The sequence below is a fragment of the Kitasatospora sp. NPDC001683 genome, assembly GCF_053596495.1.
This window is the reverse complement of the sequence record NZ_JBSFGK010000063.1, coordinates 1-46000: the sequence shown is the minus strand read 5'-3', so window position 1 is coordinate 46000 and position 46000 is coordinate 1. Positions and strand designations below refer to the sequence as shown.

The window sequence follows — 46000 nt, the reverse complement described above, 5'->3', positions numbered from 1 at the left end:
GCGGCCACCTGGTGCAGGGCCATGTCGATGCCACCGGGCGGCTGTTGAGCCGCGAGCCCGGCGAGCGCGACGCGGACGGCAACCTGCGCTGGGAGCGGAAACCCGGAGGAACCCTCCATGCCCCAACCGTCCGAGCCGCCGGCCCCGGTCCTCGACCCGGCCGCCCGCGCGCTCGCCGACCAGGCGGCGGCCGGGCCCGACCCGCGCCGGCTTCCCCTGTCGGAGCTCCGCGCCCGGCTGGACCTGGCCCAGTCCGGCCCGGTCGACCGCCCCGACGCCCAGATCGAGGACCTGTCCGTGGCCGGGCCGGACGGCCCGGTCCGTGTCCGGCTGGTACGGCCGACCGTTCACGTCCCGTCGCCGCTGCCGGTGATCCTCTACCTGCACGGCGGCGGGTGGATCGCCGGCAGCGTGGTCAGCCACGACCGGCTGGTCCGGGAGCTGGCGGTGGGGGTGGGCGCGGCCGTGGTCTTCGTGGACTACGACCTCGCCCCCGAAGCCCCCTATCCCACCGCCCTGCGGCAGGCCCGCGCGGCGGCCCACTGGGTGGTCGACCACGGCCCCGGGCAGGGGCTGGACCCCGCCCGGATGGCCGTGGCCGGGGACAGCGCCGGCGGCAACCTGGCCGCCGCGCTGACCCTGCTGGCCAAGGAGCACGGCGAGTTCGCCTTCCGCCACCAGGTGCTCATCCACCCACCCCTCTCGGCGGACTGTGACACCGACTCCTACCGCCGCTTCGCCCGGGGCTACTTCCAGAGCGCCGATCACCTGCGCTGGCTGTGGCAGCAGTACGTACCCGATCCGGCGCGGCGGAGCGAGCCGACGGCCGCGCCACTGAACACCGAACTCCACCAACTCACCGGACTGCCACCGGCGTTGGTGATCACCGCCGAGGCCGACGCAGTTCGCGACGAGGCGGAGGCGTACGCCGCGAAGCTGCGCACGGCCGGCGTGCCGGTCACCTGCGTGCGCTACCAGGGCACGGTCCACGCCTTCGTCGTCCTCGACGCCCTGCGGGGGACCAGTGCCGCCCGCGCCGCGCTCGCCCAGATCGTCGCGACCCTGCGCGAGGCACTCCACCCACCACAGGAGATCCCGTGAACACTCCCCCGTCCGGGCCCACGATCACCGTGGGCAACATCGCCCTGTCCTTCCACCGCGCCACCGCGGCCGTCACCCGCCGGGTGCTGGAGGCCCACGGTCACCGGGTCGAGAGCATCGAGGCCCCGCACGAGCAGCTGTTCCGGCTCCAGGCCGAGGGCCGGGTCGACGTCCTGGTCTCCGCCTGGCTGCCCTCCAGCCACCACACCTACCTCGCGGCCTACCGCGACCAGGCGCACCTGCTCGCCCCGCACTACCAGCCGTACTGCGTGTGGGCGGTGCCGCCGTACGTCCCGGCCGAGGCGGTGCGCGAGGTCGCCGATCTCGCCCGGCCCGACGTCGCCGCCCGCGTGACGCGCGCCATCGACGGCATCAACCCGGGCGCCGGCATCAGCCGCTTCTCCGCCCGGATGGTCACCGCCTACGGCCTCGACCGCGCCGGATACACCTTCACCCCCGGCACCGAGGCCGGCTTCATCGCGCGGGTCGAACAGGGGATCGCCGACCGCGAGTGGTTCGTGATCCCGCTGTGGCGCCCCCAGTACCTCAACCGCCGCCACCACCTCCGCCCACTGGCCGAGCCCAAGGGCCTGCTCGGTACCGTCGACGCCGCCGCCCCGGTCATCCGCCGGGCGAGCCTCGGCCACATCCACCCCGAGGCACTGGCCCGCCTCGACGCCCTCCACCTGGGCAACGACGGTGTCGAGGAACTCGACGCCTGGATCAACACCGACGGCCTCACCCCGTTGCAGGCCGCCGACCGCTACCTCGCGGCCCACCCGTAGCCGCCCATCCACCGGAGACCTGCAGATGCACCCGCACACCGACACCATGCCCGCCGTCGCCTACCGCACCAGCCTGCCGATCGACGACCCCGCCAGCCTGGAGGACCTCGAACTGCCGCTCCCCCAGCCCGGCCCCCACGACCTGCTGGTCCGGGTGGAAGCCGTCGCCGTCAACCCTGTGGACCACAAGGTCCGGCAGAACGCCGACCCGGGCGGCGAGCCCCGGGTGCTCGGCTGGGACGCCGCGGGCACCGTGGTCGCCGTCGGCGAGCAGGTGACCCTGTTCCGCCCCGGCGACGACGTCTACTACGCCGGCGCACTCGACCGCCCCGGCACCAACTCCCGCTTTCACGCGGTCGACGAGCGGCTGACCGGCCCCAAGCCCGCCACCCTCTCCTTCACCGAGGCAGCCGCCCTGCCGCTCACCACGCTCACCGCCTGGGAGGGCCTGTTCGAACGACTGGGCCTGCGCCACGGCGACCTCGCACGGACCGGCACCCTGCTGGTCACCGCGGCGGCGGGCGGCGTCGGCGCAATCGTCACCCAACTCGCCCGCACCCTCACCGGCCTGACCGTGATCGGCACCGCCTCCCGGCCCGAGACCGTCGAGTTCGCCCGCCGGATGGGCGCCCACCACGTGATCGACCACCACCGGCCGCTGACCGACCAGTTGGCGTCCGTCGCACCCGGCGGCATCGACCACGTGTTCAGCACCGCCGGCACCGACCGCAACCTCGCCGCCTACGCCGAAGCACTCAACCCCTTCGGGCAGATCGTCGCCATCGACGACTTCGACACCCTGGCGATCGGCGCCCTGAAGGCCAAGAGCGTCTCGTTCCACTGGGAGTTCATGTACACCCGATCGATGTTCCGGACCCCCGACCAGGCCACCCAGCACCGCATCCTCGCCGAGCTCTCCCGGCTGGTCGACGCCGGGCTGATCACCACCACCGCCACCCGGGACCTCGGCCCGATCAACGCCGCCAACCTCCGCAAGGCCCACCGCCACCTGGAGTCCGGCCGCGCCATCGGCAAGACCACCCTGACCGGCTGGGCGATCGACGCGTAGCGCAGGCCCTAGGACGGCGTCGCGTCCTGCGCCGGGGCATCGACACCCCCACGGCGCAGCGTCTCGAGGGACGAGCCGCGTCGACGCCGTACGAGTTCCCGCAGCGTGCTGACGTTGCGGTAACCGACCCGGCCGGCGATCGCCTCGGCGCTGAGCGTGGTGGTGCGCAGCAGGAAGGTCGCCTCGTCCAGGCGGATGTCCTGGATGAACTCCAGGGGCGATCTGCCGAGCACGGTCTGCGCGGTGCGCTGCAGGGTACGCTGGCTCACGCCCAGCGTGCGGGCGGCCTCGGCCAGCGGGGGCGGATCGGCCAGGTGCGTCCTGGCCCACCGTTCGAAGGCCGCCATCAGCGGGTCCGCCTGGGCCAGTTGGGTGGGGAGAGCGAAGGCGGCCTGCGAGGGCCGGTCGCCGATCAGCAGGTACCGGGCGACCAGGTCGGCCAGGGCGGGGCTGTGCCGCTGCACCACCCACAGCGCGAGGTCGATGTGGGCGAAGGCCGCGCCCGCGGTGGTGACCGGCCCGTCCTGGACCAGCGTCCGCGAGTCCTCCAGCACCACGGCGGGGTAGCGGGCGCGGAAAGCCGGGCCCAGCCACCAACTGGTCGTGACGCGCCGCCGTTCGAGGGCGCCCGACTCGGCCAGGAAGAACGCTCCGCTGCACGCGGCGGCCAGCGGGGTGCCGGCGGTGGCGCAGGCCGCGGCGAGCTCGAGCAGCCACGCGTTGGCGGGCTCGCGGACCGCCGCGACCACTCGGTCGGGAGCCTGGAAGCCCACCGCCGGCATCAGCAACAGGTCCGTCCCGTGCGGGAGTTCCCCGACCGGAACGGTCGTCAGGCTCAGCCCGTTCCCGGTACGGACCTGCGGCCCCGCGCCGATCACCGTCACTGAGAACGGTGGCGCGCCACCGTCCCGCGTGCTCAGCGAGTTCGCCGTACCGAGCACGTCCATGATCGCCGAAAGCCCCGAGTCGAAGACGCCGTCGACAACCGCCATCCCTATCCGCATGACGCGAACGGTACTGGAAACGTCGTTTCCGCCGCTCGTGGCGGATCGATCACGACCCTAACGTCTTTCCCGGGCCGGAAGTCCGCTACCGGCCCCAGGCCGCGGAGCCACCCACGGCACCGCGGATTCACAACCCACCAAGGAGATCCCCTCATGACGCTGAAGCTCGGAGTCCTCGCGCTGCTGACCGCCAAGCCCGGCAAGGAGGCAGAGCTGGCCGCCTTCCTGGACGCCGGCCGCGCCGTCGTCCAGGACGAACCCGGCACCCGGGTCTGGTACGCGTTCCAGGTCGACGGCGCGACCTTCGGCATCTTCGACGCCTTCGCCGACGAGGACGCGCGCCGGGCCCATCTCACCGGCCGCATCCCCGCCGCTCTCGCCGAGGTCGGCCTGGAACTGCTCGCCGGCGCCCCCGACATCCGCCTGGTCGACGTCCTCGCGGTCAAGCCCGGATCCTGAGGGCGGGCTGCCGGCGCACGGCCACTGCGCGAGGCGCATCGGTAGCCTGACGGACAACCAGACGGGTGCCCCGATCCGACGATCGGGGCACCCTGCTCAGCGCCGCCCGCAAGCGTCGACCCCCGCCCGGAGACAACGGGCTTGCCGCGGGGCGGCGCTCGCGGGCGGCCGCATCGGCTGGATCCGCAACCGATGGAACCGACGGAGAAGAGGAATCCCGTGCAACCAGACTTTCAGCGAGCCGGGCGGCGGCGCCGGCCGGCCGCCTCGGCAGCGGTCGGCGTCACCGTCCTGGCGCTGGCGGCCGCCGCCGCCAGCTGCGGCGCGGCGCCGGCCGGCCAGCGCCCTCACCATCCGGCGCCCCGGCAGCCCGCGGTCGCGGCGAGCGGCCCTGCCGGCGGAGGTGCCGCCTGGGCCGGGCAGTTCACCGGCTACGGCTCCGCGTCGTGGCAGCACGCCTGGGGCGTCGCCGCGCAGGGAGCCTGGGGCGGCGGCGACCTGGCCGAGGTCTCCGACCCCACCGCCCCCGGTGACGGGTCCGCCCTCCAGGTCACCTACGGAGCAGGCTCCTCGGACCACAAGTGCGCCGACTGCCCTGCCAGCGGGGGCGGCCAGTTCTACATGGACCTGAACGCCCTCGGCCTGTCCGCACTCGCCCAGGGCCCCACCCTGGACCTCAAGTACTCCGTCCGGTTCCCCGCCGGCCGCGACTGGGGCAGGGCCGGCAAGCTGCCCGGACTCTACGGAGGCGGGATCGGTCAGGAGTCCGGCGGCAACCACGGCGACGGCTGGTCCACCCGCTACATGTGGCGCGGGGCCAACGGCGTACCCGACAACGGCGAGGTCTACCTCTACACGCCCACCAACTCGGGCCCGACCGGCTACGGCGTGGACGAGGGCCTCGGCGACTGGCGGTTCCTCGCCGACGACCGCTGGCACACCGTCGAGCAGCTGGTGAACCGCGGCACCGGCGACATCACCGTCTGGTACGACGGCCGCCAGGTGCACGCCACCAAGGGCACCGCCTCCGGCATCGGCTCGATCCCCTTCGGCGGAGTGCTGTTCTCCACCTTCTACGGCGGCCACGACACCAGCTGGGGCCCGGCGAGCACCCAGCGCGCCTACTTCGCCGACTTCAGCCTCTCCCCTGCCGTCCAGCACTGATCGGGGTCAGGGCTCCGGGGTGAACGGGCCGGCCTCGACGAAGCGTCGCAGCTGGTGGGCGAAAGTCTGCACCTCGGCGGGTGTCCAGGCGGCGAGCGAATCCCGGACCCGCGCGGCGAGCCGGTCCCGGGTGACTCCCACCAGGCGCTGCCCCTCCTCGGTGAGGGCGAGGAGGGTGGCACGGCGGTCGGCGGGGTCCGGTTCGCGTCGAAGCAGGCCTGCCCGTTCGAGGCGGTCGGCGCGCCGGGTGACGTTGGAACGGTCGAGCCCGACCTCGCGGCCGAGGTCGGCGGCGCTGCACGGGCCGGTTCGGGCCAGGCCGCTGAGGACGGGGTAGGTGAGGTCGTCGAGGGCCTCGCCGAGGCCCTCGGTGAGCTGCCCGTAGAGGTGGGCCCTGGTGCTGCGGCGCACCAGCAGGCCCAGCGCCTCGGCGATCTCGTGTCCGGCGTCATTCGTCACACCCCGAAGAATAGCGTGCGCTACGCACGTATCAGCTGCTAGGGTCACCATCAGCTTCGATGCGTGCGCAGCGCACGCATCCGCCTCCCTTCATCCTTTCTGCCATCCCGGAGGAACCCGTGTCCCAGACCGACATCGCCACCGCGCTCACCGACCTGCTCTTCACCCCGGGCCTCGACCTGGACGAGGCCGTGGACCGCCACTTCGCCCCCGACTACCGCCAGCGCACCGACGGCCGCTGGGACGACCGGCAGGACTTCCTCGCCCACATCGCCCACCTGCGCACCGTCGTGGCCACCGGTTCGGTCCGGGTGCACGACGAGCTCGTGGACGGGCACCGCTACGCCGACCGGCACACGGTGGAGGTCACCAAGACCGACGGGTCGGCCGTCCGGATGGAGGTCTACCTCTTCGGCGAGTTCGCCCCCGACGGGCGGTTCCGGCGGATCGAGGAGACCACCCTCCTGCTCGACGGCACCGAGGGCGACCGGAACCTCGGCAGCGCCCGATGAGCCCGGCCGACCGCGAACGAGCGCCAGGCGAACAGGACTTGGCCGCCCGGGCCGGCGGCCGCGGGCGCGGGCACGGCCACCCAGGCCCGTGGCCGGCTCGCCCCGCCGCGCTCCCGCGGCGGCCGCACCTGAGGTACCGTCAGGCCTCGATCGTGGTCGGCTCCACCGTGACAGCGAGACCCGGAACGACCTCGGCACCCGGCAGCGCGGCCAGCGCCCACCCCGGCAGGATCAGCTTCCCGCGGCGCCGCCCACTGCCGACCAGCACGTGCGGCGCGGCGGCCACCGCCTCGTCGACCAGCAGCGGCCACCCACCCGGGAGCCCCACCGGCGTGATGCCCCCGTACTCCATCCCGGTCGCCTCGACCGCGGCGTCCATCGGCGCGAACGACGCCTTGCGCGCCCCGAGGTGCTTGCGGACCGCCTGGTTCACGTCCAACCGGGTCGTGGCCAGGACGACGCAAGCGGCCATCGTGACCTCCCCGCCCCGCTTGGCGGCGACCACCACGCAGTTCGCCGAGTACTCCAGCGGCGCGTCGTACGTCTCGCAGAACACCGCGGTGTCCGCCTTCGCCGGATCCGTGTCCACGTACAGCACCGCCCCGGCCGCCTCCGGCGCGCCCCATCCCCCCAGTGCCCCGGCCACCGGCCCGGCGAGCTCGTCCCTGACCTCGAGGGCCGGGCGGACGGTGGAGAAGTTCCCGAAGGGAGGCGTCACACGGTCGCTCATGCGAGCACCCTAGCGAAGCCCCACCGCCCGCATCCACCGAACCCGCCCACCGCGACGCGGAGTTCGGCGGCCAGGCGCCCGGCCTGGCACCGCGCCCGCCCCGGAGGCAGGCTGGAAGGAGCAGCCTTGTGCGGTGGACGGCGGGAGTCGGCGATGGACACGACGCGACGGGTGGTCGGCGAGACCGGCGCCTGGGTGGTGGCGCACCCGGGTCCGGTGGGCGGCGCGGGCCCGGGGCCGTTGGAGTGGGAGCGGCGGCCGGTCCCCGAGCCGGGGCCCGGGGAGGTCCTGGTGGAGGTGGAGGCGTGCGGGGTGTGCCGCACCGACCTGCACCTGGCCGAGGGGGACCTCTCCCCCAGGGTGGCGAGGTGCACGCCGGGGCACGAGGTGGTCGGACGGGTCCGGGCGGTCGGCGCCGCGGTCGAGGACTTCGCCCCCGGGGACCGGGCCGGCGTGGCCTGGCTGGCCCGGACCTGCGGCAGCTGCGCGTACTGCCGCACCGGGCGGGAGAACCTCTGCCCGGAGTCGCGCTACACCGGCTGGGACCGGCAGGGCGGCTACGCCGGCCACCTGACCGCCGACGCCCGCTTCGCCTACCGCCTGCCCGAGGGCCCGCCCGCCGAGGAGCTCGCCCCGCTGCTGTGCGCCGGGATCATCGGCTACCGCGCCCTGCAACGGGCCGACCTGCCATCCGGCGGACTGCTGGGCATCTACGGCTTCGGCGCCTCCGCCCACCTCACCGCCCAGATCGCCCTGGCCCGGGGCGCCCGGGTGGCCGTGTTCACCCGGGGTGCGGCGGCCCGACTGCTGGCCCTGGAACTGGGCGCCACCTTCGCCGGCGACTCCTACGACCCCGCACCGCAACCGCTGGACGCCGCCATCCTCTTCGCCCCGGCCGGCGAGCTGGTACCGGTCGCCCTGACCGCGCTGGACCGCGGCGGTACGCTCGCCGTCGCAGGCATCCACCTCAGCGACATCCCCCTGCTCGACTACCAGCGCCACCTCTTCCAGGAACGCACGCTGCGCAGCGTCACCGCCAACACCCGGTCCGACGGCCGCGCCTTCCTCGCCGAAGCCGCCCGGATCCGTCCGGTGGTGCACGTCAACCGCTACCCGCTGGCGCAGGCGGACACCGCACTCGCGGACCTCGCCGCCGACCGGGTCACCGGGGTCGCGGTGCTGCTGCCGCAGTAGCCGACCCGGGCCTCCGGGTCGGCAGGAGCCGCCTACCCGGGAGCCTGGAGCTGCTCCCGCCCGAGCGGTCGCTCCGCGAGCAGTTCACCGCTGTCCGGGTCGTACAGCTCGATGGTGCAGCGGTGGCCGATTCGTCCGAAGACTCCGATCAGCTCGGTGATTCCGGCGATCGCGATCTCCCCCGTGAAGATCACCGGATCCAGCGGGAGCACCGACAGCCGCGCGTAGCTGTGCTCGGCCTCGAACTCCGTCCAGGACTGCTTGCGCACCCGCCAGCCCCACCCGAAGAGGATCTCCGCCACCTGCTGGGCGTCGGCCGCCGTCGGCACCGAGCCGGCGATGTCCACGGTGAGGGCCCGGTCGTCGAACCTCGGGCCGGCGCTCCAGCCGGACGAGAACTTCATGGCGGCAGCGTAGGACCGCAGGCCCCGACGGCACACCCGGTTATCGGGGCCGACCGGCCGCGTCCGGTCCGCCGATCGGCGTTGCGGCCCGGGCTCGCGGAGGGACACGCTGGTGACAGGGGGCCGCCACCACTCGACCGCCCGATGCGGAGCCCGCGATGCCGACCAGGATCCTGCTGGAAGGGCGCCCCGGCAGCGGCAAGACCACCGCGATCCGCCGGCTGGCGGCGCTGCTGCGGGCCCGGGAGACCGTCGGCTTCACCACGGAGGAGATCCGTACGGACGGTGCCCGGATCGGCTTCGCCCTGGAGACGCTGTCGGGGGAGCGGGCGGTGCTCGCCCACGTCGACCTTCCCGGGCCGCCCCGGGTCGGGCGGTACGGCGTCGACCTGGGTGTGATGGAGCGCCTGGCGCTGCCGTCCCTGGTGTGGTCGGCGGGGGCGCTCGTGCTCGTCGACGAGCTCGGGCGGATGGAGCTGGCCCACCGTCCGTTCGAGGAGGCCGTCCGGGCGCTGTTCAGCGCCGACGTCGACGTGGTGGCCACCGTGCAGGCGCAGCACGGCCCGTTCACCGACGCCCTCAAGCACCGCACCGACATCGAGATGGTCCAGCTCACCCGGGCGAACCGCGACGCCCTCCCGGCGCAGCTGGCGGCCCGCCTGACGCGCTGACGGGACAGTCCGAGAGGAGGCGCACGCGATGGCACGCCACCGCGACGACCGGCACACCGCGCTGCTGCGGGCCTCGGCCCGCTGGTCCGGGCGCGCCGACCGCTGCGCCGACTGGACCCGCCGGGGCGTGGAACGGTGCCGCCGCTGGGCGCGCGAAGGTGCCCGGCGGCCCGGTGAGCTGGCGCCCCCGTCCTGGTTCGCCATCGCCCTCCCGTTCGGCATCGCCTGGTACCGGGCCCTCGGCGGCCCGGCCCAGGCCTGGTGCCGGGCCGCCGGCTGGTCGTGCCGACTCCTCGCCCGCGCCCTGGGCGGCCCGGCCCGGACCGGCGGCTGAGCCGGGCGGCGGTGCGGCCGGGCGCTCGACGACGGGCCCGATGGGCAGCCGTCGGCCAACGGGCGCACCATGGCTGACCTGCGACGACTCCGCCGGACAACGACCTTCTGCGCGCTCTGTGCAGATTGTGCAACAGAGCCCGGAAGGGGCTGTCTGCCACCCGGATCCCGTCCCTAAGATCATCCCCGCAATCGCACCTCACACGGGACGAGAGAACATGAGCAACGAGTTCGGCGGCCTGCTCGGCATCGCGCAGCAGCTGTTCAGCGACACGCCGCAGCAGGGCCACGGCGAACACCACGACAACTTCCTGATGGACCTGGGGCAGAAGCTGATGGACGGCCACCAGCCCGTGCAGGAGGGCGTCGTCTACGACATCGACGAGAAGTTCTTCTCCCCGACCCACGACTTCTGGATCAAGCGCGACGGTGAGCGCGTGTTCCAGGTCGACGAGAAGATGTTCAGCTTCAGCGGCGTGATCGCTCTCCAGGACCCCGAGGGCAACGAGCTGTACCGGATCTCCGAGAAGATCATGACGCTCCGGGACATCCGCTACCTCAAGCGCGGCGAGCAGACCATCGCCACCGTGAAGAAGGCGCTCTTCTCGCCGCTGGTCTACAAGTTCACCGTGACGTTCGAGAACGGCGCGGAGATCCACGTCACCGGCAACATCACCGACCACCAGTACGCCATCACCTACGGCGAGCAGGAGATCGCGCACATCTCCCGCGAGTGGTCGCTGCTGAGCGAGCACTACTCGGTCAAGATCATCCCCGGTCAGGACGACGCGCTGCTCCTCACCATCGCCGCCTGTGCCGAGGCCATGGTCCTCGACGACTGATCCACCGCGCGCCGCCGCACGAGGCCGCCGCCCTCGTCCACCGCCGCCACCGGCAGCCGTGGACGAGGGCGGCGTCGGTTCGTGCGCCGGAAGCCTCCGGCGCTTTCCCGGCCGGCTCGGATCCGGCGGCCCGCGCCTCCCGCCCAGGACCTTCGGTGGGAACTCACCGAACTCGGCGGCAGCCCTACCGACGGCGACCCGAACGGCACCGCATCCTGTCCACACACCGCCCACCCGAGACGGAGGCACCCTTGCGCATCACCGACGCCCGTACCGGGCAACGCACCGAGATCCGCCCGCACCGGGTCGGGCTCCTGCGCGCGACCATCGACGTCGGCGAGCCGGGCCGCCCGTTCGCCCTCGGGGACTTGCGAGCCCTGGTGACCGGTGACGTACTGGCCCGAACCTGCGAGGCCCAGGGCCTGCAGGTGATCACCGAACTCGTCGTCCCGGACGCCCCCGGCGAGAAGACCCGGGTCCTGCTCGAGGCCGCCGGCCGGCTCGGCGTCCACCCGCCCGCCCGCCTGAGCACACGTCACGACGCGGACGCCTCCGACCCGGCCACGGCCGACCTCGCCATCACCAGCCGCTCACCCGTGCACGCCGGCCCCGCGTCCGCGCCGCTCCTGGTCACCGGCCCGGTGACGACGCCCCGGCACGCCCGTCCGGACTCCGGGGACGCACCGTCGGCCTCGATCACCGTGGACGGGCCCGACCCCCTCGCGCTGCGCCTCACCTTCCTCGAACACGCCGTCACCGCCCCGATCCGGTTGACCGACGACGATCTGGCGGACGCGGCCGAGACGCTGGCCCGCTGGCGCGCGCTGGTGGCCGACACCGCCCGCGAGCCGTCCGGTCCTCCGGACGCCGGCATGGTCCAGGCGGGCTTCGACGGCCTCGCCGAGGATCTGGACGCCCGGGTCGCGGTGCGCGCCCTGCATGCTCTGGAGGCCCGGGCCGCCCTGCCGGACGGCACCCGCTTCGAGACCTACGTGCGCCTGGACCAGGTCCTCGCCCTCGAACTCGGCCGCGACATCGGCCGAACGCCCGGATGAACCGGCCGGGCGCGGTCCCGATCGCCGCCCGGAGTCTTACCGAAGCGTGACACCACGCCCGCCTCGGCCGGTTCTCCGCGCGTCGGCCGGTAGCGTCGGCGGTCATGAGGATTCTGGTCACCGGCGGTGCCGGGTTCATCGGTTCGGCGGTCGTACGGGCCCTGGCAGCGGCGGGCCACGAGGTCCGCGTCCTGGACGCGCTGCTGCCCGCCGTCCACCCCCGCGGGGTACCGCCCGTGCTGCCGGACGGCGTGGAGCTGCGGCACGGCGACGTGCGGGACGCGGGGATGGTCGAGCGGGCACTGGCCGGTGTGGACGCGGTCTGCCACCAGGCGGCGATGGTCGGCCTGGGCCTGGACCTCGACGACGCGCCCGCCTACGCCGGCTGCAACGACCTGGGCACGGCGGTGCTGCTCGCCGCGATGGCGCGCTCGGGAGTGCGGGACCTGGTGCTCGCCGGGTCGATGGTGGTCTACGGGGAGGGCCGGTACCGGTGCACGGTGCACGGGGACGTCTCGCCCGGTCCGCGGCGCCCGGACGCGCTGGACGCCGGCCGCTTCGAGCCGCCGTGCCCACGGTGCGGCGCCGACCTGAGCCCCGGGCTGGTGGCCGAGGACGCGCCGGCCGACCCGCGCAACGTCTACGCGGCCACCAAGCTGGCCCAGGAGCACCTGGCCGGCGCCTGGGCCCGCGCCTGTGGGGGCCGCGTCCTGACGCTGCGCTACCACAACGTCTACGGACCGGGCATGCCGCGCGACACCCCGTACGCCGGGGTCGCCTCGCTGTTCCGCTCGGCACTGGCCCGGGGCGAGGCGCCGAGGGTGTTCGAGGACGGCGGCCAGCGCCGGGACTTCGTCCACGTCCGGGACGTCGCGGACGCCAACCTCGCCGCGCTCGCCTCGGTCGGCGGCCGGCTCCCGGGCAGCGTCCGGGCGTACAACGTGGGCAGCGGCGAGGTCCGGACGGTCGGCGAGACGGCCGAGGCGCTGGCCGCCGCCCACGACGGGCCGGCGCCGGTGGTGACGGGCCAGTACCGGCTCGGCGACGTCCGGCACATCACCGCCGACTCCACCCGGCTGCGCGAGGAACTCGGCTGGCGGACCCGAGTGTCCTTCGCGGACGGCATGCGGGAGTTCGCGGCCGCCCCGCGAGGCGCCTGACCTCAGCTCCGGGCGGCGGGAAGGGCGATCTCGAAGCAGCAGCCCCCGGCGACGTTGTACACCCGGGCGCGACCGGCGTGGGCCTCGACGATGCCGCGGACGATGGCGAGTCCGAGCCCGGCGCCACCGCTCTCGACCCGCTCCCGGGAACTCCCCGGCACGGCCGGGCGAGGGGTGCGGGCGGTGCTGCCGCGCCACCCCGTCTCGAACACCCGGGGCAGGTCCGGCTCCGGGATGCCGCCGCAGCCGTCGGTGACCGAGAGCACCACCTGGTCCGCGTCCCGGCGGGCGGAGACGGCCACCACGCCGTCCTCGGGGGTCGAACGGATCGCGTTGACCAGGAGGTTGCCGAGCACCCGGGTGATCTCACCGGTGTCCACCTCGACGGGTTCCGCGGCGACCTGCCGCCCCTCCAGCCGGACCCCGCTCTGCCGGGCCAGCGGGTGGGCCGCGGCGAGCGCGTCGTCGACGAGGTCGTAGACGGACGCCCGCGACAACGACAGGGACAGCGCTCCGGCCTGGATCCGGGAGAGCTCGAACAGGTCGTCCACCATCCCGGTGAGCCGCTCGACCTCCGTGCGCATCCGCTGCAGGTAGTCCTGCGGGCGCTCGGCCACACCGTCCTCCAGCGCCTCCGCCATGGCGCGCAGGCCGGCGAGCGGGGTGCGCAGGTCGTGCGAGATCCAGGCGATCAGCTCGCGGCGGGAGCTGTCCAGGGCCTGCGCCCGGGCCCGGGACTCGGCCAGCCGGGCGCTGGTGGCGGCGAGCTCCGCGCTGAGCTGGGCCAGTTCCAGGCCGAGCGGAGGCTCCGGCGCGGCGAACCCGGTGTCGCTGCCCACCGTCCTGGCAGCGGCGGTCAGCGCCCTGCTGCCGGCCACGACCTGGCGGCCCAGCAGCGCGGCGGTCGCCAGCGACACCACCGCGGCCATCCCCAGTACCGTGATCACCACCCCGAGGTCGTGCCGGGACAGGAACATCGCCTGGGCGACGGCGAAGGTTCCGGAGGTGACCGCCAGCACGGTGACGGCGGCGACGCAGAACAGCGACAGCGCGAGCGAGCGCCGGCGCAGCAGCCGGACGGCCGCCCAGCCGAGCAGGCCGGCCCCGCCGGCGCCGAGCGCGGCGAACAGGGCGATCAGCGACAGGTCCTTCATGCCGGTCCGTCCGTCCCCTCCATCGCCGGGGCGGTCACGTCCGCCGGGGCGGGCACGTCCACCGCGGCGGGCACGTCCACCGGGTCGTAGCGGTAGCCGACGCCCCAGACCGTGCTGATCAGCACCGGCGCGGCGGGGTCGTCCTCGACCTTCTCGCGCAGCCGGCGGATGTGGACGGTGACGGTGGACAGGTCACCGAAGTCCCAGCCCCAGACCCGCTCCATCAGCTCCTGCCGGGAGAACACCGTCCGCGGGTGCCGAAGCAGGAACGACAGGAGGTCGAACTCCCGTACCGTCAGGAGCAGTTCACGCCCACCCCGGTGAACCCGACGAGCCTGCGGGTCGAGCGCGAGGTCACCGGAGACCACCCGTCCGCCCTCCGGGCGGACGGGTGCGCCGGCCCGGGAGCGGCGCAGCACCGACTGGACCCGCAGGACGAGTTCCCGGGGGCTGAACGGCTTGGTGACGTAGTCGTCCGCACCCAGTTCCAGCCCGAGGATGCGGTCCGTCTCGTCGCCCCTCGCGGTGAGCAGGACGACCGGCAGGTCTGCGCCGTCCGCGGTGGCGCGCAGCCTGCGCAGGATCTCCAGGCCGTCGATGCCCGGCAGCATGAGGTCCAGGACCAGCAGGTCCGGGCGGTGGGCGCGGGCCAGCGCGAGCCCCTGCGGGCCGTCGGCGGCACGGTCGACGTGGTGGCCGGCCCGGGTGAGGTAGCCGGTGACGACCTCGGCCACGGTGGGGTCGTCGTCGACCACCAGGATGCGGCCGGGGCGCGGTGGTCCGGCGGTGGTGGGGCTCTCGTTCACCCCGCCGAGGATAGGGCCCGCCGGCCGGTGGTCGGCGGCGCACCGGGGCCGGCGTTCGCGTTCCGTAAGATCCCGGGTCTTCGCGCGATCCCCCGAACGGGCTCCGCCGCACCGACGTAGCACTTCCGTAAGGGCGCGGTTCGGGCCGGGCGGGACCGGCCGCGGTTAGCGTGACCGGCGTGACTTCCTCCCTCCCTCCCGCACCGGTCGCCGACGTCATCCTGCCCTGCCTGGACGAATCCGCCGCGCTGCCGTGGGTCCTCGAGCGCATCCCGGCCGGTTGGCGGGCCGTCGTCGTGGACAACGGCTCCCGGGACGGCTCCGCCGAGCTCGCCCGTTCCCTCGGCGCGACCGTGGTCGAGGAGCCCCGGCGCGGCTTCGGCGCCGCCTGCCACGCCGGGCTGCGCGCCGCCACCGCGGACCTGGTCTGCTTCCTGGACTGCGACGGCTCGCTCGACCCCGCCCAGCTCCCCCGGGTCGCCGGCCCAGTCCTGGACGGCACCGCCGACCTGGTACTCGGCCACCGCCGGCCGAGTACCGCCGGGGCCTGGCCGCCGCACGCGCGGCTCGCCAACGCCTTCCTGGCCCGACGGCTGCGGGCCCGCACCGGCGCCCCGCTGCACGACCTCGGTCCGATGCGGGCCGCCCGCCGCGAACGGCTGCTGGCGCTGGGCCTCGGTGACCGGCGCTCCGGCTACCCCCTGGAGATGGTGCTCTCGGCCTCGGCCGCCGGACTGCGGATCGCCGAGACCCCGGTCGACTACCTGCCCCGCGCGGGCCGCTCCAAGGTCACCGGCACTCTGCGCGGCACCCGCCAGGCCGTCCGCGACATGCGGGCGGTGCTGGCCGCGCCGCCGCCCACACTGCTGCTGATCGCCAAGGCGCCCGTCCCCGGCCGGGTGAAGACCCGCCTCACCCCGCCCTGCACCCCGTCCCAGGCGGCGGCCCTGGCCGAGGCCGCGCTCGCCGACACCCTGCACACCCTGTCCGCGATGCCCGCCGGCCGCCGCCTGCTGGTCCTGGACGGCGAACCCGGCGGCTGGCTGCCGCCGGGCTGGGAGGTCGTCCCGCAGTGCGGCGGCGGCCTGGACCGGCGGCTGGCCGCCGCCTTCGCGCACGCCGCCCGGCTGGCCCCGCGGGCCCCGGCGCTGCTGGTCGGCATGGACACCCCGCAGCTCGACGCGGCCGCGCTGGCCGAGCCGCTGTCCGCCGCGCGACGGCCGGGCGCGGACGCCTGGTACGGCCCGGCGGCCGACGGCGGCTTCTGGGCGCTGGGGCTGGCCCGGCCGACCGCGCGGCTGGCCGCCCTCGTCCTGCACGGCGTGCCGATGTCCACCCCGGTCACGGGTGCCGCGCTCCTGCGCCGCCTGGCGCAGGCCGGCCTGACCGTCCGCCACCTGCCCGCGCTGACGGACGTGGACACCGTCGAGGACGCCCGGCAGGTGGCCGACGAGGTTCCGGCGAGCCGCTTCGCCACCCGGCTGCGAGCCCTCGACATCGCGCCGGAGGTGGCGAGTTGACGGTCGCCGCGCCCTGGGTGGACGACCCCTTCGCCGACGCCGTCCGCACCGGCCGGGGCCCGCTGTGGCTGCGCCGCGAGGACGGCCGACGGCTGCACCTGGACATCGAGCGCTGGTGCGCCCCGGCGGCCGGCGCCGACCACAGCCTGCTGCACCGCTGCACCCAGCTGGCCACGCCCGTCCTCGACCTCGGCTGCGGCCCGGGCCGGCTGGTGGCCGCGCTGCTCGCCCTCGGGGTGCCCGTCCTCGGGGTGGACGTGACCAGGGCGGCGGTCGCCCGCACCGTGGGCCTCGGCGGCCCGGCGCTCTGCCGCTCCGTCTTCGACCGCCTGCCCGCCGAGGGCCGCTGGGGCGCCGCGCTCCTCGCGGACGGCAACCTCGGCATCGGCGGCGACCCGGACGCGCTGCTCCGCCGGAGCGCCCAACTCATCGCCCCGGAGGGACTGTTGCTGGTGGAGGTGGATCCGGAGGAGGTGGACGAGCGCGCCGTCGTCCGGGTGGAGGGGGCGGACGGCCGGCTCGGCCCGGCCTTCCCCTGGGCCCGGCTCGGCACCACCGCCACCCTCCGGCGGGCCCGGGCCGCGGGCCTCCTGGAGGCGGAGCGCTGGACCTCGTACGGACGCCGCTTCCTCGCGCTGCGCAAGGGGTGAGCCGGCCGGAGGCCCCACTGCCGGCCAGCGGATCACACCACGGGAACTCCCAGGAAGACAGCGGCGGTCCTGCGTTTGTCGTACACACAGGTGTGGCTGCCGGAAGTGGTGTCCAGGTCGCAGATCTGTGCCCGCACATCGATGAACTGGTAGGCGCTCAGCGAAACGGGGTTGTCGATGACCGCTTTGACCGTTCCGTTCGCATCGGGTTCCAGGGACCCGCTGGTGATCACGTCGCACGGGTTCGTCTCGTGGTGGACGGTGTTGCAGACCGCGTTGAGCAGGCAGTCGTCGAGGCGCCAGTACTTCTTCGCCGGGTCGGTGCCCCCGAAGCACGTGTCGGCGAGCGGGAAGGTTCGTGGAACCGCCTGCACGATGACACCGATCTTGTCACCATAGGCGAGTTTTGAACTCTCGACGGTGACGGACACCGCCCCGACGGATCCGGAGTTCTTCAACGAGGCGGAAATCTGCGGATAGGCCGCGGCCGTCTGGCTCTTGGTCTCCAGCCGGGCGGCCGCGAAGGTGGCAAGAGAAGTGAGGATCACCGCGCAGATGAGAAGGACCGACGTGATGCCCGGTCTGGGACCTGTCCGTGGCACGGGGGAAGGAGGCAGCTCCGCCCACACCGGTGGATCGACGACGGCCGGAACAGCCGTCGTCCGATACCTCAGAAAGCGGTGAATCCAGGTCAACGACCTTTTCCAACCACACCAGTAGAAGCCCAGGACCACCATCGCCGAGAACAGTCCGCCGGCGATGAGACTGACCCACAGACAGGCCTCGGGCGGGGTCCTCCTCGGAATGTCGATCACGCAGATCACGAGAGGGACCAGGCCGATGCAGGCCGCGAAGATGGCCGGCACGAAGTACGGCGGCATCCTCCGGCTGTTGGAGAAGAAAGTCGCCGTCATCGCGATGGCCAGGGCCAGCAGCAGGATGCCGGCCACCACTGCAGCCTCGAGCGGGTTGTTGCGGAGTACCGTCGTGAGCTCCGAGCTCTGAAGTCCGAGAAAGTTCACGGCAGCCACGAAGGCGGTCAGGAACAGCCCCAGGCCGTTCTTGATGTGGTCCAGCGTCGAGGATTCCGAATCCGAGGGGCCCTCTGCGCTCGAGCTCATGAAGGGGAACTCCTGTCTGCTCCACGGACAACGGCCAATCCTCGCAGCGACACACGGCTAGTCGTTCGATGACACGCGGTCGGGCCCGGCGCCGTTCCCGGCGGCCGGCCGGTCCTTCCCGGTCTGCCAGTGCGGGTGCTCGCGCTCGGCCCAGCTGCGCTCGACCAGCCCGGTCCGCATCCCGAGCCGTGACTCCCGGTCCCGCCAGGCCATCCGGACGTGCCCGAGGATCACCACGCCGATCGCGGCGGCCAGCCAGTCGTGCACGAAGGTCGCGCCGGTGCGCCAGGCCGGCGGGGCGAGGTGGGTGAGCCACATCAGCAGCCCGCTGCCGACGATCACCAGCATCGAGCCGAGCGTCCACTGCGCGTACAGCTTCTGCCCGGCGTTGAACTTGCCGGCCGGCCGGTGCGCGGCCCGGGTGCGGACGGCCCGCAGCCACTGCCAGTCCGTCGGGGTGAAGCGGCTGAGCCGGGTGGCGTCCGCCCGCACCGCCCGGGAGGCGAGGCCGAGCAGCAGCGGCACCGGCAGGGCCAGGCCGCACCACACGTGCAGGGTGACCACCAGAGGCCGGTTGCCGACCAGTTCGGCGAGCGGCGCGAGGTAGAGGCAGCCGGCCGTGGTCAGGCAGACGCCCATCAGCGCGGCGGTGGTGCGGTGCACCCAGCGCTCGGCCCGGGTGAAGCGCAGGACCAGTTCAGCTCGTCGGCGCATCGTCCCGCCCGTTCGACCGGCCGACCCAGGCGTCGACGTCATAACCGTTGCCCTCCCAGTACCCGGGCTCCACCGCGTCGGTGACGGTGATGCCCGAGAGCCACTTCGCCGACTTGTAGAAGTACATCGGCGCGACGTACAGCCGCACCGGCCCGCCGTGGTCGTGGGTGATCGGCTTGTCCTGCAGGCGCAGCGCGACGAGCACGTCGTCCCGCCGGGCCTGTTCCAGGGTGAGGCTCTCGGTGTACGCGCCGTCGAAGCAGCTGAAGCGCACGGCCTTGGCGCCCGGCCGCACCCCGGCGGCATCCAGCAGATGGGACAGCGGCACTCCTTCGAACGGGGTGTCCGGCACCCGCCAGCCGGTGACGCACTGGACGTCCTTGACCAGCCGTCGCTGCGGCATGGCCTGCAGGTCGGCCAGCCGGTGGGTGGCGGGGCGCTCGACCAGGCCGTCCACGGTGAGGGTGTAGCTCGCCGCGTCCCGCTCGGGGACGGAGGTCACCACCGAGTAGTACCGGAAGCCGTTGTTGCCGGGCAGCAGCCCGCTCAGGCCGCTCGGGTCCCGCTGCGCCAACGCCGACTCGGCGCGTTGCAGGAACGGTCCGGCGGCCACGCCGACCGCCCCGAGCCCGAGCAGCCCCAGCACCACCCGCCGCCCGACCGGGGTGCCCCTGTCCTCTTCGTCTGTTCTGTCCACGCGACGATTCGACCAGTTCGACCAGGGCCGGGGCCAGTGGCGGCGGCCTCCCGTCAGACTTTCGTCATCTCCGGCCGCGCCCTGCTCGCCGACCGGCTCGCCGCCCGGACCAGCACGGCCCGCGCGGCCCAGCGCAGCAGTGGTACCACGAGCACGCAGACCAGGGCGGCACCGTACGCGGCGCGCTGGGCGTCCTCACCGCCCTCCAGGTAGAGCACCTGCCCGGCCGCGGGCACGGCCAGCCACTCCCACCGTCCGTCCAGTGCGACCAGGGCCACCAGCAGGAGTCCGTACCAGGGGTAGCTCGGTGCGACGAGCAGCAGGGCCGTCCCGGTCACCAGGAACGCGCCCCGCCAGGGCCGGTCCGGGTCACCGCGCCGCAGCACCCACAGCACCACCGCCGCCAGCGCCAGGGCGGCCGCCCACGGGGCCCAGCGGTCGGGCAGCACCACCCGCAGCAGGCCGAACCGTTCGAGGTGCCCCTGCTCGTACCCCTCCTCCCGCAGGTAGCCGGGCAGGTAGCCCAGCACGCCCAGGCCCGAGGCCAGGACGTACGGGAGGTAGACCGCCGCGAACGTGCCGAGGGCCGACCCGAACAGCACCAGGTCCCGCCTGGTCGGCCGCCGCGCCAGCAGCCCGGACACCGCGCCGGGCAGGGCGAGCGCCGGCAGCAGCTTGGTCGCCACCGCCGCGCCGAGCAGGGCGCCGCCGGCGCCGGGCCGGCGGCGGGCGGCGCAGCCCAGCCCGGCCACCATGAGGAGCGCGCCGAGGGCGTCGACGTGCGCGTCGTTGACGGCCCACACCGTCACGCCCGGGCACCAGCCCCACAGCGCCGCCCGCCGGCTCCGCCCACCGACGAGGAGCAGCGTGCCGGTGGTGGCGACCGCCAGCAGGGCGCCGCCGACCTGCATGCCGCGCACTCCACCGCCGAAGGGGTGCGCGACGAGGAACCACGCCTCCGCGACCGGCGGATAGATGGTGTGCACGGCGGGCCGGTTGATCCGGATGCAGTCCCCGGCCGCGGTCCGGTGCTCGTCCCAGGCTTTGCAGCCGTCGCCGTCCGGGAAGAGGCCCGGATCGCGCAGCCGGAACAGGGCCGGGTCGTCCGGGGCGTACGCGTAGGGGGAGATGCCGGCCGCCTGGACCCGCCCGTCCCACACGTAGCGGTAGGCGTCGTCGCTGGTGCGGGGCGGCGCGAGCAGCCCGGTCGCGGCGACCAGCAGGCTCCCGGCCAGGACGACCGGCACCACCTGGCGGTCGCCCACCCTCCGCAGCAGGAGCAGCGCGAGCGCGAACAGGGCGGTGTCGAGGGCGTACCAGTCGTAGAGCGGCGGGCGGTCGCCGAGCGTCCCGCCGCCGGTCACGGTGAGGGCGAGGGCCGTCACCAGTGCGGTGAGGGCGACGGCGCAGGGCAGGGTCCGGGTGAGCACGGGCCGGTCAGTCGCCCGGGACACCGGGCAGACCGGTGGTGAGGCCGTCCAGCGCGTGCGGGCAGGGGCACTCCCGGACGGCGGGCAGGGCCTCCAGGGCCTTGAACAGCACCGTGCGCAGTCGGTCGACGTTGCCCGCGAAGACCTCCAGCACCTCGGTGTGGGTGACTCCGTCCCCGCTCCCCACCCCGGCGTCGTGGTCGGTGACCAGCGCCAACGAGGCGTAGCAGAGCCCGAGTTCACGTGCCAGCACGGCCTCCGGGTGCCCGGTCATGCCGACCGCCGACCAACCGTTGGCGGTGAACCAGCGGGACTCGGCCCGGGTGGAGAAGCGCGGGCCCTCGATCACCACCAGCGTCCCGCCGTCCACCGGCTCCCACGCCGCCCCGCGCGCCGCCTCCAGGACGGTCCGCCGCCCGGCCGGGCAGTACGGGTCGGCCATCGGCACGTGCACCACCCCGGGCACCGAGCCGTCCGGCAGCGGCTGCCCGTCGTAGTAGGTCTGCACCCGGCCCGAGGTGCGGTCCACGAACTGGTCCGGCACCAGCAGCGTGCCCGGTCCGTACTCCGCCCGCAGCCCGCCCACCGCGCACGGGCCCAGCACCTGCCGAACGCCCAGGGAGTGCAGCGCCCACAGGTTGGCGCGGTAGTTGATCCGGTGCGGCGGCAGGCCGTGACCACGCCCGTGCCGGGGCAGGAAGGCGACCCGCCGGCCGGCCACCTCGCCGAGGAACAGCGCGTCGCTGGGCGGCCCGTACGGCGTGTCGACCCGCACCTCGGTCACCTCGTCCAGCAGCGCGTACAGCCCCGAGCCGCCGATCACACCCAGCTCCGCCCGCGGCCTCTCCTGACCTGCCGTCATCTGTCCTACCTCTCGTGGGAAGCTCGTCGGAAGAGCGTCCCCGCCACTGTAGGAGCCGACCGGGGCGGACTCCGCGGACCACGGCCTTACGGTTTCCGAACGCCGTCGGACCGCGTGGAGCGCCCGGTTCGTCGAGCACGGCGGAGCTTGAGCGCGAGGCCGACGGCGGCCGCGCCGAAGAGGACTCCGGTGATGGCGAGCCACCGGCCGAGGTAGACCTCCTCCGACAGCCCGGTGGCGCCCGGGTAGGGCACGGAGAGGTCGAGGATCAGGGGGAACCAGACCAGCAGCAGGAGGCCGGACAGGAGCGCGGGCACCCGGAGGTAGTTGATCCAGCCCACGGTCGGCGCCGGCCCGGGGCGATGGCGCAGTACGGACCGGGCGGAGAGGTCGGCCAGCGAGTAGAGCGGGAGCAGGACGAGGTCGTGGGCGACGGCCGCGCCGACGAACCAGACGGCCACCGCGAGGGGCCGCACCGCCACGAGTCGCTCGACCGCGTAGCCGGTCAGAGCGAACGAGGCGAGGAGCACGAGCAGGTGCAGCGGCCCTGCGCCGTACCAGCGGAGGAAGGGTGCGCGGCGGTCCATCGTCAGGCCCTCACGTCCGGAAGGTCAGTCGACGGACCCACTTGGTGTTGTTCACGCCGGGATTGGCGGGGACGATGACGCGGGCCGGGTAGCCGTGGTCGAGCGAGAGGTCGGCCCCGTTGACGTGCAGGGCGAGCAGCGAGCGCGGTTCGCGGATCTGGTTGCCGCGCAGCACCACGGAGGCGTAGGGACCGGGCGGTTGGACCGACTCCACGAGCACGCTCGCCGCGTCCGGCAGACCGGCCAGCGCGGCCAGATCGGCGAGCCGCAGTCCGCTCCAGAGCTGGTCCTCGGTGGACCAGCCCTCCACGCAGGCGATCGGCAGCCGGGCCGAATGCCGCCCCATCGCCAGCAGTTGCTCCCGGGTGAACGCCTGTACCGGCCCGGCGCCGTGCAGCTCCAATCGCCAGTCGGGGCCGACCATCGCCGCCGAGACGCCCACGGAGGCGGCCGTCTTGTTGATCTGGAAGCCGTTCGGCCCCTCCTGCGGGTCGCGGTTGTGCGGTGCCAGCAGCGCGGTGGCCCGGAGCCGGCCGCCGAGGCTCTGCCCCGCGGTGACCGCGAACAGGACCAGGGACCCGGCGCCCACCAGCGCCAGCGCACCGCGCCGGGCGATCGTCGGTGGGGCCGGGGCCACCGCCACGAGGCCTTCGGCGTCCGGCGGTTCGGGCCCGGTGTCGGCGAGGCCGGTGCGCAGCTCCCGCAGCAGGGAGCGCGAGTTCAGGGCGCGGAGCATCCGGCCGAGTCTGAGGGCGACGTGGACGGCGAACGCGGCGATGAACACCCACGCCCCGTAGAAGTGCAGGGTGTAGAAGGATCCCGGGAAGACGTAGTGGAGCTGGATGTTGAGGATCCCGGTCGCGAACTCGAACACCGCCCCGCCGACCAGCATCAGCAGCGACAGTCGCTCCAGGGCGTGGGCGGCGCTGCGCGCGGGCGGCCATTCGAACAGCTTCGGGATCACCGACCACAGCTTGGCCAGCACCACCGGGACCAGGACGACGCCGAGCGTGACGTGGACGCCCTGGGTGACCCGGTAGAGCCAGGCCGGTCCGGCCGGCCAGTCGAAGAGGTAGAAGCCCAGCGGGCCCTTGCCCGGTGTCTGGTCGTTGAGCGGGCCGAGGCCGGGGTTGTAGGCGGCGTAGGACAGTGCCCCGGTCACGAAGAGGACCGGGATCCCGACGAGCAGGACCAGCCCGAACACCGAGGTCAGCCACGGCCCGCGGATCGGGCTGCGCCAGAACCCGGGCCGGAACGGTCCGGGCGGCGCGGGCACTCGCTCGAGCCGTTGCACGACCGCGGACATCCGGGCGCCGACCGCGGCACGGATCCGCCCGGGGATCCCGCCGAGGCGCCGCAGCGCCTCGGCGGCCCGCCCCGACCGGGACCGGTTCCGAGCCGTCACCACCGACCACCTCCAGCTGCCCAGGAACCCACGGAGTGCGGCCCACCGGTCCGCTGCCGAACGGGAGAGCCCGGGGTCGCCGGACAGCCAACCACCCCGGACGGAACGACCCCGGCGAAGCCTCACCGGACCGGCGGCAGGATCACCCGCATGGGTGTGCCGGGGGGAAACCGTCGTCAGGCGCCGTAGCGTCGCTGCCCGGCGGCATGCGCGCGGACGGCGGCCCGGAGCCGGTGCTCCGGGCCGCCGCGCTGTGGTCGGATCAGTACTGGGTGGTGATGGTCACGCCGCTGAAGTCGGTCTGGGCGTAGAGGCTGATGTAGCGGTAGCCCCCCGTGGTGTTGGTGACGGTCAGGCTCTGGTCGGTGGTGCCGTAGGTGGTCGAGCCGTCGGTGTAGTCGTTCGGCGTGGCCCAGCTGTCGGGGTTGTAGAGCAGGTACGCGGTGCCGGTGCCGCCGGAGCTGTCGATCTTCAGGGTGGTGGTGCCGGCCGGCAGGTAGATGTAGTAGTAGTCCAGGTTGCCGGCGGTCGCGGACTGGTTGGTGCGGGAGCAGTTCTTGTCCAGCACCCGGGTGTCGGCCGCGGTGCAGGCGGTGACGGCGCTGGCCGTGACGGACTGGGTGATGGTGTTGGTCTTCCCGTTGCCGTCGGTCACCGTGAGGCTGACGTCGTAGTTGCCGGCCGCGGCGTAGGTGTGCGCGGGGTTCTGGGCGGTGGAGGTGGCACCGTCACCGAAGTTCCAGGCCCAGGAGACGATGCTGCCGCCGCCGGACTCGGTCGACCGGTCGGTGAACCGGACGTCCAGGCCGGACGGGACGGCGCTGAAGGCGGCGGTCGGTGCGCCGCTCACCGCGCAGGCGCCTGCGGCGCAGGCGTCCAGCCAGGTGTTGAACTCGGCGTCGTACGCGGTGCCGATCGAGTTGTAGACCGCGTAGCCGCCGGTGTAGTCGCCGGTCCGGAAGTGGCCCAGCATGGTCTGGATGACGTCCGGGTGCTTCTCGACCATGAAGCGGACCGCCAGGTAGCCCCACGGGTAGGTGCGGGTGGTGTCGCTGTTGTCGTAGGTGTTCTGGAACAGCGTGCTGAGCGCGTAGGTGTGCTTGGGCGCCTCGGCCATCGCACCGGTGTCGGTGACGTTCCGGTAGGTGTAGGACACGTACTCGGCGACGCCCTCGATCCACCAGACGTCCGGCACGGAGATCTGCTGGGTGAAGTCGCCCTTCATGTCGAGCCGGCCGTCGAGGGCGTGGGTGTACTCGTGGTTGAGGTTCCAGATGCCTGCCGTGAAGCCGTCGTTGCCGTTCTGGTAGGTCAGCGAGATCGGCTGGTTGGCGGGGGCGGTCGGGTCGCCGATCAGCGTGATGCCGCCGTTGTTGGTGCTGACGCCGTAGATGCCGCCCGCGTAGGTCTGGTAGTCCAGGGGGGAGGCGAAGACCACCATCTGCAGCGAGTTCTCGTACTGGCCGGCGATCGGACCGTTGTCCTTGACCAGGTTGTGGAAGAACGGGTCCTGGTTCTGCAGGCTGGCGCAGACGGCGGCGAGATCGGCGGCGGTCAGGCTCTGCGCCAGGATGCTGTGGGTGGCGTCGCAGGTGTGGCTGACCGGCAGGGCGGCGGCCTTGAGCCGCGCCGGCAGGTCGCAGACGCCGTAGTACGAGCAGTTCGCCTTGTCGTAGAACGCGGCCATGCCGGCCACGCCGACCCACAGCGGCGCCGTCGGGCCGGTGATCGACGAGACGTCCATCAGGCCCTTGATCAGCGGCCGGACGGTGTTCACCAGCGCCGGGTGCTCGATGAACCGGGCCGTCTCCAGACCGGCGTTGGAGTCCAGGAAGGAGTTGTTGCCGCCGAGCATGCTCCGGTGGTTCAGCGCGAAGCTGTCGAGGGTGTTGATCAGGCTCGGGTCGGCGGTGACGGCCGCGACGTAGTCGGCGTTCTGGTGGCCGCGGAAGATCGGGGTGTACACGCTGTTGACGAAGTTCACCATGTACCAGGACGAGTCCCACGAGCTGTTGTACGCGTTCAGCACCCGCTGGTAGGTGTTGAGGTAGTGGGCCTGGAGGTTGGCGCTGTCGCTGAGGATCATCGCCTGGCCCGCGACCTGGCCGTTGCCCTCGTTGACGTCCAGGAAGTGCGGGCTGGCCACCAGGGTGTCCAGCGCGGCCTGCACGGCGCTGGTCAGGGTCGCGTCGTAGGTGCCGACGTCGCCCGGGTGGTAGTACTGCACGTAGAAGCCGGCCTGGAGGAAGTAGACCAGCTGGAAGACGCCGGTCGAGTTGTCGCCGGTGTACGAGGCGGCGGCGCTGCGCAGGCCGTCGGCCACCGCGATCATCTGGCTCTGCTTGAACACGCCGTTGGCGTCGCCGCCGGTGATGCGGAACAGCGAGCTGATGCAGTCGATGGTCGAACCCTGGACGTAGCCGACCAGGTCCGCGCCGGTGCGGCCGCTGAAGTCGGCCGGGGTGCAGGAGGTTTCGGCGGTGGCCTGGCCTGCCGCTGCTCGGGCCGGGGCCTTGGCGAGCTTGGGCTTCGGGGCCTGCGGCACGGCCGACTGCGGGGAGCGCGGCGGGAGTTGGGCAGGTGCGAGCCGGCCGGCCTGGGTCTGCGCGTTGGTGTCGAGACCGAAGGCGGTGCCGGTGGGGGCTATGCCGCCGAGGTGCGCGGGGCGGGGGGCCTGGCTCGCCTGCTGACCCGTCTGCACCGTGGGGGCGGCGAAGCTCGGGGCGGCTGCGAGGCCGGTGATGGCGGTACTTGCGGCGGCGAGCACGGCCAGTGCTCGGGGTAGCCGAAGTCGGTGACGCATCGTCACTCCTTGTGGGGGGTGGGGGGTTCGCCTCACGTACGTGCTGTGGAGGCGTCGCCTGGCACGGTGTCATGAACGCCCCATCCCAATCAATAGGGTGTGACATATCACTTTGAAATTGCAGTCGGCCCTTCGGATGCGGAGCGACAGCGGCCGCGGCACCCCGGGCCGGGCAACCGCCGGTGTCAGTACCGCGCGTCATACTCGTGCCGCGGCGCCGCCCGGGCACCGCGGCACGAGGAGAATGACATGGCTGAGGTGCTGGTCTTCCACCACGGACACGGATTGACCGCCGGCGTCCGCGAGTTCGCCGAGCGGCTTCGACGGGCCGGGCACCGCGTCCACGTTCCGGACCTGTTCGAGGAGCGCGTGTTCAGCCGGCTCGACGAGGGCATCGACTACGCCGAGAGCATCGGGTTCGGCACGGTCGTCGAGCGCGGGACGGCCGCCGCCGAGGAGCTGCCCGCGGAGCTCGTCTACCTCGGGTTCTCGCTCGGCGTGCTGCCGGCGCAGAAGCTGGCCCAGACCCGCCCCGGCGCCAAGGGCGCGCTGCTGCTGGAGGCGTGCCTTCCGGTTTCGGAGTTCGGCGGTGCCTGGCCCCAGGGCGTCCCCGTCCAGGTCCACGGCATGGACGGGGATCCGTTCTTCGCCGGGGAAGGCGATGTGGACGCGGCCCGCGCGCTCGTCGGGACGGCACCGGCTGCCGAGCTGTTCCTCTATCCCGGAGACAGGCACCTGTTCACCGACAGCAGTCTGCCCTCGCACGACAAGCACGCGGCGGCGCAGGCAACCCGTCGGGTGCTCGACTTCCTCGCCCGCATCAGGTAGCCCAGCAGGCCTCAAGGGTGGCCGACCAGCGGGTTGGGGACGGGGACGTAGCAGGGTTCGGTGCCGTCCGCGTCGATCCAGCGGGACAGCAGGTTGGCCTTGCCCGGGACCGTTGCCGCGGCGAGCAAGTTCTCGGCCGCCGGGAGGCCGAGCTCCTTGTCGCAGCGTTGGACCGCCTGCCGCGCCAGCGGCCACAGGGCCTCCGCGGCGGCGGGGAAGCGCTGGGTGAGGGCGTCGGCGATCCCGGTCAGGTTGTTGACGACGAGACAGTAGGTCAGGCGCTGCCAGGCGGCCTCCTGGGGCGTCGCGGGGATCGCCCTGGCGCCTTCGGCGTCGCGGAAGAGGGCCTGCACGGGCAGACCGTCCGGGCCGACGGCGATCAGCGTGTTCTGGAGGTGGCACTCCACGGCGATGCCGTGCCGGGCGTAGGCCTCCAGCACGGGCGGGACCACGCGGTCCAGGTAGGCCGACCACCACAGCAGCGGGTCGGTGAGGCGGTCGAGCGGATCGCCGTCGAAGCCCTCGGTGAGGGCCGCGGCCAGCAGTGCGGTGGCACCCGGGAGCAGGTGCTCGTCCAGGCCGTCGCGGACCAGGACGGGGAAGGTCTCCTCCAGGCCGCGAACCGTGCGGTACCCGCGTTCGCTCAGCCACGCCGCGGGGTCGCCCATGGCCCGGAAGGCCGCGGTGACCAGCGGGTCGGTGCGGCGCACGTGGCGCAGCTCGTGCCGGCGGATCCGCCGGACGTCGTTGGTGATCTGCACCTCCAGGCTGAACTTCAGGAACAAGTCCCCGGACGCCCCGGGGCGTTCGGCGCCGCCGGGGACGTGGACCGTGCGCACCGAGGCGGTGGCCCGGGCGTCCCAGGGCGTGTGGCCCAGGTGGACGAGGCGGCCCTCGGTGAAGGCGGCGCGCACCGCCGGCAGGTGGCGGGTGAGGTCGAACTGCCAGGGATGGACGGGGAGCAGCCGGTACCCGTCGGGTGCCCGGCCCAGGGTGTCCAGGGCGCGGGTGTCGCCGTCGTCGACCGCCGCGTCCTCGCGCACGCCCAGCAGGACGAGCGGGAAGCGGGCGTGCGTCTCCGGTGCGTAGCGCAGCCAGGAACCGGGCGGGCCACCGCCGCTGCGGGCCTTGGGGGCCGGGTGGTAGGGGTGGCCCATGACCAGGGCCTGCTCGGAGCGCAGCCACACGCTGTCCGGCGGGACGGCCCGGGAGCGGGCGGCGAGGAGGGCCTCGACGACCTCACGGCCGGCGGTCATCTCGGCGGCCAGGGCGGCGTTGGAGTGTCCGGTGACGGCACGCATCTCCTGGGCGGCGAGGTCGATCAGGCCACTGTGACGCACGGGTTGCCAGGTCGTGCCGGTCCAGAGCTCGGGTGCGCCGGAGCGGTGGCCGGTGCGCACGCGCAGCAGCCGGCCGGTGGCGCGCAGGCGGTGGACCGCGCGACCGGCCGCGGGTTCCGAGGCCGGTTCCGAGGCCGGCAGGGCGGCTTCCCTGAGCAGACAGTTGAGCAAGGGCGCCATGGCCAGGGCATCGGCTTCGCGGGCGAAAGTATTCATCGAGGAGCAGTATGTGTGGCGGTCGTCCGCCCGCGGTAGAACAACGGGGTGTGCGACACATCCGCCGAACGCGAGCTTGCCGAGGAACTGGAAAGCGTTCGACCGGAATTGACGTCCGCCTACCTCGCCGCCCTGCCCGGGGCCCGGGCTACGGTGCTGGCCCGGCTGTGGCGCGGGCTGGTCCATGAACCGCTGCCGTGGATCGCGGCCCGTACTCGCGGAAGTGCCGGGATCTCGATCCGACTCGCCGACGGGCGACGGCTGCACGGTCCGCCGTCGGATCCGTGGGCAACGGGGACTGCGGTCGCCGTCGTGGAGCTGGACGGCGTCCCGTACGACCATCCGGCCCGGCTGATGGCCGCGCTGCCCGTACCCGGCGGCGCCCCGTTCGCCGCCGAACTCGACCACAGCGTCGCCTCCTTGGCGCTCTCCCGGACGGCTCCTCCCGCGGCCGGGCCGCCGTCGGAGCCCTGGGAGTGGGAGCAGCGGTCACCGGACGGCCACCCGTACCACCCCACCTGCCGCTCCCGGCCCGGCTTCTCGGCCGCCGAGCAGCTGGCCTACGCCCCCGAACACCGGCCGGTGGTCGGTCTGCGGCTCGCGCCCGTGACGGGGGCGATCGTGCGGGGACCGTGGCCCTCCCAGTGGCGGGACGGGGACACCGTGCTGCTCCCGGTGCACCCCTGGCAGGCCGAGCACGTCCTCGCCGGCCGGCCGGTGCTGTCCGGCCCGCCGGCCCATCCGTTGCTGTCCCTGCGGACGCTCGCCCTCGACCGCCGGATCCATGTGAAGACCGCGTTGAGCGCCCGGCTCACCTCCCAGGTGCGGGACATCTCGGCCTATTCGGTGGACCACGCGCTGGCCACCTCCGAACTGGCAACCCGGGTCGCGGACCGGCTGGACGGCCGACTGCACGTCACCCGGACACTGGCCGCCGCCGGGGCGGGCACGCCGGAACTGGCGGCGGTCCTGCGCGAATCACCGTACGTCCACGCCGGGACGGACGAACAGGTGATCCCCGTGGCCGAGCTGTCCGGGCACCTCGCCTCCCTCAGCCCGCGCGAACGACGGGCGCGCATCACCGACTTCGCGCGGTTGGCCCTCGGCGTCTGCCTGGACCTGCTCGACCTGGGGGTGGCCCTGGAAGCGCACGGGCAGAACCTCCTCGCGGTGGTCGACCTGGAGCTGCGGACCCGGAGACTCGTCTACCGGGACCTCGCCGACATCCGGGTCAGCCCCGCCCGGCTGGTCCGCCACGGCTTCCCCGCACCCCCGATCACCGGCCGGCTCCTCGAGGACGACCCCACCGTCCTGCGCCGCAAGGTCCTCAGCTGTCTGATCACGGGCGCACTGGGCCCCCTCGCCGGGAACGCCGCGGAACTGGGCGACCTGCTCGACGCCGCCACCCGCGACCTCCCCCCGGCCCCCGACCTGCTGGCACTGCGGACGGAGCAACTGCCGGTCAAGGCACTGACGATGATGCGGCTCTCGCCGGCGGGCGACCACTGGGCGCTGCTGCCCAACCCCGTCACCACTCGATTCGCCGGTTCGTCAGCAGGTGCCGCGGAAAGGTGAACAGTTGTCCCAGCCCTCCCCCATCGAAGCACCCACGGCGTGGAACGGCCACGAACTCAGCGAGGCGGACTGGCTGATCCCGCTGCCACCCGCCTGCTCACGTGCGCTGGGCGGACGGCGGGAGCACGCGGCACCGGCACTGGCCGAGCTGGCCACGCGGGTCACCCAGCGGGTGCGGAACGGCCGCGGGTTCGTCGTCCTCCGAGGCCTCCCGGTGGACGGTCGCACCGACCAGGAGTGCGCCGCGATGTGTCGCCGGCTCGCCGCCTCGCTGGGCACCCCGAGGCCGGCGGACCCCGGTGGCCTCATCACCGTGGTCGACAACGCCGGACTGGGCAAGACCAACCTCGCCCTCACCCCGCACACCGACCGGACGCCGGCACCCCATCCGCCGAAACTGCTCGGGCTGCTGGCCGTACGGCCGGCGGCACAGGGCGGGGAGACCCTCCTGGCCAGCGGCCACACCGTGCACAACCGGCTGCTCACCGAGGATCCCTGGGCCCTGCCCCGCCTCCACCGGGACTTCCACTTCGGCCGGGGGGCCGGCTTCGACCGGCTCCGGCCCGTCTTCCAGCGGGACGGCGCCGAGCTGCGCGTGCACTACAACAGGCGCGGGATCGAACGCGCCCAGCACGAAGCCGGCGTGCCCCTGACCTCCGCGGAGCGGACGGCCCTCGACGCCGTCGACCGGATCCTGTCCGACCCGCGCACCCTCCTTCGCATCCCCCTGCGGCCGGGAGACCTCCTCTGGCTGGACAACACCGTCGTGCTGCACGGCCGCACCGCCTTCACCGACCCACCCGACCCGTCCGCCCACCGCTGCCTGGTCCGGGTCTGGGCGGACTGAGAAGTGCCGTGGCCCCGGCCCGAGTTCGGAGGCCGCCGGACCACCACGGCACCGGTGTCACGCCTGTTGCCCCGCCCGCGGTTCGGTGGCGATCCGACCCCGGCCGAACCAGCCCGCGAGGTTCTCCCGCAGCTCCTCCGCGGCTGCGTCCCCCGGTGTCGACGGGGCGCCGATCCACGCCGCGTGCCCGTCCGGGCGGACGAGGACCGCGTGGGCGCGCTCCAGGGCGGGCGGGTGGGTACGGGCGGTGGTGACCCGGTCCGCCCATGGACGGGCGGCGGCGGAGAAGGCGTGCGAGCTCGCCGAGCCGTCGAGCAGCAGTGCGCCGCCGGGCGACCGGGTCAGCAGCGCCGTGAGGCTGTCCTCGCCGTCCTGCCCCAGCGGGACGTCCGGCACCATCCGTCCCGCCCACGGGTGTCCGGGGTCTCCGGAGGCGGGGTAGCGGGTGCCGACCGCGGTGATCGCCTCGGCCAGCGGCCCGGCCGTGTCAGCGGACCCGGCCAGCTCGGCGAGCAGGTCGCGGACGGGGGCCAGGTGGTCCTCGTCCCCGTTCGCCTGGGCGAGCACCGCCTGCGCGCGGGTGTTGCGGAGCAGGCGTTCGCCGGCCGCGTGGCGCTCGTCGTGGTAGGTGTCGAGCAGCGTGGCGGCCGCCTGCCCGCGCGTCACCAGGGCCAGCTTCCAGCCCAGGTTGACGGCGTCGTCGATCGCCGCGTTGACGCCGATGGCGCCCGCCGGGGGGTGGATGTGCGCGGCGTCGCCGGCGAGTAGCACCCGGCCGGTCCGGAACCGCTCGGCGAGCCGCGCCGCGTCCCCGAACCGGGTCAGCCACAGCGCCTCGGCGATCTCGGCCCGGTGTCCCAGCGCGGCGTCGACCGCGCGTTGGAAGGAATCGAGCGGCACCGGCTCGTGCGGGTCCGCGGGCGGTGCGGGATCGGCGGTGATGAGACGGACGTAGCCGGGGCGCGGGATCGCGAACACCGAGCGGCCGTCGGGTCCGGTGTTGGGGCCGAACGAGACGGCCGACGGGTCGGCGAGGGTCACGTCCCCGAGCAGGGTGAACTTGCGTGCGGGTGTCCCGGGGAAGCCGATCCCGGCCGCCTTGCGCACCGTGCTGCGGCCCCCGTCGCAGCCGACCAGCCATCGGCAGCGCACGGTCGACGGGCCGTCCACGCCGTCCACCTCGACCGTCACGCCGTCGTCGTCCTGTCGCAGCCCGGTGAGGCGCCGGCCGCGGACCAGGCGCGCGCCCGACCCCACGGCCCACTCGGCGAGCAGCTCCTCCACGCGGGTCTGGGGGATGCCGAGGGCGTAGGGGTGCTTCGTGCGCATGGCGGCGAGGTCGAGGCGGGAGGGGCCGACGAAGATCGTCGTCGGGACGGTCGGCCCCTCGGCGAGGAAGCGGGCGGCGAGGCCCCGGCGGTCGAGCAGCTCCAGGCTCCGGGCGTTGAGGTTGAACCCGCGGCAGAAGCCGGGCGGTTCGGGCTCCCGCTCCAGGACCAGCGCCCGCACCCCCGCGCGCGCCAGCTCCCCGGCGAGCGTCAGCCCGGCCGGCCCGGCTCCGGCGATCAGGACGTCGACGACCTCGTCCTTCGACGCGCCGTCACTCATCGTCCGCCCCCTTCCGGCCAGGTCAGCGTCCCGCGCTCGATCTCGTCGGCGGTGCGCTCCACCCAGGCCAGCTCGGCCTGTGCCATGGCGGCGGCGTACTCGGCCTCGATGACGAACAGGCGCGGCGCGTTGTGCTCCTCGCGGGCCGCGCGGTAGCCCTCGGCGTCCTGCGCGATCCGCTCCCGCAGCGCGGCGGCCCGCTCGCGCAACGCCGCCGCGGCGCGGACGCGGCCCAGCGCGCCGAGGTATCCGACGGCGGAGAGGAACCGCGGGTACTCGGGTGAGGGCTCGCGGATCAGCTCGTCGAGCCAGTCGGTGAAGCCGTCCCGCCCGGCGGGGGTGTGGCGGTAGACGGTGCGGGCCGGACGGTTGCCGACCTGCTCGGTGCCGTCCGCCTCGATCCACCCGTCCCGCGTGAGCGCGCGGACGGTGTCGTAGAGCGATCCGGTCGTCAGCTTGAACGCTCGGTCCATGCCGCGCTCACGGAGCGCGGCGGCCATGGCGTGGGGGTGCATCGGCTGCTCCAGCAGTAACCCGAGTACGGCGAGGGCGAGGGCGTTGGCGGGGCGTTTCGGGGGCCTCTGGACGGCGGGGGGTTCAGGAGTGGGCACGGGGGCTCCAGTGCGTCGGCTCGGCGAGATACTTGGTGTCGATTACTTGGATCCGAGCATATGCTGCCGCGATACCGGGCGCAAGGGTGTGAGCCCTGGGAGCGGGCGCGAGCACCGCACCCGCCCCGGCTCAGCAGGCGCTGGAAGGTGCGCCGACGGTGGGCGGGGTGACACTGGCCATGGCTCGAGCACAGGCAGGATTGGTTGACAACGCCAACCATTGAGCCTACCGTCGAAGGCATTACTTGAGATCTTCAACCATCGAAGATCTCAACTCGTTCTGGAGCACCACCATGACCGCCGCCCTCTTCGTCGTCACCGGAGCCACGCACTGGACTCTCGCCGACGGCACCATCCACCCGACCGGCTACTGGGCCGAGGAGCTCGCCGAGCCGCACCGCGTCTTCCGCGAGGCCGGCTACGAGATCACCATCGCCACCCCCGGCGGTGTCGCGGCCACCGTCGACCGCGGCAGCCTGACCGCTGCGGCCAACGGAGGCCAGGAGCGGGCCGATGACATCGCCGCGTACCTCGACTCCATCCGGGCCTCGCTCACCAGTCCCGCCAGGCTGGAGGACGTCGACCCGGACGCCTACGACCTGGTCTTCTACCCCGGCGGCCACGGCCCCATGGAGGACCTCGCGGTCAACGAGGCGTCCGGCCGGATCCTCACCCGCACCCTCGACTCGGGCCGGCCGCTCGGCGTGGTCTGCCACGCACCGGCCGCGCTGCTCGCCGCGCGCCGCGCGGACGGCAGCTGGCCCTTCGCCGGCTACCGCATGACCGCGTTCACCAACGCGGAGGAGACCGCGGCCGGCCTGGCCGACCGCGCCGAGTGGCTGGTCCAGGACCGTCTGGTCGAGCTCGGCGCCGACTTCGCCGAGGCCGCCCCCTTCACCCCGCACACCGTCGTCGACCGCAACCTGTACACCGGGCAGAATCCGGCCTCCTCCGCGGCGCTCGCCCACCGGCTGGTCGAGGCCCTCGCCACCGACGCCGGCACCGTCGTGAAGCGGCTGCGCGCCACGTTCCGGTCCGGGCGCACCAAGCCGCTCAACTGGCGCCTCGGCCAGCTGCGGGCCTTGCGCTCGCTGCTCACCGAGCAGTCGGAGGCTCTCCTGGCCGCCCTCAACGCCGACCTGGGCAAGGGCGCCGCCGAGGCGTACCGCACCGAGGTGGCCTTCACCGTCAACGAGCTCGATCACACGGTGAAGCACCTGGAGGAATGGCTGCACCCGAAGCCGGCCGCCGTTCCCGACGCCTTCCTTCCGGCCGAGGCCCGGGTGGTCCGCGACCCGCTCGGCGTGGTGCTGATCATCGCCCCGTGGAACTACCCGCTGCAGCTGGCCCTCGCCCCGCTCGTGGGCGCCCTGGCGGCCGGCAACACCGCGGTGGTCAAGCCCAGCGAGCTGGCCCCGGCGACCTCGGCGGCCATCGCCCGTCTGCTGCCCCGCTACCTCGACCCGCAGGCCGTCGCCGTCGTGGAGGGCGCCGTCCCGGAGACCACCGCACTGCTGGAGCAGCGCTTCGACCACATCTTCTACACCGGCAACGGCACGGTCGGGCGCATCGTCATGGCGGCCGCGGCCAAGCACCTCACCCCCGTCACCCTCGAACTCGGCGGCAAGAGCCCCGTCGTGGTCGAGCCCGGTGTCGACCTGTCCGTGACCGCGCAGCGGATCGCCCGCGGCAAGTTCCTCAACGCCGGCCAGACCTGCGTCGCCCCCGACTACGTACTGGCCATCGGCGACACCGCCGCCGCACTCGAGGCCGAACTGGCCGCCGCCGTCCGAGCGACCTACGGCGACGACCCGGCCGGTGACCCCGAGTACGGGCGGATCGTCAACGAGCGCCACTTCGACCGTCTCACCGCTCTGCTCGCCGAGGGACGCGTCGTCACCGGCGGCGACCACGACCGCGCCACCCGCTACCTCGCACCCACCGTGCTCGCCGACGTCCCGCCCGCGGCTCCCGTGATGCGGGAGGAGATCTTCGGACCGATCCTGCCGATCATCACCGTGCCCGACCTCGACGCGGCGATCGCCTTCATCAACGAGCGCGACAAGCCGCTCGCGCTGTATGCCTTCACCGGATCCGACCGCACCAAGCAGCGGCTGGCCGCGGAGACTTCGTCCGGTGCGCTCGTCTTCGGCCTGCCCGTGTCGCACCTGGCGGTCCCCGAGCTGCCGTTCGGCGGCGTCGGCGAGAGTGGCATGGGCCGCTACCACGGCGAGTACTCCATCGACACGTTCAGCCACTCCAAGGCGATCCTCGACAAGCCGCTCGGCTGAAACCGCAGCGGCACTCTCGGACACCGTCGGAACCGTCGGGCTTCCGAGTGACGACTGTGATCAGCGCGTCCGACCGCCTCTGGTGCGCCGGATCCCTGGAGGCCAACTACCTGGAGGTGGGCCCGAGTCCGCCGCGCCCGACCGAGGCCGCTCCGGAGGCCGGCCCGGGCGCGGTGCCCGGGCCGGCGGCTGGGGCGGGCTACCAGCGGCCGCGCGGCGGCGTCGGGTTGAGCTTGGCGGCGAGTGCCGAGAGGAAGGTCGGGAGCTTGTCGACCATGGCCTTGGGGACCGGGGTGGTCTGGACGGTGTCGCGCCGCACGTCCTGGACGACGAGCGTGTAGGTGCCGTTCTCCTCGACGAGTTCGGCGGCGTAGAGCAGGGTTGCGGTTGAGGTTTCCATCGCGGGTCCTAGGCTTGGGTGTCGTTGAGCCAGGCGTTCCACGCCTTGGTGGCCCGCTGCTCGTCGGCGTCCTCGGCGAACAGGTGGTGGCCCAGCCAGATCGGCACGTTCCAGGTGCTGCCGTTGAAGAACCGGTAGAGCGCGTCCGGGCCGCGCAGGCCGACGAAGTCGGCGCTGAGCCAGTCCACGACCACCTCCCGCGAGCCGCCGTCCGTACCGGGGAGGTCGAGCGTCAGCCGATCGCCGACGGCCACGTCCGCGGGGAGGCCGAGGCGGCGGCGCAGGGCGGCGAAGTCAGCCGGGTCGGCGGTGGGTTCGGGGCGCTGGGCCCTGACGTAGACGGCGGGGCGGCCGGCGAAGTGCCGGAGGTACTCGGCGAGGGCGTGCTGGTAGAAGTCGACGTGCTTCTCGGCCGCGTCCGACTTGGCGTCCCACCGCCAGGCGTCGTCGACGACGCCGGTGTGCACCCAGTGGATCCCCATCCGCAGGTGGCTCGTGCCGCCGTCGACCCGCTCGATCTGATAGCTGAGCGTGTTGGAGAACCCGCCGTCCTGGGTCGCCCGCACGGCGAAGTGGTGCGGCGGTTCCCACGCCACGACGGTGGAGTCGCCCCGGGTGGCCCTTCCGCCGACGCGCGGCTCGACCTCCATCGGGTACAGCCAGCCGAGGTTGCCGGCGCCGGTGGCGACCGCGGCCCAGACCTGCTCGGGCGTGGCCGGCAGGTCCTGTTCCCGGCGGACCTCGAACTCTCGGGTCATGATCAGTTCTCCTTCGTCATCGTTCAGTTGTGAGGTAGGTGACCGGGAGGGCGCTCAGCCGGCGTTGCAACGGGTTGGGCTGCCAGTCGAGCGCCGCCTCGTCGGCCAGCCGCAGCTGCGGCAGCCGACGGACCAGTGTGCCGATCGCCACCTCGGCCTGGAGCTTGGCCAGCGGGCCGCCGAGGCAGAAGTGCGGGCCGTGACCGAAGCTCAGGTGCCGGTTGTCGAGGCGGGTCAGGTCGAGCCGGTCCGGGTCCTCGAAGCGCTCGGGGTCGCGGTTGGTCGCGGCGAGGAACAGGTACGCCAGCTCGCCCTCCCGCAGCGTCCGCCCGCCGATCTCCAGGTCCTCCGCGACGACCCGGACGATCGCCTGGGTCACCGTGTCGTAGCGGGCGAGTTCCTCGACGGCGCCCCGGATCAGCCCCGGGTCCGCGCGCAGCCGGGCCAGCTGGTCGGGGTGGCGCAGCAGGGCGAGCACGCCGTTGCCGATCAGGTGGGTGGTGGTCTCGTCGCCGGCGGTGATCAGGACGAAGCAGGTGGACAGCAGTTCGGAGTCGGTGAGCCGGTCGTCCTGCGCCTGGGTGGCGACCAGGGCACTGATCAGGTCGTCGCCAGGGTCGGTCCGGCGCCGGCGGACGAGCCGGGCGAGGTACTCCTCGTACTGCCCGATCGCCTCCTCGGACTTGTCGATGTCCTCGCTCAGCCGGCCGAAGCGGCGGAACCAGGTCTCGACCTGCGGGAGGTCCTCCGGCGGGATGCCGAAGAGCTCGCAGACCACGGACATCGGCAGCGGGGCGGCGACCGCCTCGATCAGGTCCATGGCCGGGCCGGCCTGGACGGCCCGGTCGACCAGCTGGTCGACGATCCGTTGGATGCCGCCGCGCAGGGCTTCGACCCGCCGGGCGGTGAAGGCGCGGTTGGCCAGCCTGCGCAGCCGGCCGTGATCCGGCGGGTCGGTGTTGGTCATCACCCGGCCGAGCCGGTCGGTGAGGCGGCTGAAGGCCTTCAGGTCTCCGCCGAGCGCGGCGTAGGCGTGGGTCATCCGGTCGCGGTCGTTGGAGAGCCTCAGGTCGCCGAGGGCGGCCTCGACGTCGGCGTAGCGGGTGAGGTACCAGATGCCCTGGGCGCTGCGGTGGACCGGGTCCTCGCGGCGCATCCGGGCGTAGAACGGGTACGGATCCCGCCGGGCCTCGGGGGTGAGCAGGTCCGCGGCGAGGTCGTGGGGCGGGGCGAGGCCCGCGGTGGAGCGGGCCTCGTCCGTGGTGTCGGTGAAGGTCACGTCGGCTACCGCTGGGCGTCCATGGCCTCGGCGAGGCTCCTGGGCCGCATGTCGGTCCAGGACTGCTCGACGTGCTCCAGGCAGGCGGCGTGGGTGTCGGGGCCGTGGGCGACGGTCCAGCCGTCGGGGACGTCCGCGAACTGCGGCCACAGCGAGTGCTGGTTCTCGTCGTTGACGAGCACGAGGAAGGTGCCGTCCTGGTCGTCGAAGGGGTTGGTCATGGGTCAGTCCTCCTGGTGGGAAAGGGTGGTGCCACCGGTGTCACGGGTGTCGCCGGTGGCCTCGGCGAGCCTGGCGGCCAGGATCGGGCCGATCTGGGCCAGCGAGCCGGCCTGGGTCATCCGGTCGTGCCGGGTGGTGACCTGGTGCGATTCGATCCGGCCGGCGACGTAGGGGCGCCAGGTCTCGGGTCCGGCGTTGTCCTCGGCCCGGTCGATGGTGGAGTTGAACAGCAGCAGGTCCCCGTCGTACCTGCCGGGGACGAAGTCGACCGCCAGCTTGGCGTTGTTGATCATGATCTGGACGATCACCTCGACCTGCCGCTCGTTCAGGCCGGCCAGCGCGCTGCCCCGCCGGTTCAGCACCTCGGCGACCTCGGCGTAGGTGATCTCCCGGTCGCCCAGTTCGTCCGGGTCGACGTCGAGCACCCCGACGAGCACGTCCCGCACGGTGGGCACCGGAGCCACCTCGAACTGCACGTCCTTCACCGGGTAGGCGTCGAGGACCGCCAGTAGCGCGGTCCGCTCGCCGCGCGCCTGCAGCTCGCAGGCCAGCGCGTGGGCGATCAACCCGCCGGCGGACCAGCCGAGCAGCAGGTACGGGCCCTCCGGCTGGATCTTCTGGACGTGGTCGGCGTAGTCGGCCGCCATCTCCTCGACGGACGTCGGCAGCGGTTCGGGCCGGCCGAGTCCGCGCGCCTGGATCGCGTACACCGGGTGCTCGCGGCCGACGTGGTTCAGCAGCCCGCTGTACGACCAGCTGATGCCGCCGCCGGGGTGGACGCAGAACAGCGGTGTGCCGGTCCCGGTCGAACGCAGCGGCAGCACCACGTCCAGCGCGTCATCGGGGTCGTCCATGGCCAGGCGTTCGGTGAGCCCGGCCACGGTCGGTGCCTCGAACAGCATCCGCAGTCCCAGCTCCAGGCCGAGGGTCTCGCGGACCCGGGAGGCCAGCCGGGCGGCCAGCAGCGAATGCCCGCCCAGGTCGAAGAAGTCGTCGTCGATGCTCACCTGCTCCCGGCCGAGGACCTCGGCGAACAGGCCGCACAGCAGCTGTTCCTGTGGTGTCCGGGGGCCGCGCCCGGCGTCCGACGCGCCGTACTCGGGGGCGGGCAGGGCGGCCCGGTCGAGCTTGCCGTTGGCGGTCAGCGGCAGCGCGTCCACGGTGACGAACGCCGCCGGCACCATGTAGTCGGGCAGTTCGCGGCGCAGCCGGCCGGACAGCTCGGCCGTCTCGGGCGCACCTTCGGGGGCGGGCACCAGGTAGGCGACCAGCCGCTTGTCGCCCGGGCGGTCCTCGCGGGCGACCACGGCCGCCTGGGCGACGCCCGGGCAGCCCGCCAGGACCGCCTCGATCTCTCCGGGCTCGATCCGCAGGCCGCGCAGCTTGACCTGGTGGTCGGCGCGTCCGGCGAACTCCAGCGTGCCGTCGGGCCGCCACCAGGCCAGGTCGCCGGTGCGGTACATCCGGCTCCCGGGCGGCCCGTACGGGTCGGCGGTGAAGCGTTCCGCGGTCAGGCCGGGTCGGCCGAAGTAGCCGCGGGCCACGCCCGTCCCCGCCAGGTACAGCTCGCCGACCAGGCCGGTCGGCACCGGTCGCAGCCGGTCGTCGAGCACGTAGGCGCGCATGTTCGCCATCGGTCCGCCGATCGGGACGGTCGCGGCGTCCTCGGGGAGGGCGCGCACCGGGTGGCAGGTGGCCAGGGTGGTGGCCTCGGTGGGCCCGTAGCCGTTGACCACCTCGATGCCGGGGCAGGCCGCCAGCACCCGGGCGGCGGCGGCCGGGGAGACGATGTCGCCGCCGGTCCACACCTCGCGCACGCCGCCGAGCAGCCCCGGGCGCTCCTCGGCGACCAGTCGGAAGAGTCCGGCGGTCAGCCAGAGCCCGGTCACCCCGTGGGTGGTGATGGTGTGCTGGAGCAGGTCGAGGTCGAGTCGCTCGGGCGGTGCGACCACGATCCGGCCGCCGTTCAGCAGCGGCACCCACAGCTCGTAGGTGGAGAGGTCGAAGGCCGTCGGGGAGTGCATCAGCACCCGCTCGTGTCCGCCGCCGCGCCATTCGGGGGTGAGCGCGTGGCCCACCACGTCGCGGTGGGTGACGGCCACGCCCTTGGGCCGCCCGGTCGAGCCGGAGGTGTACATGATGTACGCCAACTGAGCCGGGTTGCACGGGACTTCGAGGCCGGCCGGGTCGGGCTCGGACTGCAGCAGCGCGGTCAGCGCCTCCTGGGTGAGCACCAGCGCGGCCCCGCTCTCCCGCAGGATCAGCTCGATCCGGGAGGAGGGGAAGCGCGAGTCCAGCGGCACGTAGGCGCCGCCCGCCTTGATGATCGCCAGGATCGCCACGACCAGCTCCGCCGAGCGCTCCAGCAGCACCGCGACCGGTGTCTCCGACCGTACGCCCTGGCGGACCAGGGCCCGGGCGAGCCGGTTGGAGAGCCGGTCCAGTTCCCGGTAGGTCAGTTCGGTGCCGGCCGCCACGACGGCCACCGCCTCCGGGGTGGCCAGCACCTGACGGGCGAACAGCTCCGGCACCGCGGCCTCGGGCAGCTCGGCCGCCGTGTCGTTGAACCCGTACAGCAGCCGGTGGCGTTCCGCGTCGGACATGACGTCGATCCGGCTGATCGGCCGGTCCGGGTCGGCGACCGCCGCCCGCAGCAGCCGGGCCCAGCGGGCGAACAGCAGCTCCACGGTGGCCGGGTCGAACAGGTCGGTGGCGTACTCCACCGCGCCGACCAGGCCGTCGGGGCTGGGGGCACCTCCCGGGCCGCTGGGCCCGGGGGGACCGTCGGGGCGGAACCGCTCGGCCAGGCTGAAGGTCAGGTCGACCCTGGCGGTGCCGGTCGGCGCCTCCAGGTGGCCGGTCTCCAGCCCCGGCAGGGCGAACTCGCCCAGCGGCGCGTTCTGCAGGGCCAGCATGATCTGGAACAGCGGGTGGTGGGCCAGCGACCGCGCCGGGTTGACCACCTCGACCAGGTGCTCGAACGGCACGTCCTGGTGGTCGTACGCGGTGAGCGCCTTCTGCCGTACCCGGCCGAGCAGTTCGGCGAAGCCGGGGTCACCGCTCGTGTCGGTGCGCAGCACCAGGGTGTTGACGAAGAAGCCGACGAGCTCGTCCAGCGCCTGGTCGGTCCGGCCGGCGATCGGGCTGCCGATCGGGATGTCGGTACCGGCGCCGAGCCGGGTGAGCAGCGCGGCGAGGCCGGCCTGGAGCACCATGAACATGCTGGCGCCGCGCGCGGCCGCCAGGTCCCGCAGGGCCTGGTGCAGTTCGGCGTCCAGCCGGACCACCACCCGGCCGCCCCGCTGGGAGGCCACCGGCGGCCGCGGCCGGTCGGCGGGCAGCTGGAGCCGCTGCGGCACGCCCGTCAACTCGCCCTTCCAGTAGTCCAGTTGCCGGGCGAACAGGCTGTCCGGGTCAGCGGCGTCGCCGAGCAGGTCGCGCTGCCACCGGGAGTAGTCGGCGTACTGCACCGGAAGCGGGGACCACTGCGGCTCCTCGCCCCGGCGGCGGGCCGCGTAGGCCGTGGCGAGGTCACCGGCGAGCGGGCCCATCGACCAGCCGTCGGCGGCGATGTGGTGCACCACGACCAGCAGCGCGTGCCGATCGGGGGCGAGCGCGTACAGCTCCGCCCGGACCGGCGGCTCCGCGGCCAGGTCGAAGCCGAGTCGGGCCGTCTGCGCGAGCCGTTCGGCCAGCCGGCTCTCGTCGAGCTCGACCACCGGCAGCGCCGGGTGCGCCTGCTCGGCGGTCAGGACGACCTGGTACGGCACGCCGTCCGTCTCGCGGAAGACCGTCCGCAGGCTCTCGTGCCGGGCGATCACGTCCGCCAGCGCGGCGTGCAGGGCCGGGCGGTCGAGTTCGCCGGTCAGGCTGAGTGCGAGCGGCATGTTGTAGGTGGCGCTCGGCCCGTCCATCCGGTGCAGGAACCACAGGCGGCGCTGGGCGAAGGACAGTGGGACGCGTTCGGGTCGCGGCCCGGCGGTGAGCGCGGGCCGCGCCGTTCCGGAGCCGTCCAGGCGGGCCGCCAGTCCGGCCACGGTCGGGGTCTCGAAGAGGGTGCGGACCTCCAGCTCCGCGCCGAGGGTCGCCCGGACCCTGGAGGCCAGCCGGGTCGCCAGCAGCGAGTGCCCGCCCAGGTCGAAGAAACTGTCCTCGACCCCGACCTGCGCCAGCCCGAGCACCTCGGCGAACAGCTCGGCGAGCAGCTGCTCCTGCGGGGTGCGCGGCGCCCGCCCGATCGCGGCCGAGCCGAGGTCGGGCGCCGGCAGGGCACGGCGGTCGAGCTTGCCGCTGGCCGTCAGCGGCAGCACCTCCAGCGCGACGAACGCGGACGGGACCAGGTAGTCGGGCAGCCGGCCGCGCAGCCAGTCGCGGAGTCCGCCGATGAGGGCGCCGGTGCCCCGGCTGCCGGTCGGGCGGTTGGTCAGCGAGGACAGCGGCCTGCCGGTGGTCCCGGCCGACCGGTACGCCTCGACCGGGGAGGCCACCACGGCCCGCGGGTCGGCGAGGACGACGTCCACGGTGTCGGACGCGGTGGCCGACCAGGTGACGCCCACCCAGCGGTCGAACTCCCGCCCGAGGGCGTGGAAGTCCTCCGGGTCGGGAAGGTCGGTCTCCTCCGGGGCGTGCGGCCGCTCCAGCAGCTCGGCGAGCGAGCCGCCGTCGCCGTCCTGCACCGCCCGGGCCAGGGCGGCCTCGCGCAGCACCCGGCGGTTCGGCACTCCGGTGATCCGCAGCACCCCGGCGGGCGGCTCGGCGAGCAGCTCGCGCAGCTCGGCCGAGCCCGCGAGCTGTCGCCCCCACTCCAGCTCGACCGTCCGGTCCGGTTCCGCCGGAACGACCGGGGCCTTGTGCAGCGTCACGTCGTAGCGGTAGCGGGTCAGCTCGTTGTGGTGGCGGGCCCGCTTGACCTCGACGGCCACCGCGCCGATGTCCGCGCCGCGCTCCCGCAGGACGGTGAAGAACTCCGGGTCGACCAGGAGTTCCTTCTCCACCCGCACGGCCTGCTCCACCGCGCGGCGCACCGCCGCGAGGTCGGTACCGGCGGTGGCCCGGTGCAGTTGGACGGCCGTGGCCAGCGGGCGCAGCAGCCGCAGGTTCCGCACGTCGCCGATGAACAGCGCGCCACCGGGGGCGAGCAGCCGCATCAGCCTCTCGACCACGTCCGCGAGGTAGTCCGCGGACGGGAAGTACTGCACCACCGAGTTGATCACGATGGTGTCGAACTCCCCGGCCGGCAGCCCGTCGGTGTCGTGCGCCGGGCGGGTCTGCAGGGCGACGCGCCCGGACAGGTCGGGCTGCCGGGCCACCTGGGCGGCCAGCGCGTCGATCGCGGTGGCGGAGAAGTCGGTCGCCCAGTAGCTCTCACAGTGCGGTGCGACCTGGGAGAGCAGCAGACCGGTGCCGACGCCGACCTCGAGCACCCGGCGCGGGCGCAGCGCCAGGATCCGGGCCACGGTGGCGTCCCGCCACTCCCGCATCTGCTCGACCGGGATCGGGCTGGCGTCGTAACTGCTGTTCCAGCCGACGAAGTTCTGGCCGAACGCGGCTTCCTCGGGGGCGATCGGCAGGGCGTCGTAGATGTCCCGCCACTCGCCGACGTGGTCGGCTTCGAGTCCGTCGTCCCGGGCGGTGTCCTGGCGCGGGACGACGTAGCCGATCAGCCGGTCGTCCTGGGCGAGGACGGCGGCCTGCGCGACGGCGGGGTGCTCGGCCAGGGCGGTCTCGACCTCGCCGGGCTCGACCCGGAACCCGCGCACCTTCAGCTGGTCGTCGGCGCGGCCGACGTACTCCAGCTGGCCGTCGGCGCGGAAGCGGACCACGTCACCGGTGCGGTACATCCGGGCACCCGAGGCGTCGAACGGGCAGGCGACGAACCGCCCGGCGGTCAGGCCCGGCCGGTTCAGGTAGCCGCGGGCCAGGCCCGCGCCCGCGACGTAGAGCTCGCCGGGCACGCCGGGCGGCACCGGTCGTAGCCGCTCGTCCAGCACGTACACCCGGGCGTTGACGATCGGCCGGCCGATCGGCGGCACGCCCGAGCCGGGCGCGAGCGGGTCGCTCATGGTCGCGCAGACCGTGGTCTCGGTCGGGCCGTACGCGTTGACCATCCGGCGGCCGGGCGCCCAGCGGGCGACCAGCTCCGGCGGGCAGGCCTCCCCCGCCACGATCAGGTTCGACACCGTCACCGAGTCCTCCGGCAGGGCCGCGATGACGGACGGGGGCACGGTCGCGTGGGTGACCGCGAGGCCCGGGTCGGTCAGCGCGGCGACCGGGTCCGCCGCCGGGGGCAGCACCAGGGTGGCGCCGCGCAGCAGGGCGGTGTAGATCTCCGACACCGAGGCGTCGAAGCTGGGAGAGGCGAACTGGAGCACCCGGCTGTCGGGGTCGATCGCGAAGCCCTCGATCTGCCCGGCGACCAGGCTCGCCACACCACCGTGGGCGACCACGACGCCCTTGGGGCGGCCGGTGGAGCCCGAGGTGTAGATCACGTAGGCCGGGTGCCGGACGTCGAGCGCGACCTCCGGGTCGGTCTCCGGCCAGTCCGATACCTCGGCCACCATCGCGGGATCGTCGACCAGCAGCGCCGGACGGGCGTCCGCCAGCATGAAGTCAATCCGCGCCCGCGGGTACGCCGGATCCACCGGCAGGTACGCCGCCCCGGCCTTCAGCACACCCAGGACCGCCACCACCGCCTCCACCGACCGCGGCAGCGCCACCGCCACCAGCTGCTCCGGACCCACCCGGCGGGCGACCAGCGAGTGCGCGAACCGGTTCGCCCGAGCGTTCAGCTGACGGTACGTCAATTCGGTGTCACCGCAGACCAGCGCGACCGCATCCGGCGTCGCCGCCACCTGCGCCGCGAAGGCCTGTGGCACCGGGACGGCGCCCACCTCGCGGTCGGTCGCGTTGCCCCGTTCCAGCAGCCGGTGCCGCTCGTCGGCGTCGAGCAGGTCGATCCCGCCGATCGGCCGCTCCGGGTCGGCGGTGACGGCCTCCAGCAGGAGCGTCCAGCGCCGGATCAGGGCGGCGACGGTCGGGCGGTCGAACAGGTCGGTGGCGTACTCGACCGCGCCGACGATCCCGGCCGGGCTCCCGTCCGGACCGAACTGCTCGACCAGGCTGAGGCCGAGGTCGAACTTGGCGGTTCCGGTGGCCACCGCGTAGGTCGCCACCTCCAGCCCGGGCAGCGAGAACCGGCCCATCGGCGCGTTCTGCACGGCCAGGATGGTCTGGAACAAGGGGTGGTGGGACAGCGACCGGGACGGGTTCAGCACCTCCACCAGGTGCTCGAACGGCACGTCCTGGTGCGCGTACGCCGACAGCGCCGTCTCCCG

At 73.8% G+C, this 46000-nt stretch carries 40 protein-coding genes and 1 pseudogene; 19 read left to right on the top strand and 22 right to left on the bottom strand.

Features of this window, described 5'->3' with window-relative positions; translation table 11 throughout:
- Positions 1 to 117 precede the first annotated feature (117 nt).
- From ACWCYO_RS28450 to ACWCYO_RS28440, 3 genes are read left to right on the top strand one after another with little or no spacing between them, the layout of a single operon-like run.
- The gene (locus ACWCYO_RS28450; protein ID WP_270140340.1) at positions 118 to 1101 is read left to right on the top strand and encodes an alpha/beta hydrolase; all 984 of its coding nucleotides are present in this window, start codon (positions 118 to 120) and stop codon (positions 1099 to 1101) included.
- Positions 1098 to 1886 (top strand): glycine betaine ABC transporter substrate-binding protein, encoded by a 789-nt coding sequence (locus ACWCYO_RS28445; RefSeq protein WP_270140342.1) that lies wholly within the window; start codon positions 1098 to 1100, stop codon positions 1884 to 1886. The genes ACWCYO_RS28450 and ACWCYO_RS28445 overlap by 4 nt, the downstream gene beginning before the upstream one ends.
- A gap of 25 nt (positions 1887 to 1911) precedes the next feature.
- Positions 1912 to 2955, top strand: coding sequence for a zinc-binding alcohol dehydrogenase family protein (locus ACWCYO_RS28440; RefSeq protein ID WP_270140344.1), 1044 nt, complete (start codon positions 1912 to 1914; stop codon positions 2953 to 2955).
- Positions 2956 to 2963: 8 nt separating this feature from the next.
- On the opposite strand, the gene ACWCYO_RS28435 is transcribed toward ACWCYO_RS28440, so the two are convergent.
- Entirely contained in the window at positions 2964 to 3959 is a 996-nt protein-coding gene (locus tag ACWCYO_RS28435; protein ID WP_270140346.1) for a GlxA family transcriptional regulator, read from the bottom strand.
- A 153-nt stretch (positions 3960 to 4112) separates the two neighbouring features.
- Here ACWCYO_RS28435 and ACWCYO_RS28430 point away from each other — a divergent pair, with 153 nt between their 5' ends.
- Positions 4113 to 4418, top strand: coding sequence for a putative quinol monooxygenase (locus tag ACWCYO_RS28430; protein ID WP_270140348.1), 306 nt, complete (start codon positions 4113 to 4115; stop codon positions 4416 to 4418).
- 219 nt (positions 4419 to 4637) lie between these two features.
- The gene (locus tag ACWCYO_RS28425; RefSeq protein ID WP_449785784.1) at positions 4638 to 5582 is read left to right on the top strand and encodes a polysaccharide lyase; all 945 of its coding nucleotides are present in this window, start codon (positions 4638 to 4640) and stop codon (positions 5580 to 5582) included.
- 6 nt (positions 5583 to 5588) lie between these two features.
- Here the strand turns inward: ACWCYO_RS28425 and ACWCYO_RS28420 are convergent, their stop codons facing one another.
- The gene (locus ACWCYO_RS28420) at positions 5589 to 6041 is read right to left on the bottom strand and encodes a MarR family winged helix-turn-helix transcriptional regulator (protein ID WP_270140350.1); all 453 of its coding nucleotides are present in this window, start codon (positions 6039 to 6041) and stop codon (positions 5589 to 5591) included.
- 119 nt (positions 6042 to 6160) lie between these two features.
- On the opposite strand from ACWCYO_RS28420, the gene ACWCYO_RS28415 reads away from it, so the two are divergent.
- Positions 6161 to 6553, top strand: coding sequence for a nuclear transport factor 2 family protein (locus ACWCYO_RS28415; RefSeq protein ID WP_270140352.1), 393 nt, complete (start codon positions 6161 to 6163; stop codon positions 6551 to 6553).
- A 139-nt stretch (positions 6554 to 6692) separates the two neighbouring features.
- On the opposite strand, the gene ACWCYO_RS28410 is transcribed toward ACWCYO_RS28415, so the two are convergent.
- Positions 6693 to 7283 carry a YbaK/EbsC family protein gene (locus tag ACWCYO_RS28410; RefSeq protein WP_270140354.1) on the bottom strand — a complete coding sequence of 197 codons (591 nt, stop codon included), beginning with the start codon at positions 7281 to 7283 and terminating at the stop codon, positions 6693 to 6695.
- Positions 7284 to 7436: 153 nt separating this feature from the next.
- Between ACWCYO_RS28410 and ACWCYO_RS28405 the strand changes: the two genes are divergently transcribed.
- A complete protein-coding gene (locus ACWCYO_RS28405) occupies positions 7437 to 8477 on the top strand; it encodes a zinc-binding alcohol dehydrogenase family protein (RefSeq protein WP_449785783.1) in 1041 nt (346 codons plus the stop codon).
- A gap of 32 nt (positions 8478 to 8509) precedes the next feature.
- On the opposite strand, the gene ACWCYO_RS28400 is transcribed toward ACWCYO_RS28405, so the two are convergent.
- Entirely contained in the window at positions 8510 to 8881 is a 372-nt protein-coding gene (locus ACWCYO_RS28400) for a hypothetical protein (protein ID WP_449785782.1), read from the bottom strand.
- Positions 8882 to 9039: 158 nt separating this feature from the next.
- On the opposite strand from ACWCYO_RS28400, the gene ACWCYO_RS28395 reads away from it, so the two are divergent.
- The 5 genes from ACWCYO_RS28395 (at position 9040) to ACWCYO_RS28375 (ending at position 12942) form a co-directional block, all read left to right on the top strand.
- Positions 9040 to 9552, top strand: a complete 513-nt coding sequence (locus ACWCYO_RS28395) for a nucleoside-triphosphatase (RefSeq protein ID WP_449785781.1) — start codon at positions 9040 to 9042, stop codon at positions 9550 to 9552.
- Positions 9553 to 9580: 28 nt separating this feature from the next.
- The gene (locus ACWCYO_RS28390) at positions 9581 to 9886 is read left to right on the top strand and encodes a hypothetical protein (RefSeq protein ID WP_270140362.1); all 306 of its coding nucleotides are present in this window, start codon (positions 9581 to 9583) and stop codon (positions 9884 to 9886) included.
- Between the two features lie 217 nt (positions 9887 to 10103).
- Positions 10104 to 10727: an LURP-one-related/scramblase family protein gene (locus tag ACWCYO_RS28385; protein ID WP_270140364.1), complete on the top strand. Its 624-nt coding sequence runs from the start codon at positions 10104 to 10106 to the stop codon at positions 10725 to 10727.
- Positions 10728 to 10978: 251 nt separating this feature from the next.
- Positions 10979 to 11782 (top strand): hypothetical protein, encoded by an 804-nt coding sequence (locus tag ACWCYO_RS28380; protein ID WP_449785780.1) that lies wholly within the window; start codon positions 10979 to 10981, stop codon positions 11780 to 11782.
- A 104-nt stretch (positions 11783 to 11886) separates the two neighbouring features.
- Positions 11887 to 12942, top strand: a complete 1056-nt coding sequence (locus ACWCYO_RS28375; RefSeq protein ID WP_449785779.1) for an NAD-dependent epimerase/dehydratase family protein — start codon at positions 11887 to 11889, stop codon at positions 12940 to 12942.
- 2 nt (positions 12943 to 12944) lie between these two features.
- Here the strand turns inward: ACWCYO_RS28375 and ACWCYO_RS28370 are convergent, their stop codons facing one another.
- Together ACWCYO_RS28370 and ACWCYO_RS28365 are read right to left on the bottom strand one after the other, a co-directional pair.
- On the bottom strand, positions 12945 to 14096 hold the full coding sequence (locus ACWCYO_RS28370; RefSeq protein WP_270140369.1) for a sensor histidine kinase: 1152 nt from the start codon (positions 14094 to 14096) through the stop codon (positions 12945 to 12947).
- Positions 14093 to 14902 carry a response regulator transcription factor gene (locus tag ACWCYO_RS28365; protein ID WP_449785778.1) on the bottom strand — a complete coding sequence of 270 codons (810 nt, stop codon included), beginning with the start codon at positions 14900 to 14902 and terminating at the stop codon, positions 14093 to 14095. Before ACWCYO_RS28365 ends, ACWCYO_RS28370 begins: the two co-directional genes overlap by 4 nt.
- A 170-nt stretch (positions 14903 to 15072) precedes the next feature.
- Here ACWCYO_RS28365 and ACWCYO_RS28360 point away from each other — a divergent pair.
- From ACWCYO_RS28360 to ACWCYO_RS28350, 3 genes and pseudogenes are all read left to right on the top strand, one after another.
- Positions 15073 to 15759 (top strand): annotated as a pseudogene (locus ACWCYO_RS28360) (glycosyltransferase family 2 protein); the annotation flags it as partial.
- Positions 15733 to 16422 (top strand): TIGR04282 family arsenosugar biosynthesis glycosyltransferase, encoded by a 690-nt coding sequence (locus ACWCYO_RS28355; protein WP_449785786.1) that lies wholly within the window; start codon positions 15733 to 15735, stop codon positions 16420 to 16422. The pseudogene ACWCYO_RS28360 and the gene ACWCYO_RS28355, both read left to right, overlap by 27 nt.
- The gene (locus tag ACWCYO_RS28350; protein WP_270140373.1) at positions 16419 to 17072 is read left to right on the top strand and encodes a class I SAM-dependent methyltransferase; all 654 of its coding nucleotides are present in this window, start codon (positions 16419 to 16421) and stop codon (positions 17070 to 17072) included. The genes ACWCYO_RS28355 and ACWCYO_RS28350 overlap by 4 nt, the downstream gene beginning before the upstream one ends.
- 32 nt (positions 17073 to 17104) lie before the next feature.
- Here the strand turns inward: ACWCYO_RS28350 and ACWCYO_RS28345 are convergent, their stop codons facing one another.
- The 8 genes from ACWCYO_RS28345 to ACWCYO_RS28310 form a co-directional block, all read right to left on the bottom strand.
- A complete protein-coding gene (locus tag ACWCYO_RS28345) occupies positions 17105 to 18193 on the bottom strand; it encodes a hypothetical protein (RefSeq protein ID WP_449785777.1) in 1089 nt (362 codons plus the stop codon).
- Positions 18194 to 18250: 57 nt separating this feature from the next.
- Positions 18251 to 18907: a cytochrome b/b6 domain-containing protein gene (locus ACWCYO_RS28340; RefSeq protein ID WP_449785776.1), complete on the bottom strand. Its 657-nt coding sequence runs from the start codon at positions 18905 to 18907 to the stop codon at positions 18251 to 18253.
- Entirely contained in the window at positions 18891 to 19604 is a 714-nt protein-coding gene (locus ACWCYO_RS28335; RefSeq protein WP_270140378.1) for a molybdopterin-dependent oxidoreductase, read from the bottom strand. Before ACWCYO_RS28335 ends, ACWCYO_RS28340 begins: the two co-directional genes overlap by 17 nt.
- 53 nt (positions 19605 to 19657) lie before the next feature.
- Positions 19658 to 21034, bottom strand: coding sequence for a glycosyltransferase 87 family protein (locus ACWCYO_RS28330; RefSeq protein WP_449785775.1), 1377 nt, complete (start codon positions 21032 to 21034; stop codon positions 19658 to 19660).
- Positions 21035 to 21041: 7 nt separating this feature from the next.
- On the bottom strand, positions 21042 to 21896 hold the full coding sequence (locus ACWCYO_RS28325) for an S-methyl-5'-thioadenosine phosphorylase (RefSeq protein ID WP_449785774.1): 855 nt from the start codon (positions 21894 to 21896) through the stop codon (positions 21042 to 21044).
- An 86-nt stretch (positions 21897 to 21982) separates the two neighbouring features.
- The gene (locus ACWCYO_RS28320) at positions 21983 to 22483 is read right to left on the bottom strand and encodes a hypothetical protein (RefSeq protein ID WP_449785773.1); all 501 of its coding nucleotides are present in this window, start codon (positions 22481 to 22483) and stop codon (positions 21983 to 21985) included.
- 10 nt (positions 22484 to 22493) lie between these two features.
- The gene (locus ACWCYO_RS28315; RefSeq protein WP_449785785.1) at positions 22494 to 23789 is read right to left on the bottom strand and encodes a molybdopterin-dependent oxidoreductase; all 1296 of its coding nucleotides are present in this window, start codon (positions 23787 to 23789) and stop codon (positions 22494 to 22496) included.
- Positions 23790 to 24150: 361 nt separating this feature from the next.
- On the bottom strand, positions 24151 to 26691 hold the full coding sequence (locus ACWCYO_RS28310; protein ID WP_449785772.1) for a collagenase: 2541 nt from the start codon (positions 26689 to 26691) through the stop codon (positions 24151 to 24153).
- A 249-nt stretch (positions 26692 to 26940) separates the two neighbouring features.
- Between ACWCYO_RS28310 and ACWCYO_RS28305 the strand changes: the two genes are divergently transcribed.
- Positions 26941 to 27519, top strand: a complete 579-nt coding sequence (locus ACWCYO_RS28305) for a dienelactone hydrolase family protein (protein WP_449785771.1) — start codon at positions 26941 to 26943, stop codon at positions 27517 to 27519.
- Between the two features lie 11 nt (positions 27520 to 27530).
- Here ACWCYO_RS28305 and ACWCYO_RS28300 read toward each other — a convergent pair whose 3' ends face one another.
- On the bottom strand, positions 27531 to 29075 hold the full coding sequence (locus tag ACWCYO_RS28300) for an IucA/IucC family protein (RefSeq protein ID WP_449785770.1): 1545 nt from the start codon (positions 29073 to 29075) through the stop codon (positions 27531 to 27533).
- Positions 29076 to 29123: 48 nt separating this feature from the next.
- Between ACWCYO_RS28300 and ACWCYO_RS28295 the strand changes: the two genes are divergently transcribed.
- Together ACWCYO_RS28295 and ACWCYO_RS28290 are read left to right on the top strand one after the other, a co-directional pair.
- Positions 29124 to 30650, top strand: coding sequence for an IucA/IucC family protein (locus ACWCYO_RS28295; protein WP_449785769.1), 1527 nt, complete (start codon positions 29124 to 29126; stop codon positions 30648 to 30650).
- A gap of 4 nt (positions 30651 to 30654) precedes the next feature.
- Positions 30655 to 31497 (top strand): TauD/TfdA family dioxygenase, encoded by an 843-nt coding sequence (locus ACWCYO_RS28290; RefSeq protein WP_449785768.1) that lies wholly within the window; start codon positions 30655 to 30657, stop codon positions 31495 to 31497.
- A 57-nt stretch (positions 31498 to 31554) separates the two neighbouring features.
- Here ACWCYO_RS28290 and ACWCYO_RS28285 read toward each other — a convergent pair whose 3' ends face one another.
- Both ACWCYO_RS28285 and ACWCYO_RS28280 read right to left on the bottom strand, forming a co-directional pair.
- A complete protein-coding gene (locus ACWCYO_RS28285; protein ID WP_449785767.1) occupies positions 31555 to 33105 on the bottom strand; it encodes an FAD-dependent monooxygenase in 1551 nt (516 codons plus the stop codon).
- Positions 33102 to 33716: a PadR family transcriptional regulator gene (locus ACWCYO_RS28280; protein WP_270140393.1), complete on the bottom strand. Its 615-nt coding sequence runs from the start codon at positions 33714 to 33716 to the stop codon at positions 33102 to 33104. Before ACWCYO_RS28280 ends, ACWCYO_RS28285 begins: the two co-directional genes overlap by 4 nt.
- A 293-nt stretch (positions 33717 to 34009) precedes the next feature.
- Here ACWCYO_RS28280 and ACWCYO_RS28275 point away from each other — a divergent pair, with 293 nt between their 5' ends.
- Complete coding sequence (locus tag ACWCYO_RS28275) at positions 34010 to 36007, top strand: aldehyde dehydrogenase family protein (protein ID WP_449785766.1); 1998 nt, start codon at positions 34010 to 34012, stop codon at positions 36005 to 36007.
- 199 nt (positions 36008 to 36206) lie between these two features.
- Here the strand turns inward: ACWCYO_RS28275 and ACWCYO_RS28270 are convergent, their stop codons facing one another.
- The 5 genes from ACWCYO_RS28270 to ACWCYO_RS28250 form a co-directional block, all read right to left on the bottom strand.
- A complete protein-coding gene (locus ACWCYO_RS28270; RefSeq protein ID WP_270140397.1) occupies positions 36207 to 36407 on the bottom strand; it encodes a hypothetical protein in 201 nt (66 codons plus the stop codon).
- A gap of 8 nt (positions 36408 to 36415) precedes the next feature.
- The gene (locus tag ACWCYO_RS28265) at positions 36416 to 37165 is read right to left on the bottom strand and encodes an SRPBCC family protein (RefSeq protein WP_270140398.1); all 750 of its coding nucleotides are present in this window, start codon (positions 37163 to 37165) and stop codon (positions 36416 to 36418) included.
- 16 nt (positions 37166 to 37181) lie between these two features.
- A complete protein-coding gene (locus ACWCYO_RS28260) occupies positions 37182 to 38444 on the bottom strand; it encodes a cytochrome P450 family protein (protein ID WP_270140399.1) in 1263 nt (420 codons plus the stop codon).
- Between the two features lie 5 nt (positions 38445 to 38449).
- Positions 38450 to 38665, bottom strand: coding sequence for an MbtH family protein (locus ACWCYO_RS28255; protein WP_270140401.1), 216 nt, complete (start codon positions 38663 to 38665; stop codon positions 38450 to 38452).
- 3 nt (positions 38666 to 38668) lie between these two features.
- On the bottom strand, positions 38669 to 46000 hold a 7332-nt coding region (locus tag ACWCYO_RS28250; protein ID WP_449785765.1), incomplete at its 5' end, for an amino acid adenylation domain-containing protein.

What these genes read in the sequence shown, in the direction of transcription:
- ACWCYO_RS28450 (WP_270140340.1), top strand. Translation starts at nt 118, where the DNA reads ATGCCCCAACCGTCCGAGCCGCCGGCCCCGGTCCTCGACCCGGCCGCC.
- ACWCYO_RS28440 (WP_270140344.1), top strand. Translation starts at nt 1,912, where the DNA reads ATGCACCCGCACACCGACACCATGCCCGCCGTCGCCTACCGCACCAGC.
- ACWCYO_RS28435 (WP_270140346.1), bottom strand. Translation starts at nt 3,959, where the DNA reads ATGCGGATAGGGATGGCGGTTGTCGACGGCGTCTTCGACTCGGGGCTT.
- ACWCYO_RS28430 (WP_270140348.1), top strand. Translation starts at nt 4,113, where the DNA reads ATGACGCTGAAGCTCGGAGTCCTCGCGCTGCTGACCGCCAAGCCCGGC.
- ACWCYO_RS28410 (WP_270140354.1), bottom strand. Translation starts at nt 7,283, where the DNA reads ATGAGCGACCGTGTGACGCCTCCCTTCGGGAACTTCTCCACCGTCCGC.
- ACWCYO_RS28405 (WP_449785783.1), top strand. Translation starts at nt 7,437, where the DNA reads ATGGACACGACGCGACGGGTGGTCGGCGAGACCGGCGCCTGGGTGGTG.
- ACWCYO_RS28400 (WP_449785782.1), bottom strand. Translation starts at nt 8,881, where the DNA reads ATGAAGTTCTCGTCCGGCTGGAGCGCCGGCCCGAGGTTCGACGACCGG.
- ACWCYO_RS28395 (WP_449785781.1), top strand. Translation starts at nt 9,040, where the DNA reads ATGCCGACCAGGATCCTGCTGGAAGGGCGCCCCGGCAGCGGCAAGACC.
- ACWCYO_RS28390 (WP_270140362.1), top strand. Translation starts at nt 9,581, where the DNA reads ATGGCACGCCACCGCGACGACCGGCACACCGCGCTGCTGCGGGCCTCG.
- ACWCYO_RS28385 (WP_270140364.1), top strand. Translation starts at nt 10,104, where the DNA reads ATGAGCAACGAGTTCGGCGGCCTGCTCGGCATCGCGCAGCAGCTGTTC.
- ACWCYO_RS28375 (WP_449785779.1), top strand. Translation starts at nt 11,887, where the DNA reads ATGAGGATTCTGGTCACCGGCGGTGCCGGGTTCATCGGTTCGGCGGTC.
- ACWCYO_RS28370 (WP_270140369.1), bottom strand. Translation starts at nt 14,096, where the DNA reads ATGAAGGACCTGTCGCTGATCGCCCTGTTCGCCGCGCTCGGCGCCGGC.
- ACWCYO_RS28355 (WP_449785786.1), top strand. Translation starts at nt 15,733, where the DNA reads ATGCGGGCGGTGCTGGCCGCGCCGCCGCCCACACTGCTGCTGATCGCC.
- ACWCYO_RS28345 (WP_449785777.1), bottom strand. Translation starts at nt 18,193, where the DNA reads ATGAGCTCGAGCGCAGAGGGCCCCTCGGATTCGGAATCCTCGACGCTG.
- ACWCYO_RS28340 (WP_449785776.1), bottom strand. Translation starts at nt 18,907, where the DNA reads ATGCGCCGACGAGCTGAACTGGTCCTGCGCTTCACCCGGGCCGAGCGC.
- ACWCYO_RS28325 (WP_449785774.1), bottom strand. Translation starts at nt 21,896, where the DNA reads ATGACGGCAGGTCAGGAGAGGCCGCGGGCGGAGCTGGGTGTGATCGGC.
- ACWCYO_RS28320 (WP_449785773.1), bottom strand. Translation starts at nt 22,483, where the DNA reads ATGGACCGCCGCGCACCCTTCCTCCGCTGGTACGGCGCAGGGCCGCTG.
- ACWCYO_RS28315 (WP_449785785.1), bottom strand. Translation starts at nt 23,789, where the DNA reads ATGTCCGCGGTCGTGCAACGGCTCGAGCGAGTGCCCGCGCCGCCCGGA.
- ACWCYO_RS28310 (WP_449785772.1), bottom strand. Translation starts at nt 26,691, where the DNA reads ATGCGTCACCGACTTCGGCTACCCCGAGCACTGGCCGTGCTCGCCGCC.
- ACWCYO_RS28305 (WP_449785771.1), top strand. Translation starts at nt 26,941, where the DNA reads ATGGCTGAGGTGCTGGTCTTCCACCACGGACACGGATTGACCGCCGGC.
- ACWCYO_RS28300 (WP_449785770.1), bottom strand. Translation starts at nt 29,075, where the DNA reads ATGAATACTTTCGCCCGCGAAGCCGATGCCCTGGCCATGGCGCCCTTG.
- ACWCYO_RS28285 (WP_449785767.1), bottom strand. Translation starts at nt 33,105, where the DNA reads ATGAGTGACGGCGCGTCGAAGGACGAGGTCGTCGACGTCCTGATCGCC.
- ACWCYO_RS28275 (WP_449785766.1), top strand. Translation starts at nt 34,010, where the DNA reads ATGACCGCCGCCCTCTTCGTCGTCACCGGAGCCACGCACTGGACTCTC.
- ACWCYO_RS28270 (WP_270140397.1), bottom strand. Translation starts at nt 36,407, where the DNA reads ATGGAAACCTCAACCGCAACCCTGCTCTACGCCGCCGAACTCGTCGAG.
- ACWCYO_RS28265 (WP_270140398.1), bottom strand. Translation starts at nt 37,165, where the DNA reads ATGACCCGAGAGTTCGAGGTCCGCCGGGAACAGGACCTGCCGGCCACG.
- ACWCYO_RS28255 (WP_270140401.1), bottom strand. Translation starts at nt 38,665, where the DNA reads ATGACCAACCCCTTCGACGACCAGGACGGCACCTTCCTCGTGCTCGTC.